The sequence below is a fragment of the Streptomyces sp. NPDC007856 genome, from assembly GCF_042868225.1.
Taxonomy (GTDB): domain Bacteria; phylum Actinomycetota; class Actinomycetes; order Streptomycetales; family Streptomycetaceae; genus Streptomyces.
Genome location: NZ_JBIAEC010000017.1, coordinates 1 through 56,544, shown reverse-complemented (window position 1 = coordinate 56,544; position 56,544 = coordinate 1). Strand labels below are relative to the sequence as shown.

At 71.8% G+C, this 56,544-nt stretch carries 48 protein-coding genes and 1 pseudogene (1 of these 49 only partly in view); 15 read left to right on the top strand and 34 right to left on the bottom strand.

Features of this window, described 5'->3' with window-relative positions:
* From ACFYOH_RS33795 to ACFYOH_RS33785, 3 genes are all read right to left on the bottom strand, one after another.
* Window positions 1-394, bottom strand: partial view of a methylated-DNA--[protein]-cysteine S-methyltransferase gene (locus ACFYOH_RS33795; protein ID WP_388633698.1) — the 5' portion only. 95 nt of this gene lie to the left of the window's left edge; only the first 394 of its 489 coding nucleotides appear in the window; the start codon lies at window positions 392-394; the stop codon falls past the left edge of the window.
* 12 nt (window positions 395-406) lie between these two features.
* On the bottom strand, window positions 407-1,918 hold the full coding sequence (locus tag ACFYOH_RS33790) for an AlkA N-terminal domain-containing protein (protein ID WP_388633695.1): 1,512 nt from the start codon (window positions 1,916-1,918) through the stop codon (window positions 407-409).
* A 106-nt stretch (window positions 1,919-2,024) separates the two neighbouring features.
* Window positions 2,025-2,912 carry a methylenetetrahydrofolate reductase gene (locus tag ACFYOH_RS33785; protein ID WP_388633692.1) on the bottom strand — a complete coding sequence of 296 codons (888 nt, stop codon included), beginning with the start codon at window positions 2,910-2,912 and terminating at the stop codon, window positions 2,025-2,027.
* A 177-nt stretch (window positions 2,913-3,089) separates the two neighbouring features.
* On the opposite strand from ACFYOH_RS33785, the gene ACFYOH_RS33780 reads away from it, so the two are divergent.
* Window positions 3,090-3,812, top strand: a complete 723-nt coding sequence (locus ACFYOH_RS33780; RefSeq protein WP_388633690.1) for a B3/4 domain-containing protein — start codon at window positions 3,090-3,092, stop codon at window positions 3,810-3,812.
* Window positions 3,809-5,449, top strand: a complete 1,641-nt coding sequence (locus tag ACFYOH_RS33775) for a PLP-dependent aminotransferase family protein (RefSeq protein ID WP_388633687.1) — start codon at window positions 3,809-3,811, stop codon at window positions 5,447-5,449. Before ACFYOH_RS33780 ends, ACFYOH_RS33775 begins: the two co-directional genes overlap by 4 nt.
* A gap of 31 nt (window positions 5,450-5,480) precedes the next feature.
* Here ACFYOH_RS33775 and ACFYOH_RS33770 read toward each other — a convergent pair whose 3' ends face one another.
* The 4 genes from ACFYOH_RS33770 to ACFYOH_RS33755 form a co-directional block, all read right to left on the bottom strand.
* Complete coding sequence (locus ACFYOH_RS33770; RefSeq protein WP_388633684.1) at window positions 5,481-5,990, bottom strand: O-acetyl-ADP-ribose deacetylase; 510 nt, start codon at window positions 5,988-5,990, stop codon at window positions 5,481-5,483.
* The gene (locus tag ACFYOH_RS33765; RefSeq protein WP_388633681.1) at window positions 5,987-7,408 is read right to left on the bottom strand and encodes a phytoene desaturase family protein; all 1,422 of its coding nucleotides are present in this window, start codon (window positions 7,406-7,408) and stop codon (window positions 5,987-5,989) included. The genes ACFYOH_RS33770 and ACFYOH_RS33765 overlap by 4 nt, the downstream gene beginning before the upstream one ends.
* Before the next feature lie 124 nt (window positions 7,409-7,532).
* On the bottom strand, window positions 7,533-8,381 hold the full coding sequence (locus ACFYOH_RS33760; RefSeq protein ID WP_388633679.1) for an inositol monophosphatase family protein: 849 nt from the start codon (window positions 8,379-8,381) through the stop codon (window positions 7,533-7,535).
* Window positions 8,382-8,472: 91 nt separating this feature from the next.
* Window positions 8,473-10,290 carry a gamma-glutamyltransferase family protein gene (locus ACFYOH_RS33755; RefSeq protein ID WP_388633677.1) on the bottom strand — a complete coding sequence of 606 codons (1,818 nt, stop codon included), beginning with the start codon at window positions 10,288-10,290 and terminating at the stop codon, window positions 8,473-8,475.
* Between the two features lie 129 nt (window positions 10,291-10,419).
* Between ACFYOH_RS33755 and ACFYOH_RS33750 the strand changes: the two genes are divergently transcribed.
* The 7 genes from ACFYOH_RS33750 to ACFYOH_RS33720 all read left to right on the top strand — a co-directional run bounded on the left by ACFYOH_RS33750 (window position 10,420) and on the right by ACFYOH_RS33720 (window position 15,604).
* Window positions 10,420-11,484 (top strand): biotin/lipoate A/B protein ligase family protein, encoded by a 1,065-nt coding sequence (locus tag ACFYOH_RS33750; RefSeq protein ID WP_388633675.1) that lies wholly within the window; start codon window positions 10,420-10,422, stop codon window positions 11,482-11,484.
* A gap of 386 nt (window positions 11,485-11,870) precedes the next feature.
* Window positions 11,871-12,179, top strand: coding sequence for an SAV_915 family protein (locus ACFYOH_RS33745; RefSeq protein WP_388633673.1), 309 nt, complete (start codon window positions 11,871-11,873; stop codon window positions 12,177-12,179).
* Entirely contained in the window at window positions 12,176-12,466 is a 291-nt protein-coding gene (locus ACFYOH_RS33740) for a DUF6317 family protein (protein WP_388633671.1), read from the top strand. Before ACFYOH_RS33745 ends, ACFYOH_RS33740 begins: the two co-directional genes overlap by 4 nt.
* Before the next feature lie 6 nt (window positions 12,467-12,472).
* A complete protein-coding gene (locus ACFYOH_RS33735) occupies window positions 12,473-13,756 on the top strand; it encodes a WXG100 family type VII secretion target (protein ID WP_388633668.1) in 1,284 nt (427 codons plus the stop codon).
* Window positions 13,734-14,270 (top strand): hypothetical protein, encoded by a 537-nt coding sequence (locus ACFYOH_RS33730; RefSeq protein ID WP_388633665.1) that lies wholly within the window; start codon window positions 13,734-13,736, stop codon window positions 14,268-14,270. The genes ACFYOH_RS33735 and ACFYOH_RS33730 overlap by 23 nt, the downstream gene beginning before the upstream one ends.
* A complete protein-coding gene (locus ACFYOH_RS33725; RefSeq protein ID WP_388633662.1) occupies window positions 14,267-14,788 on the top strand; it encodes a hypothetical protein in 522 nt (173 codons plus the stop codon). The genes ACFYOH_RS33730 and ACFYOH_RS33725 overlap by 4 nt, the downstream gene beginning before the upstream one ends.
* 132 nt (window positions 14,789-14,920) lie before the next feature.
* Complete coding sequence (locus ACFYOH_RS33720) at window positions 14,921-15,604, top strand: hypothetical protein (RefSeq protein ID WP_388633659.1); 684 nt, start codon at window positions 14,921-14,923, stop codon at window positions 15,602-15,604.
* A gap of 16 nt (window positions 15,605-15,620) precedes the next feature.
* Here the strand turns inward: ACFYOH_RS33720 and ACFYOH_RS33715 are convergent, their stop codons facing one another.
* From ACFYOH_RS33715 to ACFYOH_RS33675, 9 genes are all read right to left on the bottom strand, one after another.
* Window positions 15,621-17,147 (bottom strand): NCS1 family nucleobase:cation symporter-1, encoded by a 1,527-nt coding sequence (locus ACFYOH_RS33715; RefSeq protein ID WP_388633657.1) that lies wholly within the window; start codon window positions 17,145-17,147, stop codon window positions 15,621-15,623.
* A 117-nt stretch (window positions 17,148-17,264) separates the two neighbouring features.
* The gene (locus ACFYOH_RS33710) at window positions 17,265-18,287 is read right to left on the bottom strand and encodes a TIGR03842 family LLM class F420-dependent oxidoreductase (protein ID WP_388633654.1); all 1,023 of its coding nucleotides are present in this window, start codon (window positions 18,285-18,287) and stop codon (window positions 17,265-17,267) included.
* 11 nt (window positions 18,288-18,298) lie between these two features.
* The gene (gene hydA / locus ACFYOH_RS33705; protein ID WP_388633651.1) at window positions 18,299-19,702 is read right to left on the bottom strand and encodes a dihydropyrimidinase; all 1,404 of its coding nucleotides are present in this window, start codon (window positions 19,700-19,702) and stop codon (window positions 18,299-18,301) included.
* Window positions 19,703-19,730: 28 nt separating this feature from the next.
* Window positions 19,731-20,573 carry a nitrilase-related carbon-nitrogen hydrolase gene (locus tag ACFYOH_RS33700; protein WP_388633648.1) on the bottom strand — a complete coding sequence of 281 codons (843 nt, stop codon included), beginning with the start codon at window positions 20,571-20,573 and terminating at the stop codon, window positions 19,731-19,733.
* A 155-nt stretch (window positions 20,574-20,728) separates the two neighbouring features.
* Window positions 20,729-22,294: a PucR family transcriptional regulator gene (locus ACFYOH_RS33695; protein WP_388633645.1), complete on the bottom strand. Its 1,566-nt coding sequence runs from the start codon at window positions 22,292-22,294 to the stop codon at window positions 20,729-20,731.
* Between the two features lie 17 nt (window positions 22,295-22,311).
* Window positions 22,312-23,595 carry an aspartate aminotransferase family protein gene (locus ACFYOH_RS33690; protein WP_388633642.1) on the bottom strand — a complete coding sequence of 428 codons (1,284 nt, stop codon included), beginning with the start codon at window positions 23,593-23,595 and terminating at the stop codon, window positions 22,312-22,314.
* Window positions 23,592-24,434 (bottom strand): nitrilase-related carbon-nitrogen hydrolase, encoded by an 843-nt coding sequence (locus ACFYOH_RS33685; protein WP_388633640.1) that lies wholly within the window; start codon window positions 24,432-24,434, stop codon window positions 23,592-23,594. The genes ACFYOH_RS33690 and ACFYOH_RS33685 overlap by 4 nt, the downstream gene beginning before the upstream one ends.
* 206 nt (window positions 24,435-24,640) lie before the next feature.
* A complete protein-coding gene (locus ACFYOH_RS33680; protein WP_388633637.1) occupies window positions 24,641-26,191 on the bottom strand; it encodes a hypothetical protein in 1,551 nt (516 codons plus the stop codon).
* Window positions 26,192-26,291: 100 nt separating this feature from the next.
* The gene (locus ACFYOH_RS33675; RefSeq protein WP_388633634.1) at window positions 26,292-26,543 is read right to left on the bottom strand and encodes a helix-turn-helix domain-containing protein; all 252 of its coding nucleotides are present in this window, start codon (window positions 26,541-26,543) and stop codon (window positions 26,292-26,294) included.
* Between the two features lie 64 nt (window positions 26,544-26,607).
* Between ACFYOH_RS33675 and map the strand changes: the two genes are divergently transcribed.
* Together map and ACFYOH_RS33665 are read left to right on the top strand one after the other, a co-directional pair.
* Window positions 26,608-27,384 (top strand): type I methionyl aminopeptidase, encoded by a 777-nt coding sequence (map, locus tag ACFYOH_RS33670; RefSeq protein ID WP_388633631.1) that lies wholly within the window; start codon window positions 26,608-26,610, stop codon window positions 27,382-27,384.
* A 117-nt stretch (window positions 27,385-27,501) separates the two neighbouring features.
* On the top strand, window positions 27,502-30,066 hold the full coding sequence (locus ACFYOH_RS33665; RefSeq protein WP_388633629.1) for an ATP-dependent Clp protease ATP-binding subunit: 2,565 nt from the start codon (window positions 27,502-27,504) through the stop codon (window positions 30,064-30,066).
* Window positions 30,067-30,122: 56 nt separating this feature from the next.
* Here the strand turns inward: ACFYOH_RS33665 and ggt are convergent, their stop codons facing one another.
* Window positions 30,123-31,925, bottom strand: coding sequence for a gamma-glutamyltransferase (ggt, locus tag ACFYOH_RS33660; RefSeq protein ID WP_388633626.1), 1,803 nt, complete (start codon window positions 31,923-31,925; stop codon window positions 30,123-30,125).
* Window positions 31,926-32,068: 143 nt separating this feature from the next.
* On the opposite strand from ggt, the gene ACFYOH_RS33655 reads away from it, so the two are divergent.
* Together ACFYOH_RS33655 and ACFYOH_RS33650 are read left to right on the top strand one after the other, a co-directional pair.
* The gene (locus tag ACFYOH_RS33655) at window positions 32,069-32,812 is read left to right on the top strand and encodes a hypothetical protein (RefSeq protein ID WP_388633623.1); all 744 of its coding nucleotides are present in this window, start codon (window positions 32,069-32,071) and stop codon (window positions 32,810-32,812) included.
* 107 nt (window positions 32,813-32,919) lie between these two features.
* Window positions 32,920-34,488 carry an alpha/beta fold hydrolase gene (locus tag ACFYOH_RS33650; RefSeq protein WP_388633620.1) on the top strand — a complete coding sequence of 523 codons (1,569 nt, stop codon included), beginning with the start codon at window positions 32,920-32,922 and terminating at the stop codon, window positions 34,486-34,488.
* Between the two features lie 192 nt (window positions 34,489-34,680).
* On the opposite strand, the gene ACFYOH_RS33645 is transcribed toward ACFYOH_RS33650, so the two are convergent.
* From ACFYOH_RS33645 to ACFYOH_RS33595, 11 genes and pseudogenes are all read right to left on the bottom strand, one after another.
* On the bottom strand, window positions 34,681-35,136 hold the full coding sequence (locus tag ACFYOH_RS33645) for a DUF6278 family protein (RefSeq protein WP_388633617.1): 456 nt from the start codon (window positions 35,134-35,136) through the stop codon (window positions 34,681-34,683).
* 15 nt (window positions 35,137-35,151) lie between these two features.
* Window positions 35,152-35,931 carry an exodeoxyribonuclease III gene (locus tag ACFYOH_RS33640; protein WP_388633614.1) on the bottom strand — a complete coding sequence of 260 codons (780 nt, stop codon included), beginning with the start codon at window positions 35,929-35,931 and terminating at the stop codon, window positions 35,152-35,154.
* Window positions 35,932-35,966: 35 nt separating this feature from the next.
* Entirely contained in the window at window positions 35,967-36,602 is a 636-nt protein-coding gene (locus ACFYOH_RS33635) for an MBL fold metallo-hydrolase (RefSeq protein ID WP_388633611.1), read from the bottom strand.
* 51 nt (window positions 36,603-36,653) lie between these two features.
* Entirely contained in the window at window positions 36,654-37,943 is a 1,290-nt protein-coding gene (gene pcaC / locus ACFYOH_RS33630; RefSeq protein WP_388633608.1) for a 4-carboxymuconolactone decarboxylase, read from the bottom strand.
* Window positions 37,944-37,975: 32 nt separating this feature from the next.
* Window positions 37,976-39,073, bottom strand: coding sequence for an IS110 family transposase (locus tag ACFYOH_RS33625; RefSeq protein ID WP_388633605.1), 1,098 nt, complete (start codon window positions 39,071-39,073; stop codon window positions 37,976-37,978).
* 491 nt (window positions 39,074-39,564) lie between these two features.
* Window positions 39,565-41,100 carry a SpoIIE family protein phosphatase gene (locus ACFYOH_RS33620; RefSeq protein WP_388633603.1) on the bottom strand — a complete coding sequence of 512 codons (1,536 nt, stop codon included), beginning with the start codon at window positions 41,098-41,100 and terminating at the stop codon, window positions 39,565-39,567.
* A 17-nt stretch (window positions 41,101-41,117) separates the two neighbouring features.
* Window positions 41,118-41,510 (bottom strand): annotated as a pseudogene (locus ACFYOH_RS33615) (2,3-dihydroxybiphenyl 1,2-dioxygenase); the annotation flags it as partial.
* A gap of 158 nt (window positions 41,511-41,668) precedes the next feature.
* The gene (locus tag ACFYOH_RS33610) at window positions 41,669-43,435 is read right to left on the bottom strand and encodes an FAD-dependent monooxygenase (RefSeq protein WP_388633601.1); all 1,767 of its coding nucleotides are present in this window, start codon (window positions 43,433-43,435) and stop codon (window positions 41,669-41,671) included.
* Between the two features lie 446 nt (window positions 43,436-43,881).
* Complete coding sequence (locus tag ACFYOH_RS33605; protein ID WP_388633598.1) at window positions 43,882-44,232, bottom strand: DoxX family protein; 351 nt, start codon at window positions 44,230-44,232, stop codon at window positions 43,882-43,884.
* Window positions 44,229-46,166: an acyl-CoA synthetase gene (locus ACFYOH_RS33600; RefSeq protein ID WP_388633596.1), complete on the bottom strand. Its 1,938-nt coding sequence runs from the start codon at window positions 46,164-46,166 to the stop codon at window positions 44,229-44,231. The genes ACFYOH_RS33605 and ACFYOH_RS33600 overlap by 4 nt, the downstream gene beginning before the upstream one ends.
* Window positions 46,167-46,261: 95 nt before the next feature.
* Window positions 46,262-47,212, bottom strand: coding sequence for a fumarylacetoacetate hydrolase family protein (locus ACFYOH_RS33595; protein ID WP_388633593.1), 951 nt, complete (start codon window positions 47,210-47,212; stop codon window positions 46,262-46,264).
* Between the two features lie 155 nt (window positions 47,213-47,367).
* On the opposite strand from ACFYOH_RS33595, the gene ACFYOH_RS33590 reads away from it, so the two are divergent.
* Window positions 47,368-48,033, top strand: a complete 666-nt coding sequence (locus ACFYOH_RS33590; RefSeq protein WP_388633590.1) for a TetR/AcrR family transcriptional regulator — start codon at window positions 47,368-47,370, stop codon at window positions 48,031-48,033.
* Between the two features lie 680 nt (window positions 48,034-48,713).
* On the opposite strand, the gene ACFYOH_RS33585 is transcribed toward ACFYOH_RS33590, so the two are convergent.
* From ACFYOH_RS33585 to ACFYOH_RS33575, 3 genes are all read right to left on the bottom strand, one after another.
* Window positions 48,714-49,589, bottom strand: a complete 876-nt coding sequence (locus ACFYOH_RS33585) for an IS110 family transposase (RefSeq protein ID WP_388633587.1) — start codon at window positions 49,587-49,589, stop codon at window positions 48,714-48,716.
* 549 nt (window positions 49,590-50,138) lie between these two features.
* Window positions 50,139-51,473, bottom strand: coding sequence for a diaminopimelate decarboxylase (lysA, locus tag ACFYOH_RS33580; RefSeq protein WP_388633584.1), 1,335 nt, complete (start codon window positions 51,471-51,473; stop codon window positions 50,139-50,141).
* 14 nt (window positions 51,474-51,487) lie between these two features.
* Entirely contained in the window at window positions 51,488-51,826 is a 339-nt protein-coding gene (locus tag ACFYOH_RS33575; protein ID WP_388633581.1) for an SAV_915 family protein, read from the bottom strand.
* 321 nt (window positions 51,827-52,147) lie between these two features.
* Here ACFYOH_RS33575 and ACFYOH_RS33570 point away from each other — a divergent pair, with 321 nt between their 5' ends.
* On the top strand, window positions 52,148-52,714 hold the full coding sequence (locus tag ACFYOH_RS33570; RefSeq protein WP_388633580.1) for a universal stress protein: 567 nt from the start codon (window positions 52,148-52,150) through the stop codon (window positions 52,712-52,714).
* Between the two features lie 7 nt (window positions 52,715-52,721).
* Here ACFYOH_RS33570 and ACFYOH_RS33565 read toward each other — a convergent pair whose 3' ends face one another.
* From ACFYOH_RS33565 to ACFYOH_RS33555, 3 genes are all read right to left on the bottom strand, one after another.
* Window positions 52,722-55,271, bottom strand: a complete 2,550-nt coding sequence (locus ACFYOH_RS33565; RefSeq protein ID WP_388633577.1) for a DUF4118 domain-containing protein — start codon at window positions 55,269-55,271, stop codon at window positions 52,722-52,724.
* Between the two features lies 1 nt (window position 55,272).
* Window positions 55,273-55,956 (bottom strand): response regulator, encoded by a 684-nt coding sequence (locus tag ACFYOH_RS33560; protein WP_388633575.1) that lies wholly within the window; start codon window positions 55,954-55,956, stop codon window positions 55,273-55,275.
* A gap of 133 nt (window positions 55,957-56,089) precedes the next feature.
* On the bottom strand, window positions 56,090-56,544 hold a 455-nt coding region (locus ACFYOH_RS33555), incomplete at its 5' end, for a potassium-transporting ATPase subunit C (RefSeq protein WP_388633573.1).

Below are 56,544 nucleotides of genomic sequence, written 5' to 3'. Positions count from 1 at the left end.
CGCGGTGGCAGGGGACGATGATGCCGATGGGGTTCTTGCCGTTGGCGAGGCCGACGGCGCGGGACGCCCCGGGGTTGCCTAGGGCGTCGGCGAGTTGGCCGTAGGTGCGGGTCTCGCCGTACGGGATGCGGGTGAGCTGTGCCCAGACGCTGCGCTGGAACGGGGTCCCCTTCAGGGCGAGTCCGAGGGTGAACTGCTTCAACTCGCCCGCGAAGTAGGCCGTCAGCTGCTCCCACGCCGCGGCGAAGGAGGGCAGGCTGTCGTCCCGGTGGCCGAAGTTCTCCGCGGGCGGGCGGTGTCGCTGGCCGGCCATGTAGAGGCCGCACAGGGTGCCGTCGGCGTCGGCGACCAGGGTGAGCGGGCCGTACGGGCTGTCGATCAGGGTGTGGGTCATCGGAGAACCTTCTTACACGGGCAGGAAGTTGATCGGGTGGCCGTCGGTCGCCCACAGGTACTGCACGGCGTACGCCCGCCAGGGCCGCCATGCCTCCGCCCGGGCGGTGAGCGCGGCCGGGGTGGAGGGCAGGCCCAGCTCCCCCGCCGCGCGCCGGATGCCGAGGTCGGTGGGGAGGAAGGCGTCGGGATCGCCGAGGGCGCGCATGGCGATGACGTCGACGGTCCACGGTCCGAAGCCGGGCAGGGCCAGGAGCCGGGCGCGGGCCTCCGCCCAGTCGGACTCGATTCCCAGGTGGAGGGTGCCCTCGGCGAGTTCCCGGACCAGGGTGGTGAACGTGGTGCGCCGGGTGCGGGGCATCGCCAGGGTCTCGGGATCCACGGCGGCGAGGGCCTCGGGGGAAGGGAAGAGATGCGTGAGGCCGCCCTCGGGGTCGTCGAGGGGTTTGCCGTGGGCGGTGACCAGGCGGGCCGCGTGGGTGCGGGCGGCCGCCGTGGAGACCTGCTGACCGAGGACGGCGCGGACGGCGAACTCGGCCTCGTCGACCGTGCGCGGCACCCGCCGACCGGGCGCCTTGTCGACCAGGGGCGCGAGCAGCGGGTCGGTGCGCAGCCGGTCGTCCACGGCGACGGGGTCCGCGTCCAGGTCGAGCATGCGGCGGCACCGGCTGATCGCCACGGGCAGATCGCGCAGATCGCTCAGCGTGAGGCGGCAGGCGATGTGGTCGGGGCGGGGCGTGAGGGAGACGATCCCATGGCCGTACGGCAGGCGCAGCGTGCGCCGGTACGCGCCGGTGGGGGTACCTCCCACGCCGTTCGGGCAGTGGGGGAGCCACTCCTCGACGCCGGGTACGGCGGTGGCGGCGAGGTGGCCGAAGAGGTTGGAGGGGTTGAGCGGGGCACGGAACGGCAGCCGCAGGCTCAGCACACCCGGGGTACCGGTCCCGGACTTCGGGGCGCGGGCGCGCAGCTCGCTCGGGCTCAGGGCGAAGACCTCGCGGACGGTGTCGTTGAAGGTGCGGACGGAGGCGAAGCCGGCCGCGAAGGCGATCTCCGTCATGGGCAGCGGGGTGGTCTCGATGAGCAGCCGCGCGGTCTGGGCGCGCTGGGCACGGGCGAGCGCGAGGGGGCCCGCGCCCAGCTCGGCGAGCAGCTGCCGCTCCACCTGGCGGGTGCTGTAGCCGAGCCGGTCGGCGAGTCCGGGCACGCCCTCGCGGTCCACGACGCCGTCGGCGATGAGCCGCATGGCGCGGGCCACCAGGTCGGCGCGCTGGTTCCACTCCGGGGAGCCGGGGCTGGTGTCCGGGCGGCAGCGCTTGCAGGCCCGGAACCCGGCCTGCTGGCAGGCGGCCGCGCTCGGGTAGAACGTCATGTTCTCCGGCTTGGGCGGGACGACGGGACAGCTGGGCCGGCAGTAGATCCGGGTGGTCAGGACGGCCGTGAAGAACCACCCGTCGAACCGCGCGTCCTTGGACTGCACGGCGCGTACGCAGTGCTCCCGGTCGAGGTGCGTCGCTGTCTGCATGCGTCCAGCATCGGCCACCCGGGGCGCCGACCGCTGGCGGAAATCCGACAGCAGCGTCCGCGGGCCTGGTGGGGTGCCGATCCGGGCGGGCGCGGCCGGGGCGGCATCACGGCGTGTGTGTGCCGAGAGCGGCGGTCTGCCGGAACCCGGCGATCCAGCCGGCGGTGTGGCGCAGCCCGCCGAACGTGTAGAAGTGGACCTTCACGGCGCCGTGCCGTTCGGGGTCGTAGCGCTGGGCGAGCGCGTGCAGGAAGCGGTCCGGGCCGGTCGTACCCATGAGGTTGGTCAGCGAGAAGCCGTACTTGCGGGCGACGGAGGCACTGGTGGCGACGCCGAACCGGGTGGCGTAGCCGAGCAGCCGGCGTACGCCCGCCGGTCCGGGCACGCCGATGCGGACGGGCAGGTGCACGCCCCGGGCGCGGGCGGCCTCCAGCCAGCCGAGCACGGGGTCGGCGTCGAAGCCGAACTGGGTGATGACGTCGCCGCCGAACCGGTGCGCCCCGATGGCCGCCGCCTTGTCGGTGAGCGCGGACCACAGCGTGCCGTCGGCTATCGCGGGGTGGCCCTCCGGGTAGCCGCTGATGCCGACGTGCCGGACGCCGTGGCGCTGGAGCAGGCCGGTGCGCAGGACGGCGAGGGCGTCCGGGTAGGGGCCCTCGGGGCGGGCGGGGTCGCCGCCGACGACGAAGACGTTCTCGGCGGTGCCGTCCTCGGCCAGCCCGGACAGGAACTCCTCCAGGGCGGCCCGGGAGGGCAGGCGGCGTGCCGAGATGTGGGGCACGGGGACGAAACCGAGCCGTTTGACCGCGCGGGCGGCCGCCAGCCGCATGCCGAGGTCCTCCCCGGCGAGGAAGGTGATGTTGATCCGGGTGCCCCGCGGGATGCTGCCTTGCGCTTCCTCCAGCCGGGGCACGTCCTTGCCGGTCATCTCCAGCGAGAAGTCGTCCAGCAGCGCGGCACCGACCGCCGGGGTGACGGTGAGAGCGGGGTTCATCGTGCTCCTCGTACGACGGCGTTCGGGACCCCGGCCGATGATGCCACGCGGGCTGCGGGGGCCGCGGCCCGGGGTGGGCCGGCTATGGACCGGCCGCCCGCACCGGCTTTGGCCCTGGTGACCGGACCACGGTCCGGGCAAGGTGGTGGCTCCCGAACCCCGAGGAGGTCCCTGACCATGCGATTCCGGCACGCGGACACCATCTGGGCCAGATTTCCCGAACTGGCCTCCGGCGCGCTGTACGCCGACGGCGTCGGCGCCGGTGCGGACACCGGGCCGCGCGCCGCCGAGTACACCGCCCGCGCCCTGGCCCGGCTGTCCGGCGCCACCGAGGGCGAGTTCCCCGAGGTGCTGGCCTGGCGGCGGACGTTCAGCCGGACGGGGCTCAGGCCGACGCAGTACCGGTGCGCCGCGGAGTCGCTGCTGCGGCGGCTGCGGAAGGAGGGCGCGCTGCCGCGCATCCATCCGCTGGTCGACCTGTGCAACGCGCTGTCCGTGGCGTACGCGATCCCGGTGGCGGTCCTCGACATCGACCGGATCACCGGGCCGCTGCTGGAGGTGCGGCCGGCCGGCGGCGACGAGACGTACACGGCGTTCGGCGGAGGCGTCGAGCGTCCCGCGCCCGGCGAGGTGACCTTCGTCGACTCCGCCGGACGCGCGCACGCGCGGCGCTGGACCCACCGGCAGAGCGGCCACTCGGCGGTCGGCGAGCACACCCACCGGGTGCTGGTGGTGGCGGAGGCCATGCATGACGGCGGCGCGGAGATCGTGCCCGAGCTGCTGAAGGCGGCCGAGGCCGAGGTGGCGGCCCACTGGGGGATCGGCACGGAGACGGCCGTACTCACCCGGGCCGCGCCGGACTTCGTCTTCGGCGGCTGCACCCGGCGCATGACAGCATGAGCACGGTGGACGAGAAGCGAGGGATGCCGGCCGGCGCGGGTGAAGTCCCTGGTCGTGGCTCGGACTTCCTGCAGCTGGCGGCCGGTGATGTGCCCGTCGGCGGGAAGGCCGAGTGGCTGGCCGGACGGCTGCGGCGGGCGATAGCGGACGGCCGCCTGGCGGTGGGCAGCAGGCTCCCGCCCACCCGGGTGCTGGCCACCGAACTCCATGTGTCCCGAGGGGTGATCACCGAGGCCTACCGCCGGCTCGCCGAGGACGGCCATCTGGAGGGCCGCCGCCGCGGGGGCACGGTGGTGGTGGCGGCACCGTTCGCCGCGGCACGGGGCGTCCGCCGGGGCGAAGGACCGGAACGCGAGGAGTCGCGGAGGGCCAAGGTGGATGCGGCACTCGTCAGCCCTCGCGCGGAGCGCCCGCCGGCGACCCCTCGCGCACCCCGTCCCCCGCGACCAGCCGCCGGCCGCACCTCCCCCACGAGCCCTGAGCGCCCCACCACACCCGCGATCCCGTTCCTCCGACCCCCCGGCGCCGACGTCTTCGACGCCTTGCGGGAGGTGCCGGCCGCCGTCGATCTCACTCCCGGGCGGCCCGACCTCGCCGCCTTTCCGCGGACCGCCTGGCTGCGCGCCGAGCGTGCCGTGCTCGCGGAGCTGTCCGCCGAGCACCTCGGCTACGGCGACCCCCGTGGCGCTCCCGCGCTGCGGCGGGCCGTGGCCGACTGGCTCGCGCGGATGCGGGGCGTACGGGTGGAGCCGGACGAGGTGCTGATCGTGGCGGGCACCGCCCAGGCGCTCACCCTGCTGCACCAGGTGCTGCGGGCGGACGGCATCGACGCCGTCGCGGTGGAGGACCCCGGCTCGCTCGGCGGCCGCCAGCATCTGCGCAACGGGGGCCTCGACACCCCGCCGGTGCCGGTCGACGGGGACGGGGTGCGGGTGGACGCGTTGCGCACGACCGGTGCCCGCGCGGTGCTGCTCACGCCGGCCCACCAGTTCCCGACCGGCGTGGTGACCAGCGGCGAGCGCCGGCGTGAGCTGCTGGGCTGGGCCCGGGACGGCGGGCTGATCCTGGAGGACGACTACGACGCCGAGCACCGCTACGACCGGCCGCCGGTCCCCGCGCTGCGGGCGCTGCTGGCCGACCGGGTGTGTTACATGGGCAGTGTGTCGAAGCTGCTCGCTCCGGCGTTGCGCATCGGCTGGCTGGTGGTCCCGCCCCGCTATCGCACGGGCCTGGTCGACGCCAAGCGGTTCAACGACCTGGGCAACGCGGTGCTGCCGCAGCTGGTGCTCGCCCGGCTGATGGAGTCCGGTGGGCTGGAGCGGCAACTGCGGCTGCTGCGGCGGCGGCACCGCGACCGCCGCGACGCGATGATCGCCGCACTCGCCGAGCATCTGCCCGGTGGGACCGTGCACGGAGCCGCGGCGGGCCTGCATCTGACGGTCACGTACACCGCGGACGTACCCGACACCGAGCTCGCCGCCGCCGCGCTGGGCCGGGGCGTGAAGTGCCAACCCCTGTCCTGGCACCGGCAGTTGCCCGGCCCGCCCGGTCTCGTCCTCGGGTACGCGGCCACCGCGCCGGGAGTCATCGCCGAGGGCGTGGCGCTGCTCGGCAGGACCCTGCGCGAACTGTCCTGACGGCTGCTCGCATCGCCAAGGGCAACGCCGGTCAGCCGACTTGGCGGGCGAACGCCTCGTACGCCCGCTCGTCGAAGAGAACGAAGCGCACCTCCTCGACCGCCGTCGCCGTGTTCCGCACGGTCTCCACGGCGATCCGTGCCGCGTCCCGCATCGGCCACCGGTACACGCCCGTGGAGACGGCCGGGAACGCGACCGTGCGGGCGCCGAGTTCGTCGGCGGCCCTCAGGGACTCGCGGTAGCAGGAGGCGAGCAGATCGGAGCGGTCCTCGCTCTCGCTGTACACCGGGCCCACCGTGTGGATGACCCAGCGCGCGTCGAGTTCACCCGCCGTGGTGGCGACCGCCTGGCCGGTGGGCAGGCCCTTGCCGTACCGGGAGGCGCGCAGGGCGCGGCATTCCTCCAGGATGGCGGGGCCGCCGCGCCGGTGGATCGCGCCGTCGACTCCGCCGCCGCCGAGGAGGGAGGAGTTGGCCGCGTTGACGATCGCGTCGGCGCTCTCCCGGGTGATGTCGCCCTGGACCAGGGTGATGGTGGTCATGTCTGCTGCCTCAGTCTTCGCCATACGGCCTTGGCCGCGTTGTGCCCCGACATGCCGTGCACGCCGGGTCCCGGCGGGGTGGCCGAGGAGCAGATGAAGACGGCCGGATGAGGGGTGTGGTACGGGAACAGGGACAGTCTGGGGCGCAGCAGCAGCTGGAGTCCGGACGCCGCGCCGCAGGCGATGTCGCCGCCGACGTAGTTGGCGTTGTGGGCGGCCAGCTCGGCGGGGCCGGCGACGGCGCGGGCGAGCACGCGGTCGCGGAAACCGGGGGCGAAGCGCTCCAGTTGGCGCTCCATGGCGTCGGTGAGGTCGCCGGACCAGCCGTTCGGGACATGGCCGTACGCCCAGAAGACCTGCTTGCCCTGGGGGGCGCGGGTCGGGTCGACGATGCTGGGCTGCACGGTGATCAGGAACGGCCGGCCGGGGGCGCGGCCCTCGCGGGAGGCGGCGCGCAGGGCGGTGGAGATCTCGCCCTTGCTCGCGCCGATCTGCACGGTCGTGGCGGCGCGGGCCTCGGGCGCGGTCCAGGGGACGGGGCCGTCCAGCGCATAGTCGATCTTGAAGACGCTCGGGCCGTAGCGGTAGTGCGCGTAGTGGTTCCCGAAGCCGGCGATGCGGGCCAGCGCGGTGGGCGAGGTGTCGAAGACGTACGCCCGTGCGGGGGGCAGGTCGTCCAGGCGCTTGACCTCGTAGTCGGTGTGTACGGCGCCGCCGAGGTCCTTGAGGTAGTCGGCGAGGGCGTCGGAGATGGCCTGGGAGCCGCCGCGGGGCACCGGCCAGCCGCGGGCGTGGGCGGCCAGGGCGAAGACCAGGCCGATGGCGCCGGTGGCCAGGCCGCTGAGCGGCGCGATCACATGGGCGACCAGGCCGGCGAAGAGGGCCTTGGCCCGCTCGTCCTTGAAACGGCGCAGCAGCCAGGTGGACGGCGGCAGCCCGGCCAGGCCGAAGCGGGCCAGGGTGACGGGGTCGCGTGGGAGGGCGGTCAGCGGCAGGGACATGAAGTCCCGTACGAGAGTGTCCCAGTGGGCGAGGAACGGCTCGACCAGTCTGCGGTACGCGCCCGCGTCCCGGGGGCCGAAGGAGGCGGCCGTCTCGGCCACCGAGCGGGACAGCACGGCCGCGGTGCCGTCGGGGAAGGGATGCGCCATCGGCAGCTCGGAGTGCAGCCACCGCAGGCCGTAGCGGTCGAGGGGCAGGGCGCGGAACGCCGGTGAGTTGATGCCCAGGGGGTGGGCGGCCGAGCACGGGTCGTGCCGGAAGCCGGGCAGGGTCAGTTCCTCGGTGCGGGCGCCGCCGCCCACGGTGGACTTCGCCTCGAACAGCGCGACGGAGAAGCCGCGGCGGGCCAGCTCCACGGCAGCGGTCAGTCCGTTCGGCCCCGCACCCACCACGACCGCATCGAGCATCGACGGCACCTTCGGACCCCTTCGTCAGCCGATGGCCACTCGGGGTCAGGATATGCCGCGGGACTGACATTCCCTCGGGCCGGGTGGCCGGGCGGACCGGCAGACGGGGCCCGGCGGGACGCCCCGGTCGGATTCAGGCCACCGTGCGCAGCAGGTCGGCCACCCGGCGGGCGGTCGTGGCGTCCCGGGCCGCGGTGAAGGGCAGGGCGTTGCCGCCGGTCACCCGGAACGGTTCGCCGGCGCGGGTGAGGTGCGTGCCGCCCGCCTCCTCGACGAGGAGCAGCCCGGCCGCGTGGTCCCAGGCCGCTTCCCAGGAGAACGCGACGGCGTCCAACTCCCCCTGGGCTATGGCGAGATACTCCAGGCCCGCCGAACCGCAGGGGCGAGGGGCGAGGCCGTCGGTCCACAGGACGCTCAGCGCGCGCTTCTGCTCGTCGGTGGTGTAGTCCGGGTGGGACGTGGCGACGACGAGGTCGCGGCCGGGCGCGGGCGGGCCCGCGAACAGCCGCTCGCCGTCGAGGAAGGCGCCCTGGCCGCGGACCGCGGTGGCGAGCTGGTCGCGCGCCGCGGCGTAGGTCCAGGAGGCGAGGACGACGCCCCGCTGGACGAGGGCGACCAGGGTGCAGAACCCGTCGTCGCCGTGCACGAACTGGCGGGTGCCGTCCACCGGGTCGACGATCCAGACCGGCGCGTCGCCCTGCAGCGCCGCATAGGTCGCCGGGTCGGCGTGCACGGCCTCCTCGCCGACCACGACCGAGCCGGGCAGCAGGGCGCCGAGGTCCGCGGTGAGCCGCAGCTCGGCCAGCCGGTCGGCGTCCGTCACCAGGTCGTGCGGGCCGCTCTTCTGGTCCACCTCGTGCTCGGCGAGGCAGCGGAAGCGGGGCAGGATCTCGGCCGCGGCGGCCTTGCGGACCGCTTCCTCCACGTCGGCCGAGCAGCGGGCGAGAAACTCTTCGATGGTTTCCGTCATTGCTTCGATCATGCCTCCATGAGAGCACGTCCCTCTGACAATCCCCGCCCGCCCGGTGCACAGCGGGTGGAATCGGGATGAAGAACAGGTTCCGGATGATCAGTCAGCGGCCGACGGCGTACCCCTGCATCCCGCGCGGGTTCGCCGCCGCCGAGAGCACGCCGGTCTCCGGGTCCCGGGCCACCGCGCACAGGCGCCCCTCGGACCAGGCGGGGCCGACGGTGACGTCGTGGCCGCGCCGCCGCAGCTCCTCGATCACGTCCGCGTCCATGCGGGATTCCACGGTCACGCTGCCGGGGCGGCGGCCGCGCGGGTGGAAGGAGCTTGGGAAGCTGTCGTTGTGCCAGTTCGGGGCGTCGATCGCGCCCTGGAGGTCGAGGCCGCCGCGTACCGGGGCGCGCAGGGCGGCGGCGAGGAAGAAGTGCAGCTGCCACTGGTCCTGCTGGTCGCCGCCGGGCGTGCCGAACGCCAGGACCGGCACGCCGTCGCGGAGCGCGAGGGACGGGGTGAGGGTGGTGCGCGGGCGGCGGCCCGGAGTGAGGGAGTTCGGCAGGCCCTCCTCCAGCCAGGTCATCTGCAGGCGCGTGCCGAGCGGGAAGCCCAGCTCGGGCACGACCGGGTTGGACTGCAGCCAGCCCCCGCTGGGCGTGGCGGCGATCATGTTGCCCCAGCGGTCGACGACGTCCAGGTGGCAGGTGTCGCCACGGGTCGTGCCGTCGGCGGCCACCTGCGGGTCGCCGGGGAACTCCGCGACCGTCGGCTCACCGGCGCCCATCGGGTCGAAGCCGCGGACCTCGCCGGTCTCCACGCGCGCGTACGCCTGCGCCGGCAGCCGCGGGGTGCGCCCGCCGGGGCTGCCGGGCCGCAGCTCGAAGGAGGCCTTGGCGCCGACCAGGGCCCGCCGCCCGGCGTTGTAGCCGTCCGACAGCAGCTCGGCGACCGGCACCTCGGCCGCGTCCCCGTACCAGGCCTCGCGGTCGGCCATGGCGAGCTTGCAGCCCTCGATCAGCAGGTGGACGTACTCGGCGGAGCCGTAGGCGGGCAGCTCGGGCGGGAGCAGGGCGAGCTGCTGCAGGAGGGCGGGGCCCTGGCTCCAGGGGCCGGCCTTGCACACGGTCCAGCCGTTCCAGTCGTAGGTCACCGGGGTCTCGTAGGTGGCCGACCAGCCGGCGAGGTCGGCCTCGGTGAGCGTGCCGATGTGCCGTGCGCCGCTGGTGTCCATGGTGGGCCGCCGGGACTGCCGTACCAGCGCCTCGGCGACGAACCCGCAGCGCCATACCTCGCGGGCGGCGTCGATCCGGGCCTCCCGGTCGCCGCTGCCCGCGGTCTCGGCGAGCAGCCGCTTCCAGGTGGCGGCGAGGGCGGGGTTGCGGAAGAGCTCACCGGGGCGGGGCGCCCGGCCGCCGGGCAGGTACACCTCGGCCGACGAGGGCCATTCGGTCGCGAACAGCTCCCGTACGGCCTCCACGGTCGCGCCGAGCTTCTCCACGGGCGCGTGCCCGTGCTCGGCGTAGCCGATGGCGTACTTCAGCACGTCCTCCAGGGACCTGGTGCCGTGGTCGCGCAGGAGCAGCAGCCAGGTGTCGAAGGCGCCGGGCACTGCGGCCGCGAGCGGTCCGGTGCCGGGTACGAGGTCCAGCCCGAGCCCCCGGTAGTGGGCGACGGTGGCACCGGCCGGGGCGACCCCCTGTCCGCACAGCACCCGCACCTCGCCGCCCGCCGGGGCGAGCAGGACCGGTACCTCGCCCGCGGGCCCGTTGAGATGCGGCTCCACCACGTGCAGCACGAACGCGCCCGCCACGGCGGCGTCGAAGGCGTTTCCGCCGTCCTCCAGGACCGCCATCGCCGACTGGGAGGCCAGCCAGTGGGTGGAGGACACCATGCCGAAGGTGCCCTGCAGGGTGGGCCGGGTGGTGAACACGGCAGACGCCTCCTCGGCTCGGGTACCTCGTCCGGGTGATCGTACGAGCGTGATCGCGGTCCGGGGAACACGGCGACGACCTGCGCCGTTGATCTCGTGCGGGCGGCGGCAGGGACGGAGGCCCAGGCAGTGCACGGTGAGTACAAGGTGCCCGGCGGCAAGCTCGTCGTCGTGGACGCGGACGTCGAGGACGCCGTGCTGCGGCACGTGCGCGTGTCGGGCGACTTCTTCCTGGAGCCGGACGAGGCGCTGGACGCGGTGGACCGTGCGCTGGAGGGCGCCCCGGCGGACACCGACGCGGCGGGCCTGGCCGCGCGGATCGAGGCGGCGCTGCCCGCGGGGACGGTGATGTACGGCCTCACGTCGGAGGGCGTGGCGATCGCGGTGCGGCGCGCGCTCGCGCACGCCACGGACTGGACCGACCACGACTGGCAGCTGATCCACGAGGGCCCGCAGCCGCCCGCGCTGCACATGGCGCTGGACGAGGTGCTGACCGCCGAGGTCGCCGCGGGCCGGCGGTCGCCGACGCTGCGGGTGTGGGAGTGGGGCGCCCCGGCGGTGATCATCGGCAGCTTCCAGTCGCTGCGCAACGAGGTGGACCCGGAGGGCGCCGCGCGGCACGGCATCGAGGTGGTGCGACGGATCTCCGGCGGTGGCGCGATGTTCGTGGAGCCCGGCAACACGATCACCTACTCGCTGTCGGTCCCCGAGTCCCTCGTCCACGGCCTGTCCTTCCAGGACAGCTATGCCTACCTGGACGACTGGGTGCTGGGCGCCCTCGGTGAGCTGGGCATCCGGGCCTGGTACCAGCCGCTGAACGACATCGCGACCGACCAGGGCAAGATCGCGGGCGCGGCGCAGAAGCGGATCGCCGGACCCGGCGGGGGCCCGGGCGCCGTACTGCACCACGTGACCATGTCGTACGACATCGACGCCGACAAGATGGTCGAGGTGCTGCGCATCGGGCGGGAGAAGCTGTCCGACAAGGGGACGAGGTCCGCGAAGAAGCGGGTCGATCCGCTGCGGCGGCAGACCGGCCTGCCGCGTGCGGCGGTCATCGACCGGATGATCGAGTCGTTCCGCGTGCGCTACGGCCTGGCGCCGGGCAAGATCACGGACGAGGAGCTGGCGCGCGCGGAGGAGCTGGCGCGGGCCAAGTTCACGTCGGCGGAGTGGACCGCTCGGGTCCCCTAGCCACCGCGCAGGCCGGACGCCCTGGTTCAGCAACGGGTCAAGCGCTGTCATGCCGTCGGCCAAGCGAGCGTATGGGTTCCGTGTACGGCCGACAGCAGGTCACGACATGGCTGGATTTGCCCTCTTGCCCGCTGGCTAACGTGGTCGCGCCCGATCGGCCACGCACGCACGGGGAAGAGGTGACGGCGATGGGGGCGCCGATACGTTCACGACTGCTGGATTTCGCTGAGCCGGATCCGCCCGGGACGGGCCTCCCGCAGCACACTCCTCGGTCGCTCCGCTCGGCGCTGCGGGACCTCGTGGAGGCCGCGCCGCCCCCGCGCACGGCCACGGACGACCGGCCCGGCCCGAAACCCGGGGTGCCCGCGTACCACACTCCAGTGTGCGTGCCGGCACATCCGCGGTCCGTCACCGGCACCGGCTCCGACGGCCGCCCCGCGCGCGTGCCCTTCATCGCCCTCGAACTCTTCCAGCACCCCGCACACGGCACCGTGGCGTTCGCGTTCACCTCGCCGGCCAGGCTGGTGCAGGCCCTCGGCGAGTCCCAGCCGTGGGTCGCCGCCTCCCTCGGCCCGCTGGCCGAGGGCGTGCGCGAGCAGGGCGTCACGGTCCTGCTGGACCCCCGGGTCGCGCCCGGGGAACCCAACTGGCGGCCTGCGGACCTGGCCGCCCATGCGCGGGAGGTGCGCCGGTGAGCGACTTCAAGGCGGTCTACGACGACCTCGCCGCCATGGCGAAGACCTTCCACGACCAGGCCGGCGACTACCGCGAGCTGCACCCCGACGTGGCACCGCCCGTCGTCAGCGGCGGCGACCCCGGCCTCGACTCGGCCGTCAAGGAGGTCGCGGACCTCATCATCGCGCTGCACACCGGCATGGCCGACCGACTCGACGACCACGGGGACAAGGTCGCCTACGCGCGGGACTCCTTCCACCGGCACGACGTGGACGTCCATGGCGTCTTCGAAGACCTGATCAAGTGAGAGCCGATGAGTGACAGCTGGGTCGGCGGCGACATCGGCGGTCTGCGCACGATGGCCGAGACGTACAAGAACGCCAAGGACAAACTCGACGCCGTGGTCAAGCCGCTGAGCAGCGCCGTCGACAAACTGGTCGGCGACGCCGGCTGGCAGGGCGAGGCGGCCGAGAGCTTCCGCGGCAAGTGGAGCGAGGACGCACTGGCCGCCGGCGGCTTCGCCGAACTGGTGCACGCGGCGGGCGAGATCTTGGAGACCCTCGCCAACGCGCTGTCCACGTGCGAGTCGTCCCTGCAGAACGCACAGCACATCGCGGCCGGCAAGGGCGTGCCGACGGACGCGAAGGGCGCGCCGCTGCCGGTCATGACGGCGAATCCGCCGAGCGCGGACGACCAGAACACCATCTCGGCGATGAACGACTACGCCACGGCGCGCGACGAGATCCTCCACACCGCCCAGCACGCACGACTGGTGGCGGCGAAGGACTTGCAGGGGCTGTACGACAAGGTGACGTCGAAGGACGACTCGGTGTCCCCGGGAGACAAGGTCACCCTGTACGACGCGCTGCGCGGCCTGTACGCGTACGACGCCGAGGACGCCCGCGCCGGGGGTATCGAGGCCCGTCGGCACATCGACGCGGCCAGGGCCGAGGCACAGGCGGCCAAGAAGCAACTCCGCGACGAGCGCAAGGTGTTCCAGCAGCAGGGTCGGAGGATGCCGGACGATCTTCCGGCCAAGAGTGCCTACCGCGACGCGGTCACCAAGGTGGACTCGCTGGAGGCGGACATCGCGCGTGCCGACAACGGCAGCACCGCGTTGCCGTACGACCGTGCGCTGAACGTCAAGCTGGTGGACGCCGCGGACGCGCTGCGCCTGGGCAAGGGGCTGGAAGCGCTGCCGGACGTCCTGAAGGAGATTCCGGTGCTGGACGTCGCCGCGGCGGCGACCTGCGGTCTGATCGAGGCGAAGGACGACCACGACAAGGGCTGGTCCTGGCAGCATTCCGTCACCGTCGACGTCGGGGCAGCCGTCGGCGGCCTGGCCGTCGGTGCGGCTGTCACGGCGGCTCTGCCCGTCGAGGGTGCGGTCGCGGTCGCCGCGGTCGGCGTCGGCTCGGTGATCGTCGCGACCTCGGTCATCGACCACGCCTTCCACGAGCACTGGAGCGAGGACATCCACGACCACGGGGTGGTCGGAGGCGTGCTGACCGGGGCCGGGCATGTCGCCACGGAGACGGTCGATGATGGAAAGCGACTGGTGAAGGATGTCTGGCATGGCGTCACGAGCGTCTTCTGAGGCCCCGGCGCCCGGGTTCTCCGTGCCCATTCCGGCCCTGCCGAAGCTGGGCAGGACCTGGTACGAGCGCGGCGCACTCTACTGGCTGTCCCGGGCGCGTACGACCGTCTTCATCGTCCTCGTCATGGCCATGTTCGGTCTCTTCGCGCTGGGCCTGTACTCGGGGTTCCGTGACGTCCTGCCGCCCGCCGCACGTGTCGTGTGGGACAGCTTGCAGGTGGCCGCGTCCGCCGTGGCGCTGGTGTGGGGCTGGGTGAAACAGCGCCGAGGCCATCGGGAGGCGCTGCTGAATCCGCCCACTCCCGAAGAGACCCTCCGGGCCAAACGCGACCACAACAGGCGCGTCCCAGGCCGGATCGCCATGGGCCGCGGGCTGGTGCTGCTCGCCGCTCCGGTCATGCCGGCGTTCGCCGCATACATCGCCGGCTGGTTCGCCGCCTGGCTGACCGTCTGGGAGTACCCCAGCGAAGTCGGCGCCCGCCGCTGGCTGGAGGAGCACCGGTCCGCAGCATGACGACGACTTCGACGCCCGTCGGCATCCCGTCCCTGCCGGGGCTCGGCACCACGTGGTACGAGCGCGGTCCGCGCTACTGGCTGCGCCGCGCCCTCGGCGCCGCGCTGTGGCTCGCGGTGCTGGCCTTCTGCGTCTACCTCGCGCTCGTCCTGTACGGAAGCTTCCGCGACGCCCTGCCGCCGGCGGTCCGCCCGGTATGGGACTGGGCGCAGGCGGCGGCGTCCGTCGCGGCCCTGGTGTGGGGCTGGCTGGTGCAGCGCCGGGACCACCGCGGGAAGCTCCTGGACCCGCCTGCCCCCGACGCGTTCCGTGCCGCCAAGCGGGACGAGCGCCGCCGCTCCACCGGTCCGGCCCTCGCCGCTCGTGCCCTCTGGCTCATCGCCGCACCCGTCCTGCCCGCACTGGCCGCCTGGGCCGTCGGTTGGTCGGTCGCCGCCTTCACCGTCCGCGAGTACCCCAGCGAAGTCGGCGCGCGCCGCCGGCTTGAGGAGCAAAAAGGACAGAACGGCACGCCGTGAGCCCACCGCCGTGACCGCCCGGGCACACAGCGGAGTTCCTACTTCCGCCCCACAGGGACTCGTGTGACACTGGCGTCCCATGTCCACCAAGCGGACCCTTCCGTAGCCCCTCCCCCACACGAGAAGTGAGCCGTGCGTTCCCTTCCTCTGCCGCTCGCCCTCACCGCGCGGATCTCGCCGGTCGCGGTTCTCGCCTGTGCCGGCTGGGCGCTGACGTCCGGCCCGGCCGCGCCGCCGGCTTCCGCCGGGCACCAGACGACCCAGCAGACGTCCACCCAGTCCTCCTCGTCCTCCTCGGACCCGTCGTCCACCTCGACGGCGAAGGCGTACAGCGCCGCGCCCTCCCCCTGCGCCAGTGTGCCCGCGGCGACCGTCAAGTCCCTGGTGCCGGGGGCGAAGACGACCGGCAAGGAGATCCCCTCGACCGATACCAAGCTGCGCCGCACCTGCTCCTGGAACGCCCTGCAGGGGTACGACTACCGCTGGCTCGACGTGTCCTTCGAGATCAGCGGGTCGGACCAGGAGGCCACGCAGGAGTACCAGCAGCGGGTGAAGGAGAAGAGCGGCGGCGGGGAGGTGCCCGGGCTCGGGAACAGCGCCTACTCCGTCGTCAACCTCACCACGCAGGACAAGCAGCAGACGCGCGAGGGCGTGGTGATGGTCCGGGTGTCCAACGCCCTGGTGATCGTCACCTACAACGGCAGCAACTTCGACACGAAGAAGGCGCCCGGCACGGACGAGATCAACAAGGGGGCCATCCAGGCGGCGCGGGCCGCGGTGGGCGCGCTCGGGGGCGGGCAGTCGCAGACCGGCTGACCGCCCCCGGACTCCCTTACGCGTAGGCCCCCTTGCGGCCGGTCAGCAGCGTGAGGACCAGGTACAGGACCAGGGACGTGCCGAGGCCCACCGCCCAGCCGTAGTCGGCGAGGGAGGACAGGGCGGGGATGGGGCGGCCGTCGATCAGGGGTTTGAAGCTGGCGCCGCCGATCGCCAGGACGCCGCCGGACAGGAAGGCGACGACCGCGCGCCAGTTCCAGCCGCCCGCGTACCAGTAGCGGCCGCCGGTGCGGTACAGGTCGGCGAGGTCCAGACGGGTACGGCGCAGCAGCCAGTAGTCGGCGACGAGGATGCCCGCGACGGTGCCGAGCAGACCGCCGACCAGGCCGAGCCAGGTGAAGATGTAGCCCTGCGGGTCGGAGTACAGCTTCCAGGGGAAGATCAGGACGGCGAGGACCGCGGTGATCAGGGCCCCGGTGCGGAAACTCACCTTCCGCGGCGCCACGTTGGAGAAGTCGAACGCCGGGGAGACCAGGTTGGCCGCGATGTTCACGGACAGGGTGGCCACCAGGACCGTCACGAGTGCGTAGAGCAGTCCGACCACGTTGTCCGTCTTCGCCGCCAGCTGGACCGGGTCCCAGACCGGCCGGCCGTACACCGCCTGGGAGCCGGAGGTGACCAGGACGGACAGGAAGGCGAAGAGGGTCATCGTCGTCGGCAGGCCGAGGGCCTGGCCCCAGGTCTGGGCCCGCTGGCTTCTGCCGTAGCGGGTAAAGTCCGGGATGTTCAGCGACAGCGTCGACCAGAAGCCGATCATGCCCATCAACGAGGGCCAGAAGATCTTCCAGAAGCCGCCGCCCCAACCGAGCTTGGAGGGCTGGTCGAACAGCGGGCCGACCCCGCCGGCCTTGCTGCTCATCCACCACAGCATCACGAACGCGCCGACGAGCACGAAGGGCGCGGCCCAGTTCTCGAAGCGGCGGATGGTGTCCATGCCGCGGTAGATGATCGCGACCTGGATCACCCAGAAGATCGCGAAGGACAGCCACATGGTCCAGGCGTAGCCGCCGATGTGCGCCGCGTTCGACCAGCTGTCGCCGATCAGCTTCCCGGCGAGGAAGTAGATCGCCTCGCCGCCGATCCAGGTCTGGATACCGAACCAGCCGCAGGCCACCAACGCCCGTACGACGGCGGGCAGATTGGCGCCGCGCACGCCGAACGAGGCGCGGGCGAAGACAGGGAAGGGGATGCCGTACTTGGGGCCGGCGTGTCCGGTCAGCAGCATCGGCACCAGCACGATCAGGTTGGCGAGGGCGATGGTGAACACCGCCTGCTTCCAGTCCATGCCGACGGCGATCAGCCCGGAGGCCAGCGTCCAGGAGGCCGTGTTGTGGGCCATGCCGACCCACAGGGCGGAGAAGTTGTACGTGGTCCAGGTGCGCCTTACGGCCGGGACCGGGAGCAGGTCCTCGTTGGCGTAGGGACCACTGGGCGGCGGGGTGCCAGGAGCGAGTTCCACGCGCCCGTCGGGGAGGGTAACTTGGCCGGACAAGGGTATGGCCGTGGGAGCGGTGTCGGTCATGGGCTGGCCAATCGGGGTGAGGTGGGTCGGGAGTGGCCGTGCGGGCACCAGCCCCCTCCCCGGGGCGGGGAGGGGAGACCAAGTGGGGCGTGGGGGGTTGAACTCGAAGGGGCCGGATCAGGAATTGACGGCCGGGATCACCTTCGTGCCGTAGGCGTCGATGGTGGCCTCCTGCGCGTCGTGCATGTCGTACACCGCGAACTGGTCGACGCCCAGGGCGCGGAGCGCGGTCAGCTTCTCGATGTGCTTCTCGGCCGGCCCGATGACACAGAACCGGTCGACGATCTCGTCGGGCACGAACTGGGTGTCCGGGTTGCCGCTGCGCCCGTGGTGGGCGTAGTCGTAGCCCTGTCGTGCCTTGATGTAGTCGGTGAGTGCGTCGGGGACCTGGGCCGAGTGCTCTCCGTACTTGGCGACCAGGTCGGCGACGTGGTTGCCGACCATGCCGCCGAACCAGCGGCACTGCTCACGGGCGTGGGCGAGGGCCTCCGGCGAGTCGTCGGCGGTGACGTACGCGGGGGCCGCCACGCAGATGGTGACCTCGGACGGGTCGCGTCCGGCGGCCACCGCCGCGTCCTTGACGGCCTTCACCATGTACTCGGTCAGATACAGGTCGGACAGCTGGAGGATGAACCCGTCGGCCTCCTCACCGGTCATCTTCAGCGCCTTGGGGCCGTACGCGGCCATCCAGACGGGGAGCTGGGCGCCCGGCTTGATCCACGGGAACTTCACGACCGTGCCGCCGCCGAGGTCGGCGGCCTCGCCCCGGCCGAGGGCCCGGATGACCTTCATCGCCTCGCTGATGCGCGCGAGGGTGTTGGGTTTGCGGCCCGCGACCCGCATCGCGGAGTCGCCGCGGCCGATGCCGCAGACGGTGCGGTTGCCGAACATGTCGTTGAGGGTGGCGAAGGTGGAGGCGGTGACCTCCCAGGTGCGGGTGCCCGGGTTGGTGACCATCGGGCCGACCTTCAGTTTCGAGGTGTTGGCCAGGATCTGGCTGTAGATCACGAACGGCTCCTGCCAGAGCACGGCGGAGTCGAACGTCCAGCCGTACCGGAACCCGTTGCGCTCGGCCCGTTTCATCAGGCTGATGACGCGGGAGGCCGGCGGGTCGGTCTGCAGGACGAGTCCGAAGTCCATGAGCGCCTCTCCTAGTTGAGGTACTGACAGGTGGAGCGTGGGGTGAAGGCGCCGTGCCCGGCGCGCCCGGTGTACTCGCGCTCGGTGATGACCGGCTCGCCGCGCGAGAGCACGGTCTCGACCCGGCCGGTGGTGCGCTTGCCCTCGTAGGCCGAGTAGTCGACGTTCATGTGGTGGGTCTCGGCCGACATGACCTGCTCGGCGTGCGGATCGTAGATCACGATGTCGGCGTCGGCGCCCGGGGCGATGGTGCCTTTCTTCGGGTACAGCCCGAACATCCGGGCCGGGGTGGCGCAGGCGATCTCGATCCAGCGGCGACGGGAGATGTGCCCGTCGACGACGGCCTGGTGGAGGAGGTCCATACGGTTCTCCACGCCCGGCAGGCCGTTGGGGATCTTGGAGAAGTCGCCGCGGCCCAGCTCCTTCTGGCCGGTGAAGCAGAACGGGCAGTGGTCGGTGGAGACGACCTGGAGGTCGTTGGTGCGCAGTCCCCTCCAGAGTGCGGCCTGGTGCTCCTTCGGCCTCAGCGGCGTGCTGCATACGTACTTGGCGCCCTCGAAGTCCGGCTCGGCGAGGTTGTCGGTGGACAGGAACAGATACTGGGGGCAGGTCTCGCCGAAGACGTTCAGCCCCTCGTCCCGGGCCCGCGCCAGCTCGGCCACCGCCTCCATGGCCGAGACGTGCACGACGTACAGCGGGGCGCCCGCGACCTGGGCGAGCCGGATGGCGCGGTGGGTGGCCTCGGCCTCCAGCAGGGCCTTGCGGACCTCGCCGTGGTAGCGCGGATGGGTCTCGCCCCGGGCGAGGGCCTGCTCGACCAGGACGTCGATGGCGATGCCGTTCTCGGCGTGCATCATGATCAGCCCGCCGTTCTCGGCGGAACGCTGCATGGCGCGCAGGATCTGTCCGTCGTCGCTGTAGAAGACGCCGGGGTAGGCCATGAACTGCTTGAAGGAGGTCACGCCTTCCTCGATCAGCAGGTCCATCTCCTTGAGCGTCTCCTGGTTCACATCGGAGACGATCATGTGGAAGGCGTAGTCGATCGCGCAGTTGCCCTCGGCCTTGGCGTGCCAGGTGTCCAGGCCCTCGCGCAGGGTGTGGCCGACGCTCTGCACCGCGAAGTCGACGATCGTCGTCGTACCGCCCCAGGCGGCGGCGCGGGTGCCGGTCTCGAAGGTGTCGGAGGCGAAGGTGCCGCCGAACGGCAGCTCCATGTGGGTGTGCGCGTCCACGCCGCCCGGGATGACGTACCTGCCGGTCGCGTCGATGACCCGGTCGGCGGTGAACGCCTCGGCGGCGGGGGTGCCGGAGGCGGCGAGGGCGGCGACGCGGCCGTCCTCGATCAGGACGTCGGCGTGGATCTCGTCCGACGCGGTGATGACGAGTCCACCACGGATGACGGTACGGCTGCTCATGCTGCTCCCTCGGTCAACAGTGCTGCGGTCAGGGTGCGGTCAGCGGCGTGTACGCCCCCGGTGCCCGGTCCCGGTAGAACTGCCAGCGGTCGCGGACCTCGCGGAGTTTCGCCAGGTCCAGGTCCCGTACGACGAGTTCGGTCTCCTTGTCGCTCGCCACCTCGCCGACGAACTGGGCCTCGGGGTCCACGAAGTACGTCGTGCCGTAGAAGTCGTTGTCGCCCAGGTCCTCCACGCCGACCCGGTTGATCGCGCCGACGAAGTACTCGTTGGCGACGGCCGCCGCCGGCTGCTCCAGCTGCCAGAGGTAGCGGGACAGACCGCGCGAGGTGGCCGAGGGGTTGAAGACGATCTCGGCGCCCGCGAGGCCCAGCGCCCGCCAGCCCTCGGGGAAGTGGCGGTCGTAGCAGATGTAGACGCCGATCCGGCCGGCCGCCGTGTCGAAGACCGGCCAGCCGCTGTTGCCCGGGCGGAAGTAGAACTTCTCCCAGAATCCCTGCACTTGGGGGATGTGGGTCTTGCGGTACTTGCCGAGGTAGGTGCCGTCCGCGTCGATCACGGCGGCGGTGTTGTACAGCACGCCCGGCTGCTCCTCCTCGTACATCGGCAGCACGAGGACGATGCCCAGCTCGCGGGCGAGGGACTGGAAGCGCTGGACGGTGGGCCCCTCGGGGATCCGCTCGGCGTACTCGTAGAAGGCCTTGTCCTGGACCTGGCAGAAGTAGGGGCCGTAGAACAGCTCCTGGAAGCAGAGGACTTGGGTGCCCTGCGCGGCCGCGTCGCGGGCCGCCTGCTCGTGGACCTGGATCATGGATTCCTTGTCGCCGGTCCACGCGGTCTGGAACAGGGCGGCACGGATCACTCGGCTCATCGGGACCTCCGGTAGCTCGGTGTGCCGTGAGCGTAGAAAGCCCGCGCGGGCCGTTCGATTGGCAGCGTGTCACGTCTGCGGGCCGTGCGCGTGCCACCGTGTCACGTGTGCCGGGTCCCATGTTTCACCGCCGTTTTCGCAGGTCGTCGCATGTTTCACCCCTGTTGCGCGTCATGCGCGAGGAGCGCGATGTGCACGGAGGCCGCCTGTTCGAAGTCGTCCAGGTCGACGCCGAGGCGGGACTGTATGACCTCCAGGCGGCGGTAGAGGGCGGGCCGTGAGACATGGTGGAGCTGGGCCGTGCGGGACTTGTTGCGGCCGGTCGCGAGATAGGTCCGCAGGACGTTCAGCAACTCGGGTTCGGACTCGCAGAGCAGCCCGTCCAGTTCCCGCTCGGCGAAGGACTGCACCTGCGGGTCGTCGCGCAGCAGCCGGACCAGCCCGCGCAGGTGTACGTCCTTCAGGCGGACCACGTCCGGCAGGTCGAGGGCGGCCGAGGAGTCGGCGACGGCGTCGGCGACATGCCGGGCCTCGCGCAGCCCGGCGGGCACGTCGTCCCAGCCGGTACGGGGGGCGCTGGCGGCGACCACGGCCCCTGACCCGGCGCGCAGCCGGGCCGCGAAGTGGGCGGTGAGGGCGTCGGCGTCCTGGTCGCGGGCGAGGCTGAGCAGTACGGCGGCCCGGCCGTCGGCGAGTTCGGCGACCAGCCCGGACATCCCCAACAGGCGTAGCACCCGGTCGAGTGCGTCCGGGGCGCGGCCGAGGACGACGAGCGGGACGAAGGTGCGCCGGTTGACCGGCAGCCCGGCCGCGCGCGCCCTGGGCAGCAGCCGGCACGCCGGTACGACTCCGGAGAGCAGGTCGGTGAGCAGGCTCTGCGCGGACTCCTCCTCCCAGGAGTGTGCGGAGCCGCCGCCCAGCATGCGGTGCAGGACCAGCGCCTCGGCGGCCCGGTCGGCGAGCAGCCGCCCGGTGGCCGTGTCGCCCCGGTAGCCGCACAGCAGCAGCCGGCCCCAGCGCTCCCCGCGGCCGCCGAGTTCCGCGCTGATCCAGCCGCCTTCGGCGCCCGCGCCGGCCTGCCGGGAGACCCTCTCCCAGTCGCGCAGCACGTCGTCCACCGCGGACCGCTCGCCCGCCGTGGCGAGGACGCGGTGGGCGAGGTTGGTGACCACGACCGGGCAGCCGCTGTGACGGGCGACCTCGTCCAGCAGGCGTTGCAGCGGGGCGCCGGCCGTGATCAGGGCGGTGAGTTCGGTCCGTACGGTCTCCGAGAGGCTGACGGCGGCGAACTTCCGCCGTACCAGCCGGGACTGGACCTCCTCGGTGAGCTCGGCGAACGGGAACGGCCGGTGCAGGACGACCATCGGCAGTCCGCACCGCTCGGCGGCCCGGCGCATCACCTCGGGCGGCGCCGGGAAGGCCCGCCCGAGGCCGAGCACGACGGCGGCGGCCTCCGCCCGGTGCAGCGACTGGATGTACTCGGCCTGCTTGGCCTCGTCACCGGCCAGGAGCACGCCGGTGGTGAGCACCATCTCGCCGCCGCTGAGCATCACCCCGACATCGGCGGCCTCGGCGACATGCACCCAGCGCACCGGCCGGTCGAGCTGCCCGGCACCGGCGACCACCTCGGGTTCTCCGGCGAGCACCCGTTCCAGGGTGAGCACCTGGCGGACGGAGAGGGCGGGTTCCCAGCCGTACCGGGTCTCCGAGGTGGTGGTCATGGCCGTACCGCCGTTCTCTAGTACGTACTCCTGAGCGCCCGTTCCAGGATCGCCGCGCCCTCCTCGGCCTCCGCGACGGTGAGCGACAGCGGTGGGGCGATGCGCAGGGCGCTGGTGTTGTGGCCGCCGCCCTTGCCGATGAGCAGCCCGCCCTCGCGGGCCGTCTCCAGCACGGCGGCGGCCGCCTGCGGATCGGCGTCGTCGGTGCCGGGCCTGACCAGTTCGATGCCGATCATCAGCCCTCGTCCCCGCACTTCCCGGACTCCCGGCAGCTGTGCGGCGACGGCCCGCAGCCGCTCGATGAGCAGGCCGCCGACCCGGCGGGCGTTGCCTTGGAGGTCGTGTTCGAGGAGGTAGGTGAGGTTGGCGAGACCGGCGGCCATGGTGAGCTGGGTGCCGCCGAACGTCGAAATGCTGTTGGCGTCCAGGCAGTTCATGATCTCGGCGCGGGCGATCACCCCGCCGATCGAGGCGCCGTTGCCGATGCCCTTGGCGAAGGTGACGATGTCCGGCGGGCCGCTGCGGGCGTGTGCCTGCCAGCCCCAGAAGTGCTCGCCGGTGCGGCCCCAGCCGGTCTGCACCTCGTCGGCGATCCACAGGATGCCGTGCTCCTTCAGGACCTCGCGGAAGGCGGCGTAGAGCCCGTCGGGCGGGGAGGTGAAGCCGCCGACGCCCTGGATCGGCTCGGCGATCAGCGCGGCGGGCGGGCGGGTGTGCCCCAGGATGTCCTTCAGGTCGGCGACACAGGCGTCGATGAACGCGCGGTCGTCCAGCTCGGCGAACGGGCCCCGCGTGCGCACGCCGCCGTGGACGTACAGGGTCTGCAGCGGGGACAGCGAGGTCGGCGACCAGCCGCGGTTGCCGGTGATGCCGACCGTGCTGAAGGAGCGGCCGTGGTAGCTGTTGCGCATCGCGAGGATCGTGTTGCTGCGCCGGTGGGCGGTGGCGAGCAGCAGGGCGGTGTCGTTGGCCTCGGTGCCGGAGGTGGTGAAGAAGACCCGCGCGTCCGGGATGCCGCTCACCTGGGCGATGCGCTCGGCGAGTTCGACCATCGGCCGGTTGAGGTAGAGGGTCGAGGAGTGGATGATCCGCCCGGCCTGCTCGCTGACCGCCTTGGTCACCTCGGGCAGCGCGTGCGCGGTCATGGTCGTGAGGATGCCGCCGAAGAAGTCCAGGTACTTGTTACCGGCGGAGTCCCAGACATGGCGGCCCTCGCCGTGGGTGATCTCGATCGGCTCGTCGTAGTAGAGAGCGAGCCAGTCGGGCATGACCTGGCGGTGGCGGGAGTAGAGATCGTTCACGGCTGCACCAGCCCTTCGTATGCGTCGGGGCGGCGGTCGCGGTAGAAGGCCCACTGCTGCCGCACTTCCTCGATCAGGTCGAAGTCGAGGTCACGGACGAGGAGTTCCTCGGACTTGTCGCTCGCGACCTCGCCGACGAACTGCCCGCGGGGATCGACGAAGTAACTGGTCCCGTAGAAGTCGTTGTCGCCGTACTCCTCCCGGCCGACCCGGTTGATGGCGGCGATGAAGTATTCGTTGGCGACGGCGGCGGCGGGCTGCTCCAGCTGCCACAGATAGCCGGACAGCCCGCGGTGGGTGGCCGACGGGTTGTAGACCAACTGGGCGCCGTTGAGCCCGAGTTGCCGCCAGCCCTCCGGGAAGTGGCGGTCGTAGCAGATGTAGACGCCGACCTTGCCGACGGCGGTCTCGAAGACGGGCCACCCCAGATTGCCGGGCTTGAAGTAGTACTTCTCCCAGAAGCCCTTCACCTGCGGGATGTGGTGCTTGCGGTACTTGCCGAGGTAGGTCCCGTCGGCGTCGATCACGGCGGCGGTGTTGTAGTAGAAGCCGGACTGCTCGACCTCGAAGACGGGGACGACGATCACCATCCCGGTCTCGCGCGCGAGGTCCCGCATCCGTCGGACGGTCGGCCCGTCGGGCACCGGCTCGGCCCAGCGGTAGTGCTCCGGCTCCTGGACCTGGCAGAAGTAGGGCGAGTTGAAGACTTCCTGGAACCCGATGACCCTGGCTCCCTGCCGGGCCGCCGCACGGGCGTGCTCCTCGTGCTTCGCCACCATGGACTCGGTGTCGCCGGTCCAGGTGGCCTGGACCAGGGCGGCTCGTACGACGTTGGCCATGAGCTGCTCCTTCGACGGGACCCTCAGAGCCTCTACGCCCGTAGAGGGGGCCGTAGAGGGACGAAAGTAAGCCTCCGGGAGGCCCTTGCCAAGACCATCGTCGTCAACCCGCGGAGTCGATCACGTTTCACACTCCGGTGGGTGAGCGAGGGCATCGCTCGAAGGGGTGAAACGGAGCATACCGGGATGACTCCATGGATCGCCGGTCACGTCGCGTGCCCGGCCACCCGCAGTGCGTGCACGAGATCCCAGTGCCGCTCGTCGGAGACGGCCTGTGCGGCGCGGAGCAGTAACGGCACGAGCCGGGGCGGATCGGGTACGACACTGCGGGCGGCCTCTTCCGCCGTACGGACCCGCACACAGGCGTCGAGCAGGGCCTCCGCCTCACGTCGGCGCCCCTCCCCCGCGAGCCGGAGCACCGCCGCGCCGATCTGCTCCGCCGGGCGGGCCACGCCCTGCCGCAGCATCTGCCGCCCGTCGGCCTCCCGCCCGGCGGCGGCGAGCGCGTCGGCGGCCGCGGCCAGCCGCTCCGCGGGCAGCGAGGCGGCCTCCCACAGCAGCGTCGCCCAGTCGGCGCCGAGTCCGGCGCGGTGCAGCGCGTCCGCGAGCGCCGGGAACCGCCCGACGGGCCACTGCGCGATCTCGACGAGCAGCACATGCGCCTCCCCGGTGCGCCCCTCGCCCCGCAACCGCGCGAGCCGCTCCACGACGCCGGCCACCGCCGCTCCCGTCTCGGCGTCCACCACTTCGACGGGGGCCGCCACGGGCTCGGCCGCCGGCACGCCCCCGGCGAACCGCGCCCCACGCGGCGCACGGCGCGCGCTCGCCTCCGGCATGACCGCCGACGCCGCACCCGCCTCGGCCACGTCCCCCTCTCCCATCATCCCGGCGAACCGTGCACTGCCACGGCGTCGTTTGCGGGTCTTGGCGGGGGTGCGGGGAGGCTCGGGGACGGCTGGGGGTGGGGTGGTGGCTCGGGTCTGGGGCGGGGGCGGGGGTGGAGTGCTGGCTTGGGTCTGGGGTGGGGGTGGAGTGGTGGCTTGGGTCTGGGGTGAGGGCGGGCTGCCGGCTTGGGTACGCGGCGAGGATCGGGGGGCTCGCGGGGGCTGCGGGACCGCGTCGGAAGCGGAGGCGGCGGCTTGCCGGGGCGAGTTGACGCCGGGAGGGGTGGGTTGCCGGGCCGCAGCGCCCTCGGCGGGACGGGGTCCGGGCTCGCCGCCGTGCCGCAGTGGACCCGCGTCCGGCGCTCCCCGGCGGTCCAGCTCCGTCAGTCGGGCCTGGAGTTCGGTGCACCTCGCGGTGGCGCGCTCGTGGTCGTCCTGGGCCCAGGCGAGGTCGAGGCGGAGGGACTCGGCCTGTTCCGCGGATGCGGGCGTGGACAGCAGGCGGGTGAGTTCGGCCTGGCGTTCGGCGGCGTAGCGCTGTTCGCGGAGCATCACGTCGAGGCGGTCGAGCAGGGTGTCCCGCGCGCCGGGGCGGCCGTCGTACGCCGTGAGCGCGGCCCGGTACAGGGCGCGGGCGCGTTCCCGCTCGGCGGCAGCGGCGGCGGGGCCGTACGCCGTGGCAAGATCCTCCAGCAGGGCCTGCACCACGTCCCACGGGGGCACCTCGCGTCCGTCCAGACAGGCCCGCATCCCGTCGGGGTCGCGCTGCCAGAAGACCCCGCTCCACCCTCCGCCCTGGTCCAGGCGCGCCAGCAGACCGTCCAGGTAGCTCGCGAACTCCCGCACTCCACCGGGGAGTCGATCCACCGCCATCGCTCAGCTCCCGCCCGACCGCCGGCCCTTCCGGTGGGTAGGCAACACGAGTCGTGTTACGGCACTACTACACACAGTTTTCCGGCAGAGCGCGGGCACCTCACGCGACCACCAGCGCACACCGCGCGACCAGCTCGTCCATCGACAGCCCGAGGGCCCCGGCCAGCGCGGCCACGGTGAAGAACGCGGGTGTCGGCGCCCGGCCCGTCTCGATCTTGCGGAGCGTCTCGGCGGAGAGACCCGCCTGCGCGGCGACCTCGGCCATGCTCCGGCCTCCGCGCGCCTCGCGCAGCAACCGCCCGAGCCGCTCGCCGCGTTCGCGTTCTTCGGGGGTGAGAGGGGTGCGCACCATGCGCCCATTCTAATACCGGCCTTCACCGCGACCCACCCATTAAAATACCGGTATAGTAATTGGCATGATGGAGCTGAAGACCGACAAGTCGATCGACGCGATGCACGCCGCGGGCCAGGTCGTCGGGCGGGCCCTGACGGCCGTACGACGGGCCGCGGACGTCGGCGTCTCCCTGCTGGAGCTGGACGAGGTGGCACGGGAGGTGCTGCGCGAGGCCGGGGCCTCCTCGCCGTTCCTCGGCTACCGCCCCTCCTTCGCCCCGACCCCCTTTCCCGCCGTGATCTGCGCCTCGGTGAACGACGCGATCGTGCACGGCATCCCCACCGGCTACCGGCTCCGCGACGGCGACCTGGTCTCGATCGACTGCGGCGCCACCCTGGACGGCTGGGCCGGCGACTCGGCGATCAGCTTCACGGTGGGCCGCCCGCGCCCGGCCGACCTCCGCCTGGTCGAGACGGCCGAGCGGGCGCTGGCGGCGGGCATCGAGGCGGCCGTCGTGGGCAACCGCATCGGCGACATCGCCCATGCCGTCGGCCGGACCTGCCGTACGGCCGGTTACGGCATCCCCGACGGCTTCGGCGGCCACGGCGTGGGCCGCCGTATGCACGAGGACCCCGAGGTCCCGAACGAGGGCCGCCCCGGGCGAGGGCTGCCGTTGCGCCCCGGCATGGTCCTCGCCATCGAGCCCATGCTCATCGCGAGCGGCAAGGACGCCTACCACGCGGCGGGCGACGGCTGGACCCTGAGGACGAGCGACGGCTCCCGCGCGGCGCACGTCGAGCACACGGTGGCGATCACGGACTCCGGTCCAAGGATCCTCACGGCAAGGGAAACCGCCTGAGGAGTGCGGGCCGCGGGCGAACATGCCCACCCCCACAGATCGTGACATCGTGGGCATGAGCAACCCACACCGGGTTACCCGGCCGCTCCGTATGTCGTCAGCGAAGGAGCCCATGCCATGACCGACGGCTACCCTCCTGACCCCTTCGGTGAGTTCCTGGCCCGCTTCTTCGGTGGATCCGGCGGAGCCCGTGGCGCGCCGCGCCACATCGACATCGGGCGCCTGCTCAGCCAGCCGGCCCGCGAGCTGGTCCGAGGGGCCGCCCTGTACGCCGCCGAGCACGGCAGCCGGGACCTGGACACCCAGCACCTGCTGCGCGCCGCCGTGGCCGCCGAGCCCACTCGGAGCCTGCTGAGCCGGGCGGGCGCGGACCCGGACTCCCTCGCGTCGGAGATCGACGACCGGGCCGGCCCGCCCCAGCACCCGCCGGGCGAGGTGCCCCCGCCGACCTCGCTGTCGCTGACCCCGGCCGTCAAGCGCGCCCTGCTGGACGCGCACGACCTGGCGCGGGCGAGCGGCGCCGGGTACATCGGCCCGGAGCATGTGCTCAGCGCGCTGGCGGCCAATCCGGACTCGGCGGCCGGCCACATCCTGAACGCGGCCCGCTTCTCGGCGGGCTCCCTGCCCACCGAGGCCCCCGAGAGCACCCCGGTCCGGGTGGAGCGGCAGCGCGCCACCGGCACGCCCACGCTGGACAAGTACGGCCGCGACCTGACCGAGCTGGCCCGGCAGGGCCGGATCGACCCGGTCATCGGCCGGGACACCGAGATCGAGCAGACCATCGAGGTGCTGTCCCGGCGCGGCAAGAACAACCCGGTGCTGATCGGGGACGCGGGCGTCGGCAAGACGGCCATCGTGGAAGGCCTTGCCGAGCGCATCGCCGACTCGGACGTCCCGGACGTCCTGGCGGGCCGCCGGGTCGTCGCCCTGGACCTGACCGGCGTCGTCGCCGGCACCCGCTACCGGGGCGACTTCGAGGAGCGCCTGAACAACATCGTGGAGGAGATCCGCGCCCACTCGGACAAGCTGATCGTGTTCATCGACGAGCTGCACACCGTCGTGGGCGCGGGCTCCGGCGGCGAGGGCGGCTCGATGGACGCGGGCAACATCCTCAAGCCCGCCCTGGCCCGCGGCGAGCTGCACATCGTGGGCGCGACCACGCTGGAGGAGTTCCGGCGGATCGAGAAGGACGCGGCGCTGGCCCGCCGGTTCCAGCCGATCCTGGTGCCCGAGCCCACGGCCGAGGACACCATCGAGATCCTGCGCGGGCTGCGCGACCGGTACGAGGCCCACCACCAGATCCGCTACACCGACGAGGCGCTGGTCGCCGCCGTGGAGCTGTCCGACCGGTATCTCACCGACCGGCGGCTGCCGGACAAGGCGATCGACCTGATCGACCAGGCGGGTGCGCGGGTCCGGCTCGGTGCCCGGACGAAGGGCGCGGACGTGCGCGCGCTGGAGCGCGAGGTGGAGCAGCTGGTCTGCGACAAGGACCAGGCGGTCGCGGGCGAGGACTACGACAAGGCCAAGGAACTCCGCGACCGGATCGGCGAGCTGAAGCAGCGCATCGCCGAGGCGAGCGACGAGGACAAGGCCGACGAGGGGCTGGACCTGGAGGTGACGGCGGAGGCCATCGCCGAGGTGGTGTCCCGGCAGACCGGCATCCCGGTCAGCCGGCTCACCCAGGAGGAGAAGGAACGGCTGCTCGGCCTGGAGGAACACCTGCACCAGCGGGTCATCGGCCAGGAGGACGCGGTCGCCGTGGTCTCGGAGGCCGTGCTGCGCTCCCGTGCTGGGCTCGCGAGCCCGAACCGGCCGATCGGCAGCTTCCTGTTCCTCGGCCCGACCGGCGTCGGCAAGACCGAGCTGGCCCGGGCGCTCGCCGAGGCGCTGTTCGGCAGCGAGGACCGCATGGTCCGGCTGGACATGAGCGAGTACCAGGAGCGGCACACCGTCTCCCGGCTGGTCGGCGCCCCGCCCGGGTACGTCGGCCACGAGGAGGCCGGTCAGCTGACCGAGGTGGTGCGCCGGCACCCGTACTCGCTGCTCCTGCTGGACGAGGTGGAGAAGGCGCACCCGGATGTCTTCAACATCCTGTTGCAGGTGCTCGACGACGGCCGTCTCACCGACTCCCAGGGCCGGACCGTGGACTTCACCAACACGGTGATCGTGATGACCAGCAACCTCGGCTCGGAGGCGATCACCCGGCGCGGTGCCGGGATCGGGTTCGGGCCGGGCGGCTCGGCGGCGGACGAGGAGGCGCGGCGCGAACAGATCCTGCGGCCGCTGCGCGAGCACTTCCGGCCGGAGTTCCTCAACCGCATCGACGAGATCGTGGTCTTCAAGCAGCTGACCGGTGGGCAACTGCGGCAGATCACCGACCTGTTGCTGGAGAGCACCCGGCGGCTGCTGGACGGGCAGGGCGTCTCGGTCGCGTTCACGGACGCGGCCGTGGACTGGATCGCCGAGCGCGGCTATCAGCCGGAGTACGGCGCCCGGCCGCTGCGCCGCACGATCCAGCGCGAGGTGGACAACCAGATGTCCCGGCTGCTGCTGAACGGCACGATCTCCGAGGGCAGCCGGGTGACGGTGGACGTCCGGGACGGACGGCTGGACTTCCGCACCCAGGAGACCCCGCCGCCCGCCACCGAGGAAACCGAGCCGCCCGCACCGGAGTTGTAGGCCTGCGACGCGCTACCGGGTCGCAGGCCTGCGACACTCCTACGACACGCCGCGGCCTACGGCGCCGGATCCACGACCATCGCCGAGCCGCCGCCGCGACGTACCTTCTCGGCGGCGGCCAGCCACTTGCCGCCTGGCAGCCGCTGTACGCCGGTCGCCGCGCCGATCTCGGGGTTGAGCTTGAAGGAGTGCCCGAGGGCCTCCAGCTGCTTCCTCAGGTCGCCGTTGTACAGGGCGGGTTCGAGTTCCGTCTGGGCAGCGTTGCGCTGGCTGGCGCGGGGTGCGGCGATGGCGTCGACCAGCGGCAGACGCCGGTCCAGGAACTCGGTGAGGGTCTGCAGCACGGTGGTGATGATGGTCGCGCCACCGGGCGAACCGAGCGCCACCACGGGCCGGTTGTTCTTGTCCAGCACGATCGTCGGGGAGATCGAGGAGCGGGGCCGCTTGCCCGGCCCCGGCAGGTTCGGGTCGTGCACGGCCGGGTTGGCCGGGGTGAAGGAGAAGTCGGTCAGCTCGTTGTTGAGCAGGAAGCCCCGGCCGGGCACGGTGATGCCGCTGCCGCCGGTCTGCTCGATGGTGAGCGTGTAGGAGACGACGTTGCCCCACTTGTCGGCCACGGTCAGATGCGTGGTGTTCTGGCCCTCGTACGTCGTCGGGGCCGCCGTACCGCCCTTGCCGCAGGCCGCCGGGTGGCGCGGGTCGCCGGGGGCGAGCGGGCTGGTGAGGACCGCGTCGTCCTTGATCAGGCAGGCGCGCGAGTCGGCGTACTCCTGCGACAGCAGCTCTTTGGCCGGTACGTCCTCGAAGGCGGGGTCGCCGACCCAGCGCCCGCGGTCGGCGAAGGCGATGCGGCTGGCCTCGATGAAGTGGTGCAGGTACTGCACCTGGCTCGCCTTCGAAAGGTCGGTGTTCTCCAGGATGTTGAGGGCCTCGCCGACCGTGGTGCCGCCCGAGGAGGAGGGGGCGATGGAGTACACGTTCAGGCCGCGGTACGACGTCCTGGTGGGCGCCTGGAACTTGGCCCGGTAGACGGCGAGGTCCTTCTCCTCCAGCTTGCCGGGGCGGGCGTTCCAGCCGGAGGCGGGGTCCACGGGCGGGTGCTCGACCGTGTTGACGATGTCGTCGCCGATGTCCCCGCGGTAGACGGCGCCGACGCCCTCGCGGCCCAGCTCCTCGTAGGTGCGGGCCAGTTCGGGGTTCTTGAAGGTGGAACCGACGACCGGCAGCTGTCCGTTCGGCAGGAACAGCTTCGCGGTGTCCAGGAAGTAGCGGAACCGGGTCTCGTTGGACGCGGTCTGCGAGCGGAAGGTGTCGTCCACCGTGAAGCCGTCACGGGCGATCCGCTCGGCCGGCTTCAGGACCGTGCCGAGCCGTTTGCTGCCCCACTCGTCCAGCGCGGTCTGCCAGGTCGCGGGCGTGCCGGGGGTACCGACGCTCAGGCCGCTGCTGACGGCGTCGGCGAAGGCGAGCGGTTTGCCGTTCTCCACGAACAGGTCGGAGTCGGCGCTGAGCGGCGCCGTCTCGCGGCCGTCGATGGTGTGCACCGTGCGGGACTTGGCGTCGTAGTAGACGAAGTAGCCGCCGCCACCGATGCCCGAGGAGTAGGGCTCGGTGACGCCGAGCGCGGCGGCGGTGGCGACGGCCGCGTCGACCGCGTTGCCGCCGTGCCTGAGTACCTCGATGCCGGCGGCGGAGGCGTCGGCGTCGACACTGGCGACCGCGCCGCCGTAGCCCACCGCCACGGGAACCTTGGTGGGGGTGCCGCTCGTTGTCGCGGCGGGTGGCGCCGCCGCCCCCACCGACACCAGCGCGGCCGAGACCGCGACGACCGCCAGTTTCCGCGTGCCAGGACGACCCATCCGAACCTCCCGTCGGGACAGTCCGCCGCAGCGTAGCCAGATTGCCGTAGTACCGACAGTACGCCTCGGTCACTCGCCATACGACCGTCACAGATCGAACACGGGTACGTAGCCGTTCCCCGGGCCCGCTACCATGCCCGGCCATGAACGACGACGTGCGCAACATCGTCCTGGGCCTGGTGGCGACCGCGATATCGGCCTCGCTGGGCTGGCTCGCCCGCACCTATCTGTGGCGCCGCAAACTGCGGCGCAAGCAGGCGTTCTTCGGGCTGCCGGAGAACTCGGAGTCGCTGCTCGTCGTCAACCGCGACCCGGCCGCCACCGAACCGGCGGTGCATCGCTTCGACGTGTTCGCGCTGCTGGAGCTGTCCGCGCTCATCAAGGACTGCGGTGCGCACGCCCAGGTGGTCACCCAGGACGCGGTCCAGCAGGGCTTCGGCGAACGGACCGAGTTCTGTGTGGGCGGGCCGTCCTCCAGCCGGCGGATGGCCGCGCACATGTCGGCGATGCTGCCGGGGGTGTCGGTCAACACCGACCCGGAGCCCGGGCCCGAGCGCAGCGCCTTCCGGATCAGCGGCGAGCACTACCGCATGGAGCGGGGCGTCAGCGAGTACGTCCTGCTCGCCCGGGTCACCGCGGGTGGCCAGAGCCGTCCGGTGTTCCTCTGCTGCGGCCAGAGCGCCATCACCAACCAGGCCGCCACCCGTTATCTCGCCCGCCACCACGAGCGGCTGCACCGCAAGTACGGCACCGGGTCCTTCGTACTGCTGCTGAAGGTGGTCAACTCGCAGGCGTACGGCCCGGATGTGGCCGAGCTGGTGGCGGACGTGACGCGGGCAGCACGGACGCCACTGCCCGAGACGGCGTCCGCCGACACGGCCGCTTAGCCGTTCAACAAACTTTACTGGCACGTAACTTACCGACGGGTTACTTGCGGTAAGAGGTCCCGGTTACCGTCGGGTCACTTTGCACTTGACCAATGAAGGAGTGACCCATGGGACACGGTCGCACCGCTCTGCGCACCGCCGCCGCAGGAGCCGTCTCGGCTGCGCTCATCGCCGGCGGCGTCGTCGGCCTCGCGCCCGCCGCTCAGGCCGGCACGCCGTCCTTCCGGTTCGTCGACATCACCGGCGACGGCGGCACCGTGCTGAAGGCGAACGTCGTCACGCCCGCGGGCGCCGACGGCTCGCACAGCTACCCGCTCATCGTGCTGCCCACGAGCTGGGGCCTGCCCCAGGTGGAGTACCTCGCCCAGGCGCAGAAGCTCGCCGACGCCGGCTATGTGGTGCTCACCTACAACGTGCGCGGTTTCTGGCAGTCCGGCGGACAGATAGAAGTGGCCGGTCCGCCGGACATAGCGGACGCCTCCAAGGTCATCGACTGGGCCCTCGCCAACACCCCGTCCGACCCGCGGCACGTGGGCATGGCCGGGGTGTCGTACGGCGCCGGGATCAGCCTGCTCGCCGCCGCGCACGACAAGCGCATCAAGGCCGTGGCCGCGCTGAGCGGCTGGTCGGACCTGATCGACTCGATCTACTCGGGCCGCACCCAGCACGTCCAGGCCGCCGCCGTACTGGACGGCGCCGCCACCCTCACCGGCCGGGAGAGCCCCGAAGTCCGGGACATCTTCGACCACTTCTACGCCTCGGACCTGTCCAGGGAAAAGGAGATGATCGACTGGGGGCGGAAACGTTCGGCCGCGACCTATGTCGACCAGCTGAACAAGAACGGCGCGGCCCTCATGCTCGCCAACGCCTGGGGCGACACGGTCTTCCCGGCCAACCAGTACGCCGACTTCTACCAGAAGCTGACCGTGCCCAAGCGGCTCGAACTGCGCCCCGGCGACCACGCGACCGCCGAGCTGACCGGCCTGTTCGGGCTGCCCAACGACGTCTGGACGGACACCGAGCGCTGGTTCGACCACTATCTGAAGGGCGCCGACAACGGCATCGACCGTGAACAGCCGGTCCAGTTGAAGTCCCGTAGCGCGGGGGGATACGAGGGCTACCCGGACTGGAAGTCGGTCGAGGCGACACGGCGGAAGTTCGCGCTCACGGGCTCCACCACCATCCACGCGAACGTCGACTCCGGCGCGGACGGCGGGATCGTCTTCCTCTCCAGCATCCTCGACCAGGTCGCCCAGGTGCCGCCGATGGCCGCCATCCCGCTGCTGCCGCGCCGTTTGGCGGCCGTGTGGCAGTCGGAGCGGTACGGCAGCACCCAGCAGGTGCGCGGCACGGCCACCCTGCACACCACGCTGACCCCGACCGCGGAGAGCGGCACGTTCGTCGCCTACCTGTACGACGTGGGGCCGCTCGGTATCGGCAAGCTCGTCACCAACGCGCCGTACACCTGGCACGGGCGGACGCCCGGCGAGCCGTTCGACGTCGACCTGGACCTGTTCTCCACGGCCTACGACGTACCCGCCGGGCACCGCCTCGCGCTGGTGGTCGACACGGTCGACCCGCTGTACATCGAGCACAACCCGTCCGGCGCGCAGCTGACCTTCTCCTCGCTCCCGGACGACCCGTCGTACGTGTCCGTCCCCGTGCGCGAGCAGTGATCTCCGGCTGCCGCCGGACGAGCATGGCCCGTGTGAACTGCCGCCCCCTGGGGTCTCGCAGCATGCAGAACGGCACATCTTAGTCGAGGGTCGGCGGCGATGGGCCTCCCGGCGGGAAGGAACTCCTCCGCGCGCAAAGGGGCGTCCGCGTGGTGTACGTGAACTGGCCGGTGTCCAGGGGGAGACACCGGCTCAGTTCTCCGCGATCTCCGCGTAGAGCTGGGACAGCTCGGGGACGCCGCTCGCGGCCCAGTCCTGCCCGGCGCCCGCCACCTCGACCTCACGGCCGGAGGCCAGCCGTACGACGGGCTCGCCGTCGGGGCGGATCAGCCAGGCGGCGCCGGGCACGGTGCGCACCACGACCGTGCCCAGATACAGTCCCGCGTCGTTGCCCAGCCAGGGCAGGATCTCGGCGTCGTCGCGCCAGCGCGGGACCAGCTGGTCCAGGGCCTCCAGGGAGGCCGGGGTGTCGTCGAGGCGGACGCCCGCCCGGGCCGCCTGCGAGCGGAGCAGTTCGCACTCGGACAGCAACGCGGCGATCCCCTCGGGGTCGGCGGGGAGCTCCCCCGCGCTCGACTGCGCTCGCGCGGGGGCACCCCCACCGTCGCCGTTCTTCTTGTGCCGGTGGCCCAGGAACGGAAGGTTCATGGACCCAGCGTGGCATCAGACGTCGAGGTCGACCACCACCGGAGCGTGATCGGAGGCACCCTTTCCCTTGCGCTCCTCGCGGTCGACGTAGGAGTCCTTGACGGCCTTGGCGAAGGGTCCGTTGCCGTACACCAGGTCGATGCGCATGCCGCGGTTCTTCGGGAAGCAGAGCTGGCGGTAGTCCCAGTACGTGAACGGGTGGTCGTACTTCAGCGGGCGCGGCACCACGTCGTTCAGGCCGGCCTCGCGCAGGGAGACGAGGGCCGCGCGCTCGGCCGGGGTGACATGGGTGGAGCCCTCGAAGGCGGCCACGTCGTAGACGTCGTCGTCCGTCGGTGCCACGTTGTAGTCGCCCATGACCGCGAAGGGGCGGCCGCCCTGTGCGTCGCCGTACACGGCCGCCTTCAGGGCCTCGAACCACTGGAGCTTGTACGCGTAGTGCGGGTGCTCCACCTCGCGGCCGTTCGGCACGTACACCGACCAGACGCGGACCGGGCCGCAGGTCGCCGAGATGGCGCGCGGCTCGGTCACGCCCTCGAAGCCGGGGTCGCCGGGCAGGCCCTTGACGACGTCCTCGATGCCGACGCGGGAGAGCACCGCCACGCCGTTCCACCGGCCGGTGGCGTGGACCGCCGACTCGTAGCCCAGCTCGCGCAGCTGGTCGAACGGGAACTGCTCCTCGGCGACCTTGGCCTCCTGCAGGCAGAGCACGTCGGTGCCGCTGCTCTCCAGCCAGGCCAGCAGCCTCGGAAGGCGGGCGGTGATCGAGTTCACGTTCCAGGTGGCGATGCGCATGCCTCACAACCTACCCGGAGCCACTGACAACGGACTCAGACCTCCGCAGACGCCCCCGGGGTCAGCCGCTGGTGGTCCGTGCCGCCCAGGGCGCCGATCTGGCGGTCGTAGATCGGGCGGGCCAGGTCGGTCAGCAGGGCGTCGTGGACGTCGTAGGCGCGGCGGGGCCGCACCTCGCGGACGTAGTCGATGACCTCGGAGATCTTGTTCCACGGCGCCATCACCGGCAACATCAACGTCTCCACCGGGTGGTTGGGGACGGTGAGGGCGTCGCCGGGGTGGAAGACCTTGCCGCCGTCGATGAGATAGCCGACGTTGGTGATCCGCGGGATGTCCGGGTGGATCACCGCGTGCAGTTCGCCGTGGACCTGCACGTCGAAGCCGGCCGCGGTGAAGGTGTCGCCGTGGCCTACCGTGTGCACCCGGCCCGGGAAGGCCGCTGTGATCCGTTCGGCGACGGACCTCAGCGTCCAGATCCGGGCCGCGGGGTTGTTCTCCATGGCGGCCCGGAGCCGGAACTCGTCGAAGTGGTCCGGGTGCTCGTGCGTGATCAGGATGGCGTCGGCGCCGAGTGCGGCGTCCTCCTCGCTGAAGCCGCCGGGGTCGATGACGAGCGTCTGACCGCCCTTGTCGAGACGGACACAGGCGTGGGACTTCTTCGTGAGCTTCATGTCACACCATCCTGCCGGACCCACCGCCCGCCTCGCGCGGCACGGCACGGCTCACTCGGCGGGCGTGGTCTCCTCCTGGATGACCAGCCGGGCCACCCGGAACGCGCTGTTCGCGGCCGGCACCCCGCAGTACACGGCGGCCTGGAGCAGCACCTCCTTGATCTCGTCCGGGGTGAGCCCGTTGCGCAGGGCGGCCCTGACGTGGCCGGCCAGCTCCTCCAGATGGCCGCCCGCGATCAGCGCGGTCAGGGTGATGCAGCTGCGGGTACGGCGGTCCAGGCCCGGCCGGTCCCAGATCTCGCCCCAGGCGTAGCGGGTGATGAACTCCTGGAACTCCCCGGCGAACCCGTCGGCCTCGGCCAGCGCCCGGTCCACGTGCGCGTCGCCGAGCACCTCCCGGCGGATCTTGAGCCCGGTCTGGTACCGGTCGGCCTGCGCGGCAGGCTGCGCCGGTACGGCGGCCGGGGCGATCTCGGCGACCGGCGCGACGTGCGGCGCCGCGGCGATGGCCGGGCTGACCGGGGCGGCCGGCAGGGCGATCTGGCCGGTGTCGTAGGGCTGCTGCCAGGCGGTGGAGAAGTGGTGCACCAACAGGTCGGTGACGGCCGCCGGCTGCTCGACCGGGACCAGGTGCGAGGCGCCCGGGACGACCGCGAGCCGGGCGTCCGGGATGCCGGCGACCAGGGTGCGGGCCTCGGCGGGCCCGGTGACCTGGTCGTCGGAGCCGACGAGCACGAGCGTCGGCACGCCGACCCGGCCCAGCTCGCTCCGTACGTCGAACGAGGCGAGCGCCTCGCAGGCGGCTATGTAGCAGCCCGGGTCGGTGGTGCGGACCATCTGCACCGCCCACTCGGTGATGGCCGGCTGGGCCGCGGCGAACCCTCCGGTGAACCAGCGGTCCGGTGAGGTCCGGGCGATCGGGTCGAGCCCGTTCGTACGGACGATCACCCCGCGCTGGCGGAACTCGTCGGCGGTCCCGAACCGGGGCGAGGCCGCGACCAGCGTCAGCGAGGCGAGCCGCTCGGGGTGGCGCAGGGCCAGCTCGATACCGATGGCACCGCCGAGCGCACAGCCCGCGTAGCCGAACCGCTGCACGCCAATGGAGTCCAGCGTGGCCAGCAGCCGGGTGGCCAGCTCGGCGACGGATCCGGCCGGGTGGGCGGGGGCCCCGCCGTGACCGGGCAGGTCGAAGCGCAGGACCCGCCACTGCTTGGTCAGCTCCGGCACCTGGCGGTCCCACATGTGCCATGTGGTACCCAGTGAGGGACCCAAGATCAGGACCGGAGCGTCTTCTGGCCCGTCAAAGCGGTATTGCAGGGTGTTCATCGGTGTCTCACTCACCCGACTGACCCTCTCATCTGTCACGGACGCCCCTATAACAGGGGGACGCTGGATACCGTCCTGACCAGGTTGAAGACCTCTCGGGCGGCATATCGCTTGAGGCATCGGATGATCTCGCGTCGGGTCTTGCCCTCCTGGGTGCGGCGTTCGAAGTACGCCTGCGTGCGCGGGTCGTGGCGCAGACGGGTGAACACGATGCGGTGCAGGGCGGCGTTCGCCCGGCGGTCGCCGCCGTAGTTGAGCCGGCGCGTGCTCCGCCGGCCCGACGAATACTCGACTGGGCTGACTCCGCAAAGGGCAGCAAAGGATGCTTCGGTGTTCAGCCGCTCGGGGTTGTCTCCCATGGTGATCAGCAGGGTGACGGCGCTGTCCGGGCCGATGCCCACCGGTACGAGCAGCTGTGGGACGTGACGTTCGACGAGCCGGGTCAGGCGTTGGTTCAGCTCATTGATCTGTCCGGTGAGCTGTTCGATGCGTTCGGCGAGCATGCGCAACGTCATGTGGGTGGCCTGGGCCACCGCGTCCTCGTCTCCCCCACCATCGGGCGGGCTGAGGGTCGCGCAGGTGCGGAACAGCTCGGCATTGCCCAAGCTCGACAATTGCTCCCGCAGGGCGGGGTCGGCGATGACCAGGACGGCCTTGAGCTGGTTGATCGCCTGGGTACGGGCCTTGACCGCGGAGTCCTTGGCGAGTTTGTAGATCCGGGCGCTGTGCACGGGTCCGTCGCCGGATTTGGCCTGGGCTCGGGCGCGACCGCTGAGCACGGCTCGCGCTGCGGCCTGCGCATCGAGCGGGTCCGACTTCCCGAGCAGACGGCGAGCCGACCGGTCGGGCCGGTTCACTTCAAACACCTGGATCTGCTGGGTCACCAGGTAGCGGGACAGACCCGCGCCGAAGGTGCCGGTGCCCTCCACGCCGGCCCGGCGCACCGTCCCCCGCTTGCGGGCCCACACGAGCAGCTGCCGATAGCCCGCCGCTGTGGCCGGAAACGACTCGTTACCCAGGACCTTCCCCAGCGGGGAGATCACGGCGGCGACATGCATCTCGCCGTGCGTGTCCACGCCCAGTACGACCTCTCTCCGCACGGGCGGGTCCGTGTTCGAGGAGGTGCTGCGCTGTCTGGTCGTCATGGTGGTTCGCCTCCCGCGTGGTGACGTGCTGGGTGGATGGCACCGGCCCGCATGGGCGGTCTGAACCGTGATGGCGCCTGAACTCGGCAAGGCCCCTATTGGGACACGCCCTGTGGCTCGGTACCAGCAGGCGCCATCCCGCAACGGCAGTCGACAAGCCAGTGACTGGACACTCCGGTCATAGATCTCACGAGTCAGACCCCCGCCCGGGAAGGCACTGCGCAACCGTCCCATCGATCCCGGCACAACGGCGTGGCTCGATCACTGCCTGATGGCTTCGCCCGAACCGGTGCTCAACCTGGCCGGGACAGGCTGAGAATAAGTCGACTCTTCGTCCACTCATGACCGGCAGTGACGGACAGCCGTGTGGCCCGCCATACATATGGGCGTCACGGCCGAAAGCCCCTTCCTCCTGATGGGTGCAACCCAGCCACACCGACTCGCTGGCAGGCTGCAGCTGGCTCACTCGAGACGCCGAGCTCGGGGCGGGATCAGTGAGCGCGCGATATGGGCTGTTCGGACCAGATCGTCTTGTGATTCTGGCCATGGCGGCAGCCCCAGCGCTCGGCGAGTCGGGCGACGAGGAGCAGGCCGCGTCCGCCCTCGTCGGTGATGCGGGCGCGGCGCAGGCGGGGCTGGGCGCTGTTGGAGTCGGTGACCTCGCAGACAAGGACGTTGTGGCGGATCAGCCGCAGCTCCGCCGGTGGGTGACCGTAGCGGATCGCGTTGGTGACCAGCTCGCTGACGATGAGTTCGGTGGTGAAGAGTAGGTCGTCCAGCCCCCACAGGGTGAGTTGGCGGGTGGCCCATTCCCGGGCCTGGGAGACGGCTGCCGGATCGGCCGGGATCTGCCAGTGAGCGGTGTCCTCGGCTGGTACGGCGCGGGTGCGAGCCAGTAGCAGGGTCGCGTCGTCACGCGCTTCTTCGCCCACCAGGTCGGCGACGATCGCCCGGCCGGTCTCGTCCAGAGTGCGGTTCGAGCGATGGGAGGTGGTGAGCGCATGGGTCAGCCGTCTGAGCCCGCCATTGGTGTCGTCGTCCACCCCTCGATCGACCAGGCCGTCGGTGTAGAGGGCGAGAACGCTGCCTGGCTCGAGGCCGATCGTCGCGGTCTCGTACGGCATGCCGCTGACGGCGAGTGGTGGTCCGGGGACGATGTCGACTGTTTCGGCGGTCCCGTCGGGCCGGACCAGGACGGGTGGCGGGTGTCCGGCACTGGCCATGGCGCAGCGTCGGGTGACCGGGTCGTAGACCGCGTACAGGCAGGTGGCGCCGACGGTGTCGTGTTCGTCGGCCGGTGCTTCGGCCGCAAGGCGCTGGACCAGGTCCGCGATACGGGTGAGCACCTCGTCCGGTTCCAGTTCGAGGTCTGCGAGTGTCTGGATGGCGGCGCGCAGGCGGCCCATGGTGGCGCTTGCGGGTATGCCGTGGCCGACCACGTCTCCGGCGACGAGGGCCAGCCGGAGGGAGGGCAGGGCGATGGCGTCGTACCAGTCGCCGTTGGTGCCCGCTCCCCCGCTTGCGGGCCGGTAGACGCCGGCGGTCTCGGCTGCCGGTGTGTCGGTCATGGCCGGGGGAAGCAGGCTCTGCTGCAGGGCCATGGCCGCCCGGTGCTCGCGTGTATAGCGGCGGGCGTTGTCGATGGCGAGTGCTCCCCGCGAGGCGATCTGCCGCATCAGGTCCGTCTCGTCCTCGGTGAAGGGTTCGGACAGGCCGGTGCGCCAGACCACGATCGCGCCGAGGGTGAGGCCGCGGGCGTACAGGGGGGCCGCCATCACCGCATGGGCGTCGTGCGGGATGAGGTGTTGGGCCAGGTGCGGGCCGCCGAGCAGGGCGGCGAAGTCGTCCCGGCTGCAGACGACTGTCTCGCCGTGCTGGAAGCTGCGCAGGAGGGGGTGGTCGGACAGCGGGGGGACCAGGTTGCCGTGCTCGATGCCGACGGGCCATGCTGCGGTGGCGGGCGCCAGGCCCGCGTTGCGCAGATGCAGATCTCCGCCGCCCAGCCGATCCCGGTCCGCGTCGTACACTGCGTCGCCGAGCAGCCCCCGCGACCGTACTCGGTCAGGGTGCGGACCTTGTGGCCGGTGGTGCGGGCGAGCCGTTCGAGGTCGGCGGCGTCGGCGGCCTGGAAGGCGGGGCCGATGAACCGGGAGGCGGGACCACGGCGGATCACCAGGCAGTGCGGTCCGGCCAGGGCGCCGCGCAGAAAGAGGGTGTCCCCGGTGCGGGCGGCGGTGGTAAAGCCGAAGTCGTGGGCGAAAGTCTCGGCGCGGTCCAGGTCGGGCTTGGTGAACTCCAACCAAGCCAGGTCGACCACCTTGATGACGGGCTGGGAGGCACGGCCGGGGTGCTCCCCGCGCAGGGCGCCCTGCTCGCTGTGCAGACCCTGATGGGCGTCGGCAGTGGAGGCGGCGGGGGTGGGTGTCGGATCGTTCACGGGGTTCCTTCCTGTGGCCTCCACGACCTGTGGCGAGGGTGGGGCGGGTGCCGCAGTGCCGCTGTGTCCCGGAGGCGAGGCGGAGATGAGGGTGGGGGCCCGGCCCGCCGACTGCGGCGGTGATCGGCAGGCCGGGTGGCACGGCAGGTGAGTGGTTCCTACCGTGCGAGGAGGGAGTCCAGTGCGGCGGTGAGTTCCGCGACCGGGTCGGTGGCCGCGCCATGGACGCGCCAGCCGATGAAGCGGTCCGGGCGTACCAGGACGGCGCCTTGCGGGGTGTGCCCGCGGGCGGTGGTCCAGGTGGAGCGCAGATCGCGGTAGTCGCCGTCGAGGTGGCCGACACGGATGGCGTCGAGCGGCAGCCCGCTGGTGGTGGCGATCTTGTCGGCGGCCTCGCGCCAAGCCTGGCCGTCCTCCCCGGCGATCAGCAGGAGCCGGCCGGGGCGGACCAGGCGTGCCAGGGCCACGCGATGGCCGTCGAGGTCCTCCAGCCAGGCGTGGGGCAGCGGGTGTCCGGGGCGGGCGGCGGGCTGGTAGATGCGGACCGGGTCGGGGTTCTCGGGTGCGGGAGTGCCGTCGGGGACGACGGCCGCGGACTCGTACGTGTAGCCGAACTCGACGCCCAGTTCGTTGAACTCCATGGACTGGGCGGCCACGGCCGCCAGGAACGTGCGGCGGAAGTCGGTGTCGGCGGGGTCCTCGCTCCACAGGCGGCGGGCCTGCCGCCAGTTCTCCTCCTCGCCGGCTTCGGGCCCGCCGCCGAAGAGGGCGTTGATGGCGATGTGGTTCATGGCGTTCTCCAGCGAGCGCTGGACGTTGGTGGCGTCCGCCGGTCGCCGCTCGGCCTCGTAGGTGTCCAGCAGGGCGTCGCCAGCATGGCCCTTCAGCACGGCGGCGAGCTTCCAGGTGAGGTTCTGGACGTCGTGCATGGCGGAGGTGAGGCCGAGGCCGCCGGTTGGCGGATGCCGGTGGGCGGCGTCGCCGGCGATCAGGACGCGGCCGGCGCGGTAGCGGTCGGCGACCACGCCCTCCAGGGTCCAGCGGGAGATCATGTGAACCGTCACGTCCTCCTCGCTCAGGCCCAGCCCCGTGCGCAGGTCGGCCAGGACGGACTCGTCGTCCAGCGCGCGACCGTCATCGGGCCCGTAGTTGAGGTGGAACACCCACTCCTCGGACTCGGGACCCCAGTGCTTGGGGCCCATGGGCACGAGAACACCGGGGATGCCGAGGTCGGGCAGCCACAGCCACCGGATCAGCACGTCAGGGTCGGTCGCCACCTGGGACAGGTCGGCGGAGAGGTGGAAGGAGACTACGCGGGCGAGGTTGCGCACGCCCTCCTGGACGATGCCCACGGCGGGGCCGACGGTGCGGCCGCCGTCGCAGCCCAGCAGGTAGCGGGCCCGCACCCGGTAGGTCTCGCCCGTCTCGCGGTCGGTGACGGCGGCGGTGACGCCCTCATCGTCCTGGGCGAGTGCGGTCAGCTCGTGGTGGAAGCGGACCCGGTCTGTGGCGAGTTCCTCGGCGCGGGTGCGCAGGACCGGCTCCAGTCGGATCTGGGGCAGGTTGGCCTGTCGCTCGGGGCTGGCCGCGAGCCACTCCGGAGAGTGCCCGCCGGCTCCCCAAGCCTCCATCCTGGCGACCCTGCGGCCGTAGTCTTCGTGGTCGCCTGCCAGGCCGACGTACCAGGCGGTGTGGGACATCTGCTCGGCCGGGGTGGCGGCGGCGTAGATGGTGTCGGCCACGCCGGCGTCGCGCATGATCTCCATGGCGCGCTGGTTGAGGACGTGGGCCTTGGGCAGGACGGAGGTGCTGGGCCAGGCGGTGACCAGCAGGGACTCGATGCCCATGCGGCTGAGCAGCATGGAGGCGGTGAGCCCCGCACCGCCTCCGCCGACGATGAGGACGGGGACGTCGATGTCGTTCATGGGTACTCCATGGGGTGTCACGGCTCGGGGCCATGGGGTGGGGACGGTTCAGGAGCGGCGGCGGAAGAGCGCCAAGGGCGTTTCCCCGGTCGAGTGATCGAGGCGGGGTGTCCGCCGATTGAGCTGGCGACGGCGCACGGTTGCGAAAGGCTGGTCGTTCCGAGAGGCGCCCGCTCGCTGCGGGCGGGCGTCGGCAGCCCGGACGGCACGGAAGGGGCGCGCCGGAAACAGTGGTGTCGATTCAGAGGCCGCACCCGGCCTCGGCGGCCAAGGCGGTGAGATGCGGTGGGTGCCGTCCGAGCCGTGCGAAAGGCGGCCTGCGGAGGCGGCCTGGGTATGAACGCTGTTGCTAGGCCAGCCACGGCGTGGAGGCGCAGGGCGGCAGATGCTGGCGGACGTCAATGCGGCTCATCGTGATGCTCCTCGGAGCCCAGGCGGCGATGATGCTAGCCGCCGACCAGCGCGACGAGATGGGCTCCGGCCAAGGCACCCGCGATGACGGCCGGCAGGCAGCGGGCCGCCGGATCGCCGTTGCGCAGGTGGACGACGACGGCGCCGGCCATGAGCAGGAGCAGGCCGATAGATGCGGCAGCACCGAGCGCAGTGATCCGCAGGCCGAGCAGCAGACCGGCCGCTGCTGCCACCTCCAGAGCACCCAGCAGGCGGTATCGGGTGATGGTCATGCCGACGTGGGCCGCGGCCTGGCGCATCGCGGGTACTGCCGCGAGCTTGGCCGACCCGAGCAGAAGGAAGATCCCGGCGAGGAGGACGGCGAGAATGACGGCGGTGGTGCTCATGGGGTTTCTCTCTCCAGTGGCTTGCTGGGGGCGTACTGCCAGTGCAGGACGTACCGGTCGAGGGCCGCGGTGACCCTGCTCCGTACCGCCTCGTCGGCAAGGGCGGGCACCGTGACGCGGACACCGCCGTCGTGCGGCCGGCACAGGATGCGTTCCGGGTCGCAGTCCGCGCCCTGGGCGGCCAGTTCGGCGTGGACCGCGCGGCGGGTGGCGTCCAGGCGAAGGCCGAGCTTGTAGGGCTTGCCGACGGCGGTCAGCGGGATGGCGTCGATCACGCGCACCTCGCGCGGGGCGGCGGCGCGCTCGGGGACCCGTTCGGCGGCCCAGCTGAGCAGTTCGGCGGGGTCGGCCTCGGCGCCTGGGGCGAGGGTGACGTAGGCGACGGGCACCTCGCCGGCGTGCGGGTCGGGACGGCCGACCGCCGCGGCGGCGGTGACGCCGGGGTGGGCGAGGAGGGCGTCCTCGATCACGGCGGGGTCGATGTTGTGACCCCCGCGGATGATCAGGTCCTTGGCGCGGCCAGCGAGATGGATGAAGCCGTCGGCGTCGATGCGGGCCAGATCGCCCGTGTCCAGCCAGCCGTCGCGGATCTTCCCGCCGCTCTCCAGGCGAGGCCCCTGGGTGGTGTGCTCAGCGACGTACCCAGCGAAGACGACTGGTCCGCTGACGGCGAGCACCCCGGTGGCGCCCGGCGGCAAATCGTGCCACTCGCCGGTGTCCGGATCGATCCGCACGGTCTTGACCTGCTCGTAGGGCAGGCGCCGGCCGACACTGCCGGGGCGGGTTTGACTGGGCAGGCCGAGGGCGGAGGCGCAGGTCGCCTCGGTCAGCCCGTAGCCCTCGCACAGCGGGATGCCGGTGTGCTCCTCGAAGGACCCCCGTACGGCTGGCGGCAGCGGGGATGCGCCGACGGCGGCGAACCGCATGCTGGAGATGTCCGCGTCGACGGGGACATGGGCGAGGACGGAGTACACGGTGGGCACGCCGGACATGGCGGCGATGCGATAGTGCTCCACCAGCTTCCAGAACACCGGATACAGCTCGGGATCGCGGTAGCCCAGCGGCCCGGCCCACACCACTCCCCGGCCGCGCAGCAGAGGGCCGAGCAAGGTGACGATCAGGGCGTTGACGTGGAACAACGGCAGCGCCGCGAACATCACCGAGTCCTCGTCGAGAGGAATGCTCGCGGCCACCATCCAGGCGTCGACGACCTCGTTGGCGTGCGTGTGGGCGGCAAGCTTGGGGATGCCGGTGGTGCCGCCGGTGTGGAAGTAGGCAGCCAGGTCGTCGGCGGCCGGGGCTTCGATGTCCACCAGCCGGTCGGCGGGATGGGACGCGGCAAGCTCCGTGAGGTAGCCGACGCGTACGCCCTCGATGGGGTCCAGAGCGGGCGCGGGGCCGTCAGCCAGGGTGGGGGTCAGTGCCAGCAGCGCGTCCAACCGCAAGGCCGCAGCGACCTGCCGGGCTGTGGCCCACACCTGTGCATCCAGCTGCGGACCGGCGGCGATGAGCACCCGCGCGCCGCTGCGCCGCAGCAACTGCTCGACGTGCTCGGACGCCAGGCCCGGATTGACCGGGGCGGCTACGCCCGCTGCTTGCGCGGCCAGCAGCGCGCCGGGCAGCTCCGCGGTGTTCGGCGCGAGCAGGCCCACGGCAGCCCGGCGGGTGACGCCTAGAGAACCCAGCAGATTGGCGGTGCGATGCACCTCGTCACGCAGTTGCGCGAATGTGGCTGTGGCGGGGCGCAGGAAACGGGCGGCATCGGGTAGCACCGTCAGGGCCGGGCGGTCGGGCCACAGGCGGGCGGCGCGCAGCAGGGTGTCGTAGGTGGTGGCGGGCAGGCCGCGCTCATGCAGCGGAACGGCCTCGATCGCGGACAGGTCCGCGCTGCTGTCGGGGACGGGCCACAGCAGGTCGGTGGGTGTGCGTGTCACCGGTGCGCCTTTGCAGGGTGAGGGATGGGTTCAGGTGGCCGGCCCGGTACGGGGATGCCGGGCCGGCCGGTCCCGGGCGGGGGTCCCGGGAGCCGTCAGCGGGCGCGCACCACCGTGCGCTGCTCGCCGAGATCGAGTGCGCCGTCGTCGGTCGCGATACGGGCCGTGACGACGTCGCCGTCCTTGAGGTAATCGGGGTTCGCCTGCTGGCGGGCGAAGAACTTCTGCCAGCGCTTGTGCGGGGGAAGCAGGGCGGCAAGCGTGGCCAGGAGCCTGCCCGGAGACTTCAGGGCGGTGCCGCCGGGGGTTCCGGTGAGCAGGACGTCACCGGGCTGCAGGTGCTGGAAGCGGGCGAGCAGACTGAGGGCGTGGGCGGGCCGGACGATCATGTCCGTGGTGGTGCGGTCCTGCCGGGTGGCCCCGTTGACCTTGAGGGTGAGCCGAAGGTCCGGCAGGCGGGCCAGGTCGTCGGCGTCGACCAGGAGCAGACGGGGCCCAAGCGGTGTGAAGGTCGGGTACGACTTGGACTCGTAGAACTGCGTCTTGGGCAGTTGCAGATCGCGGGCGCTAACGTCGTCTGCGACCACCAGCGCGGCGACGAACGCCGGCAGGTTGGAGTCGGTGACCTCGGTACCGACCGGCAGATCGGCACCCATCACCAGCCCGAGCTCCACCTCGTAGTCCAGGAAACGCACGTGCTGTGGACGTTTGATGTCCTGGTAGGGCCCGCTGACGGACCCGGACGCCTTGCGGAAGAACGCCGGCGGAACGGTGTCCGGGTCGAATCCGGAGTCCACCGCGTGGGAACGGTAGTTGACCATCTGCGCCACCACCCGGCAGGGCGTGGTGACGGGCGACAGTAGCTCGGCCTCTCCAACCGAAACCCCGGCGTCGGAGTCACCCGTGGCGCGGGCAGCCTGCTGCACGGCGGAACGGTCGGCGAGAAGGCCGGCGGTGGTGTCCGCGCCGGTGTCGACGCGGTGCAGCCGTCCTGTGTCGCCCTCCACCCACCAGCCGTCTCTGGTGCGGACGACCTGGATACTCATCGGCTCTCCTGAGTCCTGGACAGGCACCGACCGGAACGCTCTCGCGAGCAGCTCCAGTCAGCAGTGATGAGAGAATCAGTCCAGATGACGACCTCGTCAACAGCGGTCAGTCGTGATGAAACAATCAACGCTGATACGCTGAGCATGGTGGAGAGATGAGTATTGATCGACAGGGCAGGGCCAACACACCCAGCCACACGCCCAACCGGGTGGACCGACGCAAGGCGCGCACCCGTGCCGCGCTGATCGCCGCCGCGCAGCGGTTCCTCGCCGATCAGGGGCGGACCGACGTGAGCATCCAGGAGATCACCGAGGCGGCGGACGTCGGCTTCGGCTCCTTCTACAACCACTTCACCAGCAAGGACGAGCTGTTCGACGCCGCCGTCGCCCTCACCCTGGAGGAACACGGCACACTCCTGGAATCCGTCGCTGGAGACCTGAAGGACCCCGCGGAGACCTTCGCCGCCAGCGTCCGCCTGACCGGCCGACTGCAGCGCACCCACCCACAGATCGCCAGGATCCTCGTCCGTACGGGCATGCCCTATCTGACCTCCGACAGCGGCTTGGCACCGCAGGCGATGCGGGATCTGCGGGCCGCCGCCGACACCGGACGGCTCGACATCGACGACCCGCGCACTTCTGTGGCCATGGTCGGCGGCGCTCTGCTCGGAGTGCTCCACCTCCTGGAGACTCGCCCGGACCTCGATGCCGCGCAGGTTTCCGACCATCTGGCCTTCCGGCTGCTCCGCATGTTCGGCATGACGCACGCCGAAGCCCAGGAGATCGCCACTCGGCCCCTGCCATCGCTGCCCCGGACCTGACAATGGTGAGCAAGTTCGGTGACGCATGCGGATGTGACCGGCGCCCGTAACGCGGTCTACCGCACGCCGCACCCGCGCAGAGACACGTCGGCCATGTCCGCCAATGTGACGCTCAAAGGGGGCGAGGCGGATCCCCGACGGATCTCCGTGCAGAGGACGGTTGTGCCTGCCCGGGAGGTGCCCCGGGCGACGACCTTTCCGTCCACCAGCACCTCGGTTGAGCCGGAGGCACCTTGTCGGCTGGTCACCTGCCGCACCAGCAGCGCGCCAGGGAACGCAGAGTGGCCTGTGTGATCTGGCCCTGGGCCGCCGGGGCTCTGACGGCTGCCGGTGAAGATGCTTCCGAGATGTTGACAGGCTTGCGCGATCACGAACAGCCCGCCGACGAGATCAGCGGGGCAGGCATCGCCTCAGACACCTCCAGAGGCGTTCGACTTTGCAGAGGCGAAGGCTATGGCCTGTTGGTCGCCAAGGGCCCCGGGCCGCATCTACCGCAGGCGTATGTCATCACTACGCCCTCACGTCAAGTGCTCGCTGGAGGAGGACCCCGAGGGGTACGGTGCCACCGCCGGACACTGCAGCGCACCCGCTCGGAAGCCCCCGCCGACCGCGTCTACAGGGGCTTGTCGTCGAACGCCTCCCTCACCGGCGCTGTCACACACATGCCCCTATAACGGAGGTTACGACTGCACAGGTCTGACCAGGTGGAAAACCTCCCGGGCCGCATAGCGCTTGAGGCTTCGGACTATCTCGCGCCGGGTCTTGCCCTCCTTGCTGCGACGTTCGTAGTAGTCCTGGGTGCGCGGGTCGACGCGCAGGCGGGTCTGCACGATCCGGTGCAGGGCTGCGTTAGCTTGCCGGTCGCCGCCCCGGTTGAGGCGCCGGTACTGCCGACTGCCCGAGGAACGCTCGACTGGGCTGACACCGCACAGCGCCGCGAACGACGCCTCACTGCCCAGGCGTTCCGGGTCGTCCCCCACCGTGATCCGCAAAGTGACGGCCGTGTCCGGACCGATGCCCACCACCTCGAGCAGCTGCGGAGCGTGGCGTTCCACCAGCCGGGTCAAGCAGCCCTCCAGGTCCTTGACCTCTTCGCTGAGCTGCCTGATGCGCCGGGCCAGGAGACCCAGGGTCACGTGGGTGGCGTGGAGCACGGCCCCCTCGCCGGTCTCATGGTTCAGGCTGTCGTCGACGAGCCCTGCGCAGGTGCGGAAGAGCTCTGCGTTGCCCAGCCCGGCCAGTTCCTCCCTCAGCTGCGGATCGGCACGGACGAGGACGGCCTTGAGCTGGTTGATCGCCTGGGTGCGGGCCTTGACCGCCGAGTCCTTGGCCAGCTTGTACATCCGGGCGATCTCCACCGGCCCGTCGCCCGTCTTGGCCTGGGCGCGCGCCCGCCCGCTCAGCACCGCCCGGGCCGCGTTCTCGGCATCGAGCGGGTCCGACTTGCCGCGCCGACGGCGGTCGGTCCGGTCGAACCGGTTCACATCGAAAACGTCCACGCCCTGGGCCAGCAGGTAGCAGGACAGGGCCGCCCCGAAGGAACCGGTACCTTCCACTCCGGCCCGCCGCACCATACCCGACGCCCTGGCCCACCCCCAGCAGGTCTCGGTAGCCAGCCGCACTGGCCGGGAACTCCTCGGTGCCGATCGCTTCCCCCACCGAGGAGAGCACAGCGGCCACATGGGCATCCCGGTGCGTGTCCACTCCCAGGACCACCTCCCCCGCCGGCCGACGCCGCCGAGGACGCGAAGCGGAGGACGTGCCGGTCATGCTCGTTCCCGGGCCGTGCGGACGGTCAGAATCGTGATGACGCCTTTCCGGCAAGCCCCTATCGAGACACGTCCATCAGCCCGAGACCAACAGTGCGCTGTCCCCTGGCCGGCGGTCGACACAGTGTGATCAGGACACCTCGGTCAGAGATCTCAGGAGTCAGACCCCGCCGTAGGACAGGCACCCACCTACGGTTCTCGGCCCAACCGGCTTCCAGCCACGTCAGCCCGCTCGTTCGAGCGAATTGACTCGAAGCACCGGTCGCCTACCACCGGAACTGGCACCATGCCGCCGTCGTGCGTCACTTCGAGTCGAAGGCGGACCATTGGTGTCGGCTACAGGCCCACGTCGCGGCTGCGGATGTCCTCCAGGGATTCCCTTCGTACGAGGAGGCGGGCGAAGCCGTCGCGCACGGCGGCCACCGGCGGGCGGCCGACCAGGTTGTAGCCGGAGGCCATGGACAAGTGGTAGGCGCCGGCCACGGGTACGGCGAGCAGGTCTCCGGGGCGGATGTCGGCGGGGAGATCCGCGTCGGCGGCCAGGACGTCCCCGGCCTCGCAGTGCCGGCCTACCACGGTCACCCGGGCCGGGAGGGCGGCGCTGTGCCGGCCCACCAGTCGCGGCGCATATCGCACGCCGTACAGCGCGGGGCGCGGATTGTCGCTCATGCCACCGTCGACGGCTACGAAGACGTGGTCGCCCGTGTGCTTCACGGACAGGACGCGGTACAGGGCGACCCCTGCCGGGCCCGCGATGGCCCGGCCCGGCTCGATGATCAAACGGGGTACCGGAAGTCCTGCGGTGGCGCAGGCGTCGGCGACTTCCGCGCGGACCTTGCGGGCGAGTTCCGTCAAGTCCAACGCCCCCTCGCCGGGGCGGTAGGCGATGCCGTGGCCGCCACCGAGGTCGAGTTCCGGCAGGATCACGCCGTGCTGCTCGTGCAGCCGAGCCATCAGCCCGACCAGCCTTCGTACGGCGACCAGGTATGGCTTGATGCTGACGATCTGAGAACCCAGGTGACAGTGGAGCCCGGTGAGTTCGAGCTGCGGCTGGTCGAGGAGGCGGGCGATGGCGTGCTGGGCGTAGCCGTCGGAGATGGACAGGCCGAACTTCTGGTCGCCCGTACCGGTGCGGATCTTCTCGTGACCGCCCGCGCTGATCCCGGGCACCACCCGCACCATCACCTTCTGGTGGCCGTCCGGGCCGACCGCGGCGGCCAGCCGCGCGATCTCCGAGGGGCTGTCAATGACGATGCGGCCGACGCCCAGGCGCAGGGCAGTGTCCAGCTCGCGTGGGGACTTGGCGTTGCCGTGCAGCACGATCCGCTCGGGTGGAAAACCGGTTGCGACGGCGAGTTCGAGTTCGCCGGCCGAGCAGACGTCGAGGCCCAGGCCCTCCTCGTCCATCCAATGGGCCATGGCCCGGCACAAGAACGCCTTGGCGGCGTAGAGGACTTCGGCGTCCGGGAAGGCGTCCCGGTAGGTACGGCAGCGGTCGCGGACCTCGGCCTCATCCAGGACGTAGACGGGGGTGCCGAAGCGGTCGGCCAGTTCGGCGAGCGGTACGCCGCCGACGGTGAGGTCGCCGTGGGCGGACTCGGTGGTCGAGGCGGGCCACACCGACAGATCGGTGAACCTGCTGGTCGCGGTGGGTTCGTGAACCGTGGTCATGGTGGCTTTCCCTCTCAGGCGATCCTTGCGATCCCCAGCGCGGGAATCTCGTGGGCGACCGGCGTGGGGGCGGGGGCGGTGAACTGCGGGTCCACTGTGACGGCGGTGACGCCGAGCGGGGCGGTCAGGGCACGGAGGGCGGGCTCGGCGAGCCGGATCCACGCCTGATCGGGGCCGAGAGTGGCAGTCAGCCGGCACTCGGAGGTGAAGCCGACAGCGGTCCGCTCGCCGAGCGGGGTTCGGAAGAGCCGGGCGGCACATCCGCAAAGACCCGGCCGGACCGGGACGTACAAGGGTCCGGCCGGGAAGGGATCGGAGGGCTCGGGGTCTTCGCCGTACAGGAGTTGTGCCATGGGGTGCCTCCCGAAGGGCAGGGAGCGAGGGATGTGGGATGCCCCGGACGCGGGGAGGCGGACCGGGGCTCGCCGTCGACGTTATGCCCGGTGTCCCCGGGTCCCGGGCATGCCCTGACGGGACGCTGACGACGATCGGGGCGACCTTGACGGGATGCTGACGCCGCAGGTCAGAGGGCACGGAAAAGGTCGTCAGAAGGGCGCCAAGAACTGACGTACGGACTGTTCGAAAGCCCCTGCGCCGAGGTGAGATGGGGGCGTTTCCCAGGAGAATCGCCGACCGCGAACCCTTCCGTCGGCGTGTGCAGAACGGTGAATGACATGTCCGAGTACCGTCCGCCCTCAGCCGCCCGCGTCGTGGTGGGAGTGAGCGGCTCGCTGGGCAGCCTCACCGCGCTGGGCCGGGCGGCCGAGGAGGCCCGGCGCCGAGGGGCCGAGCTGTGGCCGGTGCTGGCCTGGGAGCCGCCGGGTGGGGACCCGACCGCCCGCAGGTCCCCGGCCGCGACCGCGATGGTCCCGGAGTGGGAGCGGCTGGCGCGGGAGAGGCTCGTCGGGGCGCTGCGGGAGGTGTTCGGCGTCACGGGCACCGGTCTGCCCGGTCAGGCGCTCGTCGCACGGGGCGCCCCGGGACCGGTGCTCGTGCGGATCGCCGACCGGGAGGGCGACCTCCTGGTAGTCGGTGCCGGACGGCGGGGTCGGCTGCACCGGGCGCTGTCGCCGTCGGTCGGCCGCTACTGCCTCGCCCGCGCAGCCTGTCCCGTCCTCGCGGTGCCGCCGTCGCCGCTGCAGGCCGCGCTGGCGGCCGTGCACCGTCGCAACATCTGGCGGCTGCGGCTGGACACCGAGGACATACGCAGGGAGTTCGAGACGGTGCCGCCAGGCGCCTGAGGTGTGCTCAGGTGGCGGCCGCCGCCGGTAGGTCCGGCTGTCCCGGTCGGGGGCCCGCTGCCGTCGGCAGGGCGAGCACCATGGTGAGACCGCCGCCGGGCGTGTCCTCGGCATGCAGCGTGCCGCCGACGGCCTCGGTGAAGCCCCGGGCGACCGCGAGGCCGAGGCCGACTCCGACACCGCGGGGCGCATCGCCGTACCGCTGGAAGGGTTCGAAGATGCGGTCCTTGGCCTCGTCCGGGACGCCGGGACCGCGGTCCACGACCCGTACCTCTACCCGGTCGGCGAGGGCGCTCGCGGAGATCAGGACCCGCTCGTCCGGTGGGCTGTACTTGACGGCGTTCTCGACGACGTTGGCGACGGCCCGCTCCAGCAGCCCCCGGTCGACGTGGACCATGGGCAGGGTCTCGGGGATGTCCAGGTCCACGCACTCCTCCGGGTTGGGGACCCCGCCGAGTGCCATGGGCACGACCTCGTCGAGGTCGGTCTCGCGGATGATGGGCACCACCGTGCCGGTCTGCAGGCGGGACATGTCGAGCAGGTTGCCGACCAGGTGGTCGAGACGGTCTGCGCCCTCCTCGATGGCCTCCAGCAGTGCCGCCTGGTCCTGTGCGGACCATTCGACGTCATCGGATCTGAGGGAGGTGACGGCGGCCTTGATGCCGGCGAGCGGGGTGCGCAGGTCGTGGCTGACGGCGGCGAGCAGGGCGGTGCGGATGCGGTTGCCCTCGGCGAGTTCCTTGGCCCGGTCGGCCTCGCTCTGCAGGCGCTGGCGGTCCAGGACCACGGCGGCCTGTGCCGCGAACGCGGCCAGCACCCGGCGGTCGGAGGCGGGCAGGACGCGGCCGCGCAGGGAGAGGGCCATGTGGTCGCCGACGGGGACGTCGACGTCGGCGTCCTCCGGGATCTCGGCCGGCCGGGGTCCCACGCTGCCGGCGCAGGTCCAGGGAGCGGTCTCGCCGGAGCGCTCCAGCAGGGCCACCGACTCCATGCCGAAGGTCTCGCGGACCCGTTCCAGCAGTGCCTCCAGGGTGGTCTCGCCGCGCAGGACGTTGCCCGCGAGGAAGGAGAGGATCTCCGACTCTGCGCGCAACCGGGATGCCTGGTGGGTGCGCCGGGCGGCGAGGTCCACGACCGAGGCCACGGACACGGCGACGCCTACGAAGATCGCGATGGCGACGATGTTCTTCGGGTCGGCGATCGTCAGGGTGTGGACGGGCGGGGTGAAGTACCAGTTGAGCAGCAGGGAGCCCACGACCGCCGAGGCCAGCGCCGGGAAGAGTCCGCCAAGCAGGGCCGCCGCCACCGTCAGGGTGAGGAACAGCAGCATGTCGTTGGCGAGGCCGACGTCGGGAGTGGCGCTGGTGAGCAGCCACGTGAGCAGGGCTGGGCCGAGCACGCCCACGGCCCAGCCCCAGAGGACCCGGGAGCGTCCGAGGCGGGCGCCCCTGGCGACGGGCAGTCCGCGGCCCTTGCCCGCCTCGTCGTGGGTGATGAGGTGGACGTCGAGGTCAGGGCCGGAGTCCCGGGCGACCGTGGCGCCGACCCCCGGTCCGAAGACGTACTGCCAACTACGTCGGCGGGAAACCCCGAGGACGATCTGGGTGGCGTTCACGCCTCGGGCGAAGTCCAGCAGCGCGACGGGTATGTCGTCGCCCACGACATGGTGGAAGGTGCCGCCGAGGTCCTCGACCAGGGTGCGCTGGTCGGCGAGTTCCTTCGGGGAGGCGGCGGTGAGGCCGTCGCTGCGGGAGATGTAGACGGCGAGGACTTCTCCGCCGGCGCCCTTCTCTGCCAGGCGGGACGCACGCCGGATCAGGGTGCGTCCTTCGGGGCCGCCGGTGAGACCGACCACGATCCGCTCACGTGAGCCCCAGATGGTCGAGACGCGGTGCTCGCGGCGGTACTCGTTGAGGTACTCGTCGACCCGGTCGGCCACCCAGAGCAGGGCCAGCTCCCGAAGCGCCGTCAGATTGCCAGGGCGGAAGTAGTTGGACAGGGCCGCGTCGACTTTGTCCGGCTTGTAAATGTTGCCGTGGGCCATGCGGCGGCGCAGTGCCTGCGGGGACATGTCGACCAGCTCGATCTGGTCGGCCCGCCGTACGACCTCGTCGGGGACGGTCTCCTGCTGCCGGATGCCGGTGATCGACTCGACCACGTCGCCCAGTGACTCCAGGTGCTGGATGTTGACCGTGGAGATCACGTCGATGCCGGCGGCGAGCAGTTCCTCGATGTCCTGCCAGCGCTTGGCGTTGCGCGAGCCGGGGATGTTGCTGTGGGCCAGTTCGTCCACGAGGACTACGGCGGGGGCGCGCCGCAGTACGGCGTCGACGTCCATCTCGGTGAAGACGCCGCCCCGGTACTCGATCTCCTTGCGCGGCACCTGCTCCAGGCCGTGGAGCATCACCTCCGTACGCGGCCGGTGGTGATGTTCCACGAAGGCCACGACACAGTCGGTGCCCCGCTCGATACGGCGGTGTGCCTCGGAGAGCATCGCGTAGGTCTTGCCGACGCCGGGTGCCGCGCCGAGGTAGATCCGGAGCTTGCCGCGTGCCATGTCATCCTTCGAAGCGGTAGCCCATGCCGGGCTCGGTGATCAGATAGCGGGGGTGAGAGGGGTCCGTCTCCAGTTTGCGGCGGAGCTGGGCCATGTAGACGCGCAGGTAGTTGGTCTTGTTGCTCTGCGAGACGCCCCAGACCTCCTGGAGCAGCTGCTTCTGCGTGATCAGTCGACCGGGGTTGGTTACCAGGATCTCCAGCAGGTGCCACTCGGTCGGCGTCAGCCGGACGTCCTTCCCATCCCGAAGAACCTTCTTGGCGAGCAGGTCGATGCTGAAGTGCTCCGTCTCGACCAGCGTCGTCTCGGGGACGAGCGGGGTGTCCTCGGTACGGCGGACGGCGGCGCGCAGCCGGGCGAGCAGCTCGTTCATGCTGAACGGCTTGGTGACGTAGTCGTCGGCGCCGGCGTCGAGCGCGGCCACCTTCTCGTCGGACGCCTGGCGGGCGGACAGAACCATGATCGGTACGCGGGTCCAGCCACGCAGTGCCTTGATGATGTCGACGCCGTCCATGTCGGGCAGGCCCAGGTCGAGCAGGACGACATCGGGCTGGCGCGCGGCGGCGAGCCGGAGGGCCGTGGCACCGTCCGGGGCGGCGTCCACGCCGTAGTGGCGTGCCTGCAAGTTGATGACGAGGGCCCGCACGAGCTGCGGGTCGTCCTCCACCACGAGCACCCTGGTCATGGGTGTGTGCCTCTCCTGTCATGCGTCGGGCCGTGGGCGCGGAAAGCGGGGCGGCCGACTTCACGGCTGCGGGAGCCGGCGGAACCGGGATGCCTCCCGGACCGCCGACTCCCGTATGGATCGCGTAAGGCCGTCACTTCTTCGCTGCGAGGTCCTTGAGCGCGATGTTGAGTTCCAGGACGTTCACCCGGGGCTCGCCCATGAAGCCCAGGGTCCGGCCCTCGGTGTGGTCCTTGACCAGCTTCTCCACCGCGGAGACGGACAGGCCGTTCTTCGCGGCGACCCGGTGGACCTGGAGTTCGGCGTAGGCCGGGGAGATCGCCGGGTCCAGGCCGGAGCCGGAGGAGGTCACCGCGTCCGCGGGTACCTCCGACGGCTTGACGGTGTAGCCGGGCACCGAGTTGTCCTTCACGACGGCGTCCTTGGCGGCGAGCACCTGGGCGCAGAGCGTGCCGTCGTCGGGCTTGTCGGGGCACTTGCCGTTCACGGCGCCGCTGTCGGCGGACAGGTTGGTGGCACCGGACAGGATCAGCTTGTACTGCGTGTTGACGCTGTTCGTGCCGAGGCCGTTCGCCGGGCGGGGCTGGA

Bases quoted from the DNA above. Each gene is read 5' to 3' on its own strand.
- ACFYOH_RS33790 (WP_388633695.1), bottom strand. From the start codon at position 1,918: ATGCAGACAGCGACGCACCTCGACCGGGAGCACTGCGTACGCGCCGTG.
- ACFYOH_RS33725 (WP_388633662.1), top strand. From the start codon at position 14,267: ATGACGACGACTTCGACGCCCGTCGGCATCCCGTCCCTGCCGGGGCTC.
- ACFYOH_RS33635 (WP_388633611.1), bottom strand. From the start codon at position 36,602: ATGAAGCTCACGAAGAAGTCCCACGCCTGTGTCCGTCTCGACAAGGGC.
- ACFYOH_RS33785 (WP_388633692.1), bottom strand. From the start codon at position 2,912: ATGAACCCCGCTCTCACCGTCACCCCGGCGGTCGGTGCCGCGCTGCTG.
- ACFYOH_RS33575 (WP_388633581.1), bottom strand. From the start codon at position 51,826: ATGGCACAACTCCTGTACGGCGAAGACCCCGAGCCCTCCGATCCCTTC.
- ACFYOH_RS33700 (WP_388633648.1), bottom strand. From the start codon at position 20,573: ATGAGCCGAGTGATCCGTGCCGCCCTGTTCCAGACCGCGTGGACCGGC.
- ACFYOH_RS33675 (WP_388633634.1), bottom strand. From the start codon at position 26,543: ATGGTGCGCACCCCTCTCACCCCCGAAGAACGCGAACGCGGCGAGCGG.
- hydA (WP_388633651.1), bottom strand. From the start codon at position 19,702: ATGAGCAGCCGTACCGTCATCCGTGGTGGACTCGTCATCACCGCGTCG.
- ACFYOH_RS33610 (WP_388633601.1), bottom strand. From the start codon at position 43,435: ATGAACGACATCGACGTCCCCGTCCTCATCGTCGGCGGAGGCGGTGCG.
- ACFYOH_RS33650 (WP_388633620.1), top strand. From the start codon at position 32,920: ATGGGACACGGTCGCACCGCTCTGCGCACCGCCGCCGCAGGAGCCGTC.
- ggt (WP_388633626.1), bottom strand. From the start codon at position 31,925: ATGGGTCGTCCTGGCACGCGGAAACTGGCGGTCGTCGCGGTCTCGGCC.
- ACFYOH_RS33770 (WP_388633684.1), bottom strand. From the start codon at position 5,990: ATGACCACCATCACCCTGGTCCAGGGCGACATCACCCGGGAGAGCGCC.
- ACFYOH_RS33735 (WP_388633668.1), top strand. From the start codon at position 12,473: ATGAGTGACAGCTGGGTCGGCGGCGACATCGGCGGTCTGCGCACGATG.
- ACFYOH_RS33715 (WP_388633657.1), bottom strand. From the start codon at position 17,147: ATGACCGACACCGCTCCCACGGCCATACCCTTGTCCGGCCAAGTTACC.
- ACFYOH_RS33595 (WP_388633593.1), bottom strand. From the start codon at position 47,212: ATGAGTATCCAGGTCGTCCGCACCAGAGACGGCTGGTGGGTGGAGGGC.
- ACFYOH_RS33710 (WP_388633654.1), bottom strand. From the start codon at position 18,287: ATGGACTTCGGACTCGTCCTGCAGACCGACCCGCCGGCCTCCCGCGTC.
- ACFYOH_RS33760 (WP_388633679.1), bottom strand. From the start codon at position 8,381: ATGATCGAAGCAATGACGGAAACCATCGAAGAGTTTCTCGCCCGCTGC.
- ACFYOH_RS33685 (WP_388633640.1), bottom strand. From the start codon at position 24,434: ATGGCCAACGTCGTACGAGCCGCCCTGGTCCAGGCCACCTGGACCGGC.
- lysA (WP_388633584.1), bottom strand. From the start codon at position 51,473: ATGACCACGGTTCACGAACCCACCGCGACCAGCAGGTTCACCGATCTG.
- ACFYOH_RS33560 (WP_388633575.1), bottom strand. From the start codon at position 55,956: ATGACCAGGGTGCTCGTGGTGGAGGACGACCCGCAGCTCGTGCGGGCC.
- ACFYOH_RS33605 (WP_388633598.1), bottom strand. From the start codon at position 44,232: ATGAGCACCACCGCCGTCATTCTCGCCGTCCTCCTCGCCGGGATCTTC.
- ACFYOH_RS33645 (WP_388633617.1), bottom strand. From the start codon at position 35,136: ATGAACCTTCCGTTCCTGGGCCACCGGCACAAGAAGAACGGCGACGGT.
- ACFYOH_RS33775 (WP_388633687.1), top strand. From the start codon at position 3,809: ATGAGCACGGTGGACGAGAAGCGAGGGATGCCGGCCGGCGCGGGTGAA.
- ACFYOH_RS33640 (WP_388633614.1), bottom strand. From the start codon at position 35,931: ATGCGCATCGCCACCTGGAACGTGAACTCGATCACCGCCCGCCTTCCG.
- ACFYOH_RS33565 (WP_388633577.1), bottom strand. From the start codon at position 55,271: ATGGCACGCGGCAAGCTCCGGATCTACCTCGGCGCGGCACCCGGCGTC.
- map (WP_388633631.1), top strand. From the start codon at position 26,608: ATGATGGAGCTGAAGACCGACAAGTCGATCGACGCGATGCACGCCGCG.
- ACFYOH_RS33625 (WP_388633605.1), bottom strand. From the start codon at position 39,073: ATGACGACCAGACAGCGCAGCACCTCCTCGAACACGGACCCGCCCGTG.
- ACFYOH_RS33780 (WP_388633690.1), top strand. From the start codon at position 3,090: ATGCGATTCCGGCACGCGGACACCATCTGGGCCAGATTTCCCGAACTG.
- ACFYOH_RS33590 (WP_388633590.1), top strand. From the start codon at position 47,368: ATGAGTATTGATCGACAGGGCAGGGCCAACACACCCAGCCACACGCCC.
- ACFYOH_RS33680 (WP_388633637.1), bottom strand. From the start codon at position 26,191: ATGGCGGTGGATCGACTCCCCGGTGGAGTGCGGGAGTTCGCGAGCTAC.
- ACFYOH_RS33695 (WP_388633645.1), bottom strand. From the start codon at position 22,294: ATGACCACCACCTCGGAGACCCGGTACGGCTGGGAACCCGCCCTCTCC.
- ACFYOH_RS33665 (WP_388633629.1), top strand. From the start codon at position 27,502: ATGACCGACGGCTACCCTCCTGACCCCTTCGGTGAGTTCCTGGCCCGC.
- ACFYOH_RS33730 (WP_388633665.1), top strand. From the start codon at position 13,734: ATGGCGTCACGAGCGTCTTCTGAGGCCCCGGCGCCCGGGTTCTCCGTG.
- ACFYOH_RS33570 (WP_388633580.1), top strand. From the start codon at position 52,148: ATGTCCGAGTACCGTCCGCCCTCAGCCGCCCGCGTCGTGGTGGGAGTG.
- ACFYOH_RS33655 (WP_388633623.1), top strand. From the start codon at position 32,069: ATGAACGACGACGTGCGCAACATCGTCCTGGGCCTGGTGGCGACCGCG.